The organism is Martinezella rhizogenes (genome assembly GCF_000799715.1).
GTDB lineage: Bacteria > Pseudomonadota > Alphaproteobacteria > Rhizobiales > Rhizobiaceae > Rhizobium > Rhizobium rhizogenes_C.
On the sequence record NZ_JUHG01000014.1, the window covers coordinates 111,337 to 167,867 of the forward strand.

Annotated in this window: 56 protein-coding genes and 1 tRNA gene (2 of these 57 only partly in view); 32 read left to right on the top strand and 25 right to left on the bottom strand. The window is 61.5% G+C overall.

Translation table 11 applies throughout. The features are described 5' to 3' along the window. From cpaB to EX00_RS18065, 8 genes are all read left to right on the top strand, one after another. Window positions 1–5, top strand: the 3' portion of a protein-coding gene (gene cpaB / locus EX00_RS18030; RefSeq protein ID WP_047460761.1) for a Flp pilus assembly protein CpaB. Its footprint begins 808 nt before the window's first position; the window shows 5 of its 813 coding nt (coding positions 809–813); its start codon lies off the left edge, out of view; the stop codon is at window positions 3–5. Between the two features lie 14 nt (window positions 6–19). After that, entirely contained in the window at window positions 20–1,519 is a 1,500-nt protein-coding gene (locus tag EX00_RS18035; RefSeq protein WP_047460763.1) for a type II and III secretion system protein family protein, read from the top strand. Window positions 1,520–1,572: 53 nt separating this feature from the next. Continuing rightward, window positions 1,573–2,292: a CpaD family pilus assembly protein gene (locus EX00_RS18040; RefSeq protein WP_047460766.1), complete on the top strand. Its 720-nt coding sequence runs from the start codon at window positions 1,573–1,575 to the stop codon at window positions 2,290–2,292. A gap of 37 nt (window positions 2,293–2,329) precedes the next feature. Then, complete coding sequence (locus EX00_RS18045) at window positions 2,330–3,601, top strand: CpaE/TadZ family protein (RefSeq protein ID WP_047460769.1); 1,272 nt, start codon at window positions 2,330–2,332, stop codon at window positions 3,599–3,601. Between the two features lie 82 nt (window positions 3,602–3,683). Then, window positions 3,684–5,165, top strand: a complete 1,482-nt coding sequence (locus EX00_RS18050; RefSeq protein ID WP_047460771.1) for a TadA family conjugal transfer-associated ATPase — start codon at window positions 3,684–3,686, stop codon at window positions 5,163–5,165. Between the two features lie 10 nt (window positions 5,166–5,175). Next, the gene (locus EX00_RS18055) at window positions 5,176–6,183 is read left to right on the top strand and encodes a type II secretion system F family protein (protein ID WP_047460773.1); all 1,008 of its coding nucleotides are present in this window, start codon (window positions 5,176–5,178) and stop codon (window positions 6,181–6,183) included. A gap of 20 nt (window positions 6,184–6,203) precedes the next feature. Further along, on the top strand, window positions 6,204–7,181 hold the full coding sequence (locus EX00_RS18060; protein ID WP_047460776.1) for a type II secretion system F family protein: 978 nt from the start codon (window positions 6,204–6,206) through the stop codon (window positions 7,179–7,181). Between the two features lie 146 nt (window positions 7,182–7,327). After that, window positions 7,328–7,972 (top strand): LysE family translocator, encoded by a 645-nt coding sequence (locus EX00_RS18065; RefSeq protein WP_047460779.1) that lies wholly within the window; start codon window positions 7,328–7,330, stop codon window positions 7,970–7,972. A 4-nt stretch (window positions 7,973–7,976) separates the two neighbouring features. On the opposite strand, the gene EX00_RS18070 is transcribed toward EX00_RS18065, so the two are convergent. Continuing rightward, window positions 7,977–8,804: a tetratricopeptide repeat protein gene (locus tag EX00_RS18070; protein WP_047460781.1), complete on the bottom strand. Its 828-nt coding sequence runs from the start codon at window positions 8,802–8,804 to the stop codon at window positions 7,977–7,979. Between the two features lie 147 nt (window positions 8,805–8,951). On the opposite strand from EX00_RS18070, the gene EX00_RS18075 reads away from it, so the two are divergent. The 4 genes from EX00_RS18075 (at window position 8,952) to EX00_RS18090 (ending at window position 12,186) form a co-directional block, all read left to right on the top strand. After that, entirely contained in the window at window positions 8,952–10,343 is a 1,392-nt protein-coding gene (locus EX00_RS18075; protein WP_047460784.1) for a leucyl aminopeptidase family protein, read from the top strand. Between the two features lie 308 nt (window positions 10,344–10,651). After that, complete coding sequence (locus EX00_RS18080; protein WP_007701799.1) at window positions 10,652–11,002, top strand: MarR family transcriptional regulator; 351 nt, start codon at window positions 10,652–10,654, stop codon at window positions 11,000–11,002. Window positions 11,003–11,013: 11 nt separating this feature from the next. Next, window positions 11,014–11,868 carry a C40 family peptidase gene (locus EX00_RS18085; protein WP_047460787.1) on the top strand — a complete coding sequence of 285 codons (855 nt, stop codon included), beginning with the start codon at window positions 11,014–11,016 and terminating at the stop codon, window positions 11,866–11,868. A gap of 78 nt (window positions 11,869–11,946) precedes the next feature. Further along, window positions 11,947–12,186, top strand: a complete 240-nt coding sequence (locus EX00_RS18090; protein ID WP_047460790.1) for a hypothetical protein — start codon at window positions 11,947–11,949, stop codon at window positions 12,184–12,186. Window positions 12,187–12,194: 8 nt separating this feature from the next. Here the strand turns inward: EX00_RS18090 and EX00_RS18095 are convergent, their stop codons facing one another. From EX00_RS18095 to EX00_RS18120, 6 genes are all read right to left on the bottom strand, one after another. Beyond that, entirely contained in the window at window positions 12,195–13,586 is a 1,392-nt protein-coding gene (locus tag EX00_RS18095) for an amidase (RefSeq protein ID WP_047460793.1), read from the bottom strand. A 25-nt stretch (window positions 13,587–13,611) separates the two neighbouring features. Continuing rightward, window positions 13,612–14,463, bottom strand: a complete 852-nt coding sequence (locus EX00_RS18100) for an ABC transporter permease (protein ID WP_404944025.1) — start codon at window positions 14,461–14,463, stop codon at window positions 13,612–13,614. A gap of 2 nt (window positions 14,464–14,465) precedes the next feature. Next, a complete protein-coding gene (locus tag EX00_RS18105; protein WP_047460798.1) occupies window positions 14,466–15,419 on the bottom strand; it encodes an ABC transporter permease in 954 nt (317 codons plus the stop codon). Window positions 15,420–15,467: 48 nt separating this feature from the next. After that, entirely contained in the window at window positions 15,468–16,997 is a 1,530-nt protein-coding gene (locus EX00_RS18110) for an ABC transporter substrate-binding protein (protein WP_047460801.1), read from the bottom strand. Window positions 16,998–17,163: 166 nt separating this feature from the next. Beyond that, entirely contained in the window at window positions 17,164–18,081 is a 918-nt protein-coding gene (locus EX00_RS18115; protein WP_047460804.1) for a LysR family transcriptional regulator, read from the bottom strand. Between the two features lie 14 nt (window positions 18,082–18,095). After that, a complete protein-coding gene (locus EX00_RS18120; RefSeq protein WP_047460807.1) occupies window positions 18,096–19,094 on the bottom strand; it encodes a P1 family peptidase in 999 nt (332 codons plus the stop codon). A 246-nt stretch (window positions 19,095–19,340) separates the two neighbouring features. Between EX00_RS18120 and EX00_RS18125 the strand changes: the two genes are divergently transcribed. Then, window positions 19,341–19,829 (top strand): AAA family ATPase, encoded by a 489-nt coding sequence (locus EX00_RS18125; RefSeq protein ID WP_047460810.1) that lies wholly within the window; start codon window positions 19,341–19,343, stop codon window positions 19,827–19,829. A gap of 122 nt (window positions 19,830–19,951) precedes the next feature. Here EX00_RS18125 and EX00_RS18130 read toward each other — a convergent pair whose 3' ends face one another. The 6 genes from EX00_RS18130 to EX00_RS18155 form a co-directional block, all read right to left on the bottom strand. Then, window positions 19,952–20,146: a hypothetical protein gene (locus tag EX00_RS18130; protein ID WP_007701777.1), complete on the bottom strand. Its 195-nt coding sequence runs from the start codon at window positions 20,144–20,146 to the stop codon at window positions 19,952–19,954. 509 nt (window positions 20,147–20,655) lie between these two features. Then, entirely contained in the window at window positions 20,656–23,583 is a 2,928-nt protein-coding gene (locus EX00_RS18135; protein WP_047460813.1) for an aminotransferase, read from the bottom strand. Window positions 23,584–23,715: 132 nt separating this feature from the next. Then, complete coding sequence (locus tag EX00_RS18140; RefSeq protein WP_234709050.1) at window positions 23,716–24,273, bottom strand: hypothetical protein; 558 nt, start codon at window positions 24,271–24,273, stop codon at window positions 23,716–23,718. Window positions 24,274–24,363: 90 nt separating this feature from the next. Next, a complete protein-coding gene (gene purU, locus EX00_RS18145) occupies window positions 24,364–25,200 on the bottom strand; it encodes a formyltetrahydrofolate deformylase (RefSeq protein ID WP_047460816.1) in 837 nt (278 codons plus the stop codon). 166 nt (window positions 25,201–25,366) lie between these two features. Further along, entirely contained in the window at window positions 25,367–26,602 is a 1,236-nt protein-coding gene (locus EX00_RS18150; protein WP_047460820.1) for a hypothetical protein, read from the bottom strand. A gap of 86 nt (window positions 26,603–26,688) precedes the next feature. After that, window positions 26,689–27,768: a glycoside hydrolase family 5 protein gene (locus EX00_RS18155; protein WP_047460822.1), complete on the bottom strand. Its 1,080-nt coding sequence runs from the start codon at window positions 27,766–27,768 to the stop codon at window positions 26,689–26,691. A 208-nt stretch (window positions 27,769–27,976) separates the two neighbouring features. On the opposite strand from EX00_RS18155, the gene EX00_RS18160 reads away from it, so the two are divergent. Further along, a complete protein-coding gene (locus EX00_RS18160; RefSeq protein ID WP_047460824.1) occupies window positions 27,977–29,650 on the top strand; it encodes a GumC family protein in 1,674 nt (557 codons plus the stop codon). 217 nt (window positions 29,651–29,867) lie between these two features. Next, the gene (locus EX00_RS18165; RefSeq protein ID WP_047460826.1) at window positions 29,868–31,856 is read left to right on the top strand and encodes a polysaccharide biosynthesis protein; all 1,989 of its coding nucleotides are present in this window, start codon (window positions 29,868–29,870) and stop codon (window positions 31,854–31,856) included. Here EX00_RS18165 and EX00_RS18170 read toward each other — a convergent pair. Beyond that, on the bottom strand, window positions 31,853–32,704 hold the full coding sequence (locus tag EX00_RS18170; RefSeq protein ID WP_047460828.1) for a glycosyltransferase family 25 protein: 852 nt from the start codon (window positions 32,702–32,704) through the stop codon (window positions 31,853–31,855). The genes EX00_RS18165 and EX00_RS18170 overlap by 4 nt on opposite strands. Window positions 32,705–32,985: 281 nt before the next feature. Here EX00_RS18170 and EX00_RS18175 point away from each other — a divergent pair, with 281 nt between their 5' ends. The 6 genes from EX00_RS18175 (at window position 32,986) to EX00_RS18200 (ending at window position 38,906) form a co-directional block, all read left to right on the top strand. Next, a complete protein-coding gene (locus EX00_RS18175; protein WP_234709051.1) occupies window positions 32,986–33,306 on the top strand; it encodes a hypothetical protein in 321 nt (106 codons plus the stop codon). Between the two features lie 194 nt (window positions 33,307–33,500). Continuing rightward, a complete protein-coding gene (locus tag EX00_RS18180) occupies window positions 33,501–34,661 on the top strand; it encodes a Gfo/Idh/MocA family protein (RefSeq protein ID WP_047460832.1) in 1,161 nt (386 codons plus the stop codon). Window positions 34,662–34,674: 13 nt separating this feature from the next. Then, on the top strand, window positions 34,675–35,559 hold the full coding sequence (locus tag EX00_RS18185; RefSeq protein ID WP_047460834.1) for a carbohydrate ABC transporter permease: 885 nt from the start codon (window positions 34,675–34,677) through the stop codon (window positions 35,557–35,559). Further along, window positions 35,556–36,413, top strand: a complete 858-nt coding sequence (locus tag EX00_RS18190; RefSeq protein ID WP_047460836.1) for a carbohydrate ABC transporter permease — start codon at window positions 35,556–35,558, stop codon at window positions 36,411–36,413. The genes EX00_RS18185 and EX00_RS18190 overlap by 4 nt, the downstream gene beginning before the upstream one ends. A gap of 37 nt (window positions 36,414–36,450) precedes the next feature. After that, window positions 36,451–37,680: an ABC transporter substrate-binding protein gene (locus EX00_RS18195; protein ID WP_047460838.1), complete on the top strand. Its 1,230-nt coding sequence runs from the start codon at window positions 36,451–36,453 to the stop codon at window positions 37,678–37,680. Between the two features lie 86 nt (window positions 37,681–37,766). Beyond that, on the top strand, window positions 37,767–38,906 hold the full coding sequence (locus EX00_RS18200) for an ABC transporter ATP-binding protein (RefSeq protein ID WP_047460840.1): 1,140 nt from the start codon (window positions 37,767–37,769) through the stop codon (window positions 38,904–38,906). A 5-nt stretch (window positions 38,907–38,911) separates the two neighbouring features. On the opposite strand, the gene EX00_RS18205 is transcribed toward EX00_RS18200, so the two are convergent. From EX00_RS18205 to EX00_RS18215, 3 genes are read right to left on the bottom strand one after another with little or no spacing between them, the layout of a single operon-like run. Then, complete coding sequence (locus EX00_RS18205) at window positions 38,912–40,015, bottom strand: D-TA family PLP-dependent enzyme (RefSeq protein ID WP_047460842.1); 1,104 nt, start codon at window positions 40,013–40,015, stop codon at window positions 38,912–38,914. A gap of 1 nt (window position 40,016) precedes the next feature. Continuing rightward, window positions 40,017–41,492, bottom strand: coding sequence for a M81 family metallopeptidase (locus EX00_RS18210; RefSeq protein WP_047460844.1), 1,476 nt, complete (start codon window positions 41,490–41,492; stop codon window positions 40,017–40,019). Between the two features lie 19 nt (window positions 41,493–41,511). Then, window positions 41,512–41,997: a hypothetical protein gene (locus tag EX00_RS18215; protein ID WP_047460846.1), complete on the bottom strand. Its 486-nt coding sequence runs from the start codon at window positions 41,995–41,997 to the stop codon at window positions 41,512–41,514. A 111-nt stretch (window positions 41,998–42,108) separates the two neighbouring features. On the opposite strand from EX00_RS18215, the gene EX00_RS18220 reads away from it, so the two are divergent. The 5 genes from EX00_RS18220 to EX00_RS18240 all read left to right on the top strand — a co-directional run bounded on the left by EX00_RS18220 (window position 42,109) and on the right by EX00_RS18240 (window position 46,584). After that, complete coding sequence (locus tag EX00_RS18220; protein ID WP_047460848.1) at window positions 42,109–42,498, top strand: RidA family protein; 390 nt, start codon at window positions 42,109–42,111, stop codon at window positions 42,496–42,498. Window positions 42,499–42,524: 26 nt separating this feature from the next. After that, entirely contained in the window at window positions 42,525–43,388 is an 864-nt protein-coding gene (locus tag EX00_RS18225) for a MurR/RpiR family transcriptional regulator (protein WP_047460851.1), read from the top strand. Between the two features lie 24 nt (window positions 43,389–43,412). Beyond that, a complete protein-coding gene (locus EX00_RS18230; RefSeq protein ID WP_047460853.1) occupies window positions 43,413–44,189 on the top strand; it encodes an SDR family oxidoreductase in 777 nt (258 codons plus the stop codon). Between the two features lie 27 nt (window positions 44,190–44,216). After that, window positions 44,217–46,136 (top strand): beta-N-acetylhexosaminidase, encoded by a 1,920-nt coding sequence (locus EX00_RS18235; protein WP_047460856.1) that lies wholly within the window; start codon window positions 44,217–44,219, stop codon window positions 46,134–46,136. A 133-nt stretch (window positions 46,137–46,269) separates the two neighbouring features. Continuing rightward, on the top strand, window positions 46,270–46,584 hold the full coding sequence (locus tag EX00_RS18240) for a hypothetical protein (protein ID WP_047460858.1): 315 nt from the start codon (window positions 46,270–46,272) through the stop codon (window positions 46,582–46,584). 46 nt (window positions 46,585–46,630) lie between these two features. On the opposite strand, the gene EX00_RS18245 is transcribed toward EX00_RS18240, so the two are convergent. The 3 genes from EX00_RS18245 to EX00_RS18255 form a co-directional block, all read right to left on the bottom strand. Continuing rightward, window positions 46,631–47,500 (bottom strand): WcbI family polysaccharide biosynthesis putative acetyltransferase, encoded by an 870-nt coding sequence (locus EX00_RS18245; RefSeq protein ID WP_309546369.1) that lies wholly within the window; start codon window positions 47,498–47,500, stop codon window positions 46,631–46,633. A 445-nt stretch (window positions 47,501–47,945) separates the two neighbouring features. Next, window positions 47,946–48,032: transfer RNA gene (locus EX00_RS18250), tRNA-Leu, on the bottom strand. Between the two features lie 92 nt (window positions 48,033–48,124). Next, window positions 48,125–49,546: a phosphomannomutase gene (locus EX00_RS18255; protein WP_202903739.1), complete on the bottom strand. Its 1,422-nt coding sequence runs from the start codon at window positions 49,544–49,546 to the stop codon at window positions 48,125–48,127. Between the two features lie 194 nt (window positions 49,547–49,740). Between EX00_RS18255 and EX00_RS18260 the strand changes: the two genes are divergently transcribed. Further along, on the top strand, window positions 49,741–50,169 hold the full coding sequence (locus EX00_RS18260; protein ID WP_047460864.1) for a BA14K family protein: 429 nt from the start codon (window positions 49,741–49,743) through the stop codon (window positions 50,167–50,169). Window positions 50,170–50,326: 157 nt separating this feature from the next. Beyond that, window positions 50,327–50,467, top strand: coding sequence for a hypothetical protein (locus tag EX00_RS31755; RefSeq protein ID WP_202903732.1), 141 nt, complete (start codon window positions 50,327–50,329; stop codon window positions 50,465–50,467). A 48-nt stretch (window positions 50,468–50,515) separates the two neighbouring features. Here the strand turns inward: EX00_RS31755 and EX00_RS18265 are convergent, their stop codons facing one another. Then, window positions 50,516–50,809: an Rdx family protein gene (locus tag EX00_RS18265; protein ID WP_047460867.1), complete on the bottom strand. Its 294-nt coding sequence runs from the start codon at window positions 50,807–50,809 to the stop codon at window positions 50,516–50,518. A 125-nt stretch (window positions 50,810–50,934) separates the two neighbouring features. Here EX00_RS18265 and EX00_RS18270 point away from each other — a divergent pair, with 125 nt between their 5' ends. Further along, window positions 50,935–51,669, top strand: coding sequence for a type 1 glutamine amidotransferase (locus EX00_RS18270; RefSeq protein WP_047460868.1), 735 nt, complete (start codon window positions 50,935–50,937; stop codon window positions 51,667–51,669). A gap of 118 nt (window positions 51,670–51,787) precedes the next feature. Next, window positions 51,788–52,243: a GFA family protein gene (locus EX00_RS18275; protein WP_047460870.1), complete on the top strand. Its 456-nt coding sequence runs from the start codon at window positions 51,788–51,790 to the stop codon at window positions 52,241–52,243. A 2-nt stretch (window positions 52,244–52,245) separates the two neighbouring features. Here the strand turns inward: EX00_RS18275 and EX00_RS18280 are convergent, their stop codons facing one another. The 3 genes from EX00_RS18280 to lepA are packed head-to-tail and all read right to left on the bottom strand — an operon-like array spanning window position 52,246 to window position 54,667. Next, complete coding sequence (locus EX00_RS18280; RefSeq protein WP_047460872.1) at window positions 52,246–52,545, bottom strand: CcdB family protein; 300 nt, start codon at window positions 52,543–52,545, stop codon at window positions 52,246–52,248. After that, window positions 52,545–52,775 carry a type II toxin-antitoxin system CcdA family antitoxin gene (locus EX00_RS18285; RefSeq protein ID WP_047460873.1) on the bottom strand — a complete coding sequence of 77 codons (231 nt, stop codon included), beginning with the start codon at window positions 52,773–52,775 and terminating at the stop codon, window positions 52,545–52,547. Before EX00_RS18285 ends, EX00_RS18280 begins: the two co-directional genes overlap by 1 nt. A 59-nt stretch (window positions 52,776–52,834) precedes the next feature. Then, on the bottom strand, window positions 52,835–54,667 hold the full coding sequence (gene lepA / locus EX00_RS18290) for a translation elongation factor 4 (RefSeq protein WP_047460874.1): 1,833 nt from the start codon (window positions 54,665–54,667) through the stop codon (window positions 52,835–52,837). Between the two features lie 175 nt (window positions 54,668–54,842). On the opposite strand from lepA, the gene EX00_RS18295 reads away from it, so the two are divergent. Beyond that, entirely contained in the window at window positions 54,843–55,412 is a 570-nt protein-coding gene (locus tag EX00_RS18295) for a helix-turn-helix domain-containing protein (protein ID WP_047460876.1), read from the top strand. 14 nt (window positions 55,413–55,426) lie between these two features. Then, the gene (locus tag EX00_RS18300) at window positions 55,427–55,948 is read left to right on the top strand and encodes a GNAT family N-acetyltransferase (RefSeq protein WP_047460877.1); all 522 of its coding nucleotides are present in this window, start codon (window positions 55,427–55,429) and stop codon (window positions 55,946–55,948) included. Between the two features lie 3 nt (window positions 55,949–55,951). Here the strand turns inward: EX00_RS18300 and EX00_RS18305 are convergent, their stop codons facing one another. After that, a protein-coding gene (locus EX00_RS18305) for an HAD family hydrolase (RefSeq protein ID WP_047460879.1) crosses the window boundary here: on the bottom strand, window positions 55,952–56,531 show its 3' portion. 26 nt of this gene lie beyond the right edge of the window; 580 of the gene's 606 nt are visible here — the last part of the coding sequence; its start codon lies beyond the right edge, outside the window; its stop codon occupies window positions 55,952–55,954.

Below are 56,531 nucleotides of genomic sequence, written 5' to 3' on the forward strand. Positions count from 1 at the left end.
AATGAGAAGGGGCGGGACCATGGTCAAGATCAGCAAAATATCACGCCTTCCCCTCCTGGCGGCGCTTTCCTTCTCGGTCGCGTTTGCCGGCCTTCCCTTTGCCGAAGCCCCTGTCTTTCTGCGGACCGCCGTCGCCAAGGCCGACGGCGCCGACAGCATCGTCACCATTGCCGGCCTGAACACCAAGCGCACATTGAAGCTCGGCCTCAACAAGGCGCTGGTGGTCGACCTGCCGGCGGATGCGCATGATATCCTCGTGTCTGATCCCAAGATGGCGGATGCGGTCACGCGCACCTCGCGCCGCATCTATCTGTTCGGCAAGACGGTCGGCCAGACGAATATCTTCGTCTTCGGCGCCAACGGTCAGGAGATCGTCAGCCTCGACCTGCAGATCGAGCGCGATATTTCCGGGTTGCAGGCCAATCTCAAGCGCTTCATCCCGGACTCCGACATCAATGTCGAGATCGTCTCCGACAATATCGTCCTGACCGGCTCGGTGCGCACGCCACAGGATTCATCCCGCGCCCAGCAATTAGCCGGAGCCTTCCTGAAGGGTGGCGAAGCCACTACCCGCACCGAAACCGCCAGCGGCACGGGCGGCGACAGTTCGGTCGCTCTCTTCGCCGAGGGACGGCAGACCTCGCAGATCGTTAATCTCCTGCAGATCGAGGGCGAGGATCAGGTAACGCTCAAGGTCACCGTCGCCGAGGTCAAGCGCAGTGTGCTGAAGCAGATCGGCTTCGACAATCTCGTCAGCAATTCCTCCGGTCTCACTGTCGCGCAGCTCGGCAATATCAGCAGCGATTCGACCGCTGCCACCGGCAATGGCGGTCTCAGCGCCTTGTTCAAGACCGCGCTCGGCAAATATAATGTCAGCAGCTATCTCAACGCCATGGAGCAGGCGGGCGCTGTTCGCACCCTTGCGGAACCGACGCTGACGGCGATCTCGGGCCAGGCCGCGACCTTCAATTCCGGCGGCCAGACGCTTTATTCCGTCATCGACAGCGACGGCAATGTAACGATCACGCCATATACTTATGGCATCAGCCTTGCTTTTACCCCGGTTGTCCTCTCCGCCGGCCGCATCAGCCTGCATGTCCAGACCCAGGTCTCCGAACCGACCGGCACCACGGGTGCCGCGACCTACAATCGGCGTGCGGCCGATACCTCGGTCGAACTGCCATCCGGCGGCTCGATCGCGCTTGCCGGCCTTCTGAGCGACAACGTACAGCAGTCCACCACCGGAACGCCCGGCGCCTCGAAGATCCCGATCCTCGGCGCGCTGTTCCGCCAGAAGACCTTTCAGCGCGACGAGAGCGAGCTGGTGATCATTGCGACGCCCTATCTCGTGCGGCCGGTGGCGCGCAACCAGATTGCTCGTCCGGACGACAATTTCTCGCCGAGCAACGATGCTGGCGTCTTTTTCATGAACCGTGTCAACAAGATCTACGGCCGCAAGGATGCGCCGCCGGTCGCCGATGCCGATTTCCACGGCACGGTCGGCTTCATCTACAAGTGAGGGGAACGATCGTGACGCACCCCTTTTCAACCGGATCAACGAGAGACCAAACGATGGCCAGCCTCGATCGTAATGCGCCCCGCACCGGCAGGTCGCGCTTTGCCGCGCTCGCCATGATCGTCCCGGTCTTGATCGCGACGGCGGCCGTCAGCGGTTGCGCCGGCTCCAAGGACGGCATGGCCACCAGCGCCATCACCGACGATTATCGCCAGCGCCACCCGATCGTGCTGACGGACAAGGAGCACCGCGTCGATATTCCCGTTTCCGTCAGCGATCGCCGTTTGACCTCGGGCATGCGCGATACCGTGCGCGGCTTCGTTCAGGACTATCGCGCGCACGCCACCGGCACCGTGGAAATCATGACGCCACGGGAATCGGCGAATTCGCCGGCCGCTTCCGCCCTGCGCCGGCAGATCCGCCAGGAACTAGTGGCGAGCGGCATCCCGTCGGCGCGCATCGCCGACAATTATTATCCGGCTGGCGGTCCCGGCGACGCCGCCCCGATCCGCCTCCGCTTCATGGCGACGACGGCGGTCACCAATGCCTGCGGCCAATGGCCGGCGGATCTTGCCGACAATGCCTTCGACAATCAGAATTATTACAATTTCGGCTGTGCCAGCCAGAACAACCTCGCCGCACAGGTCGCCAATCCGACCGACCTCATCGCGCCGCGCGCCATGACGCCGATCGATGCCGACCAGCGCAGCAAGGTGATCGACAATTATCGCAGCGGCTCGACCGCAACCAGCACCGCGTCAGTCAGCAGTTTCTGAACATGAGAGCCAGCCGTCGCCGGAACAGGATAAAGTCATGAGCGCCATCGATTACGATATCAGGCCGACCGCGGCGGACGCCGAGGATGCGCCGCGCACGGGCGATATCGAGAACATGCGGCCGTTGCCGCGTATTTCCGTGCATGCCTTCTGCGAAAGCGAGCAGTTGCACCAGGTCATGGACCGATGCGCCAATGACCGGCGCATGTCCAAAGTCAATCTCAGGATCACCGGCGGCAGCACGGCGGCGGCGGCAAACATGTTCGCCTCGACGCCGACACCCAATCTGATCATCCTGGAAACCCGCGCCAATCCGCAGAACCTCCTGGCCGAGCTCGCGCCGCTCGCGGCCGTCTGCGATCCGACCACCAAGGTGGTGATCGTCGGCCATCACAACGATATCAGCCTTTATCGCGAGCTTATCCGCAATGGCATTTCCGAATATATCGTCCAGCCCGTGACCATGACCGACATCATGGCGGCGATGGCGGCGATTTTTGTCGATCCCGATGCCGAACCGATTGGCCGCAGCGTCGCCTTCATCGGCGCCAAGGGCGGGGTAGGGGCGTCCACTATCGCGCATAATTGCGCCTTCGGCATTTCCAACCTGTTTTCGGTCGAGACCATTCTCGCCGATCTCGATCTGCCCTACGGCACGGCCAATATCGATTTCGACCAGGATCCGGCCCAGGGCATCGCCGAGGCGGTCTTCGCGCCGGAGCGTCTCGATGAGGTTTTCCTCGATCGGCTGCTGACCAAGTGCTCGCAGCACCTGTCTCTGCTTGCGGCGCCCTCCATGCTCGATCGCGCCTATGATTTCGAAGGCCAGGCTTTTCAGCCGGTGCTCGACGTCCTGCAGCGCAGCGCGCCCATAACCGTCCTCGACATGCCGCATATGTGGACGGAATGGACGCGCTCCGTGCTCTCGTCCGTCGACGAGGTCGTGATCTGCGCGGTGCCGGACCTTGCCAATCTGCGCAACGCCAAGAACATGCTGGATGCGCTGCGCAAGCTGCGTCCCAACGACAAGGCGCCGCATCTCATCCTCAATCAGGTCGGCATGCCGAAGCGCCCGGAAATCGGCCCCTCGGAATTTTGCGAGCCGCTGGAGACCGACCCGATCGCCATCATTCCCTTCGACATCAACCTGTTCGGCAATGCCGCCAATAGCGGCCGGATGATTTCGGAAACTGACCCGAGGTCGCCGATCGCCGAAACCTTCTCGCAGATATCGCACATCGTTACAGGGCGCGTCGCGCTGAAGAAGGCAAAGAAAGGCGGCCTGCTCGGCCTCCTGAAACGGAAGTAATTGTTTGATTTCGCATGACCGAATTGCAAAGGCGGTTCGCATTTTTCGGGGTCATGCGTCAGCGTAGAATTGGATCGACGGCATGTTTGGCAGACGCGGAAATGAAGGTCCTGCAAAGAGCGGCGGCATAGCCCCTCCGCCGGCGCCGGCGCGTGCTCCATCCGCCGCGCCGCCCGCGACATCGACCATATTGGTCGAGCCGGCGCGCGAGGCCTCGCCGCAGCGCCAGCAGGTGCCGCCGCCGTCGATGCAGACGCCCACACGCCGCCGGCCAGCCCGTACCGAGGAATATTACGACACCAAGTCGCAGGTCTTTGCCGCGCTGATCGATACGATCGACCTCTCGCAACTTTCCAAGCTCGATGCCGAGGCGGCGCGCGAGGAAATCCGCGATATCGTCAACGACATCATCACCATCAAGAATTTCGCGATGTCGATCTCCGAGCAGGAGGAATTGCTCGAGGATATCTGCAACGACGTGCTCGGCTATGGCCCACTGGAGCCGTTGCTCGCTCGTGACGACATCGCCGATATCATGGTCAACGGCGCCGGCCAGACCTTCATCGAAGTCGGCGGCAAAACGATCGAATCGGAGATCCGTTTCCGCGACAATGCCCAGCTTCTGTCCATCTGCCAGCGCATCGTCAGCCAGGTCGGCCGCCGCGTCGATGAATCGAGCCCGATCTGTGACGCCCGCCTGCCGGACGGATCGCGCGTCAACGTCATCGCGCCGCCGCTGTCGATCGATGGCCCGGTGCTCACCATCCGTAAATTCAAGAAGGACAAGCTGACGCTCGACCAGCTCGTCCGCTTCGGCGCCATTACGCCGGAGGGTGCCACGCTCTTGCAGATCATCGGCCGCGTCCGCTGCAATATCGTCATTTCCGGTGGTACCGGCTCCGGCAAGACGACGCTGCTGAACTGCCTCACCAACTATATCGACCGCCATGAGCGCGTCATTACCTGCGAGGACACGGCCGAACTGCAGCTGCAGCAGCCGCATGTCGTCCGCCTCGAAACCCGGCCGCCGAACATCGAGGGCGAGGGCGAGATCACCATGCGCGATCTCGTCAAGAACTGCCTGCGCATGCGTCCTGAACGCATCATCGTCGGCGAAGTGCGCGGACCGGAGGTCTTCGACCTGTTGCAGGCGATGAACACCGGTCATGACGGCTCCATGGGCACGCTCCACGCCAATACGCCACGCGAGTGCCTCAGCCGTATCGAATCGATGATCGCCATGGGCGGATACAGCCTGCCGGCAAAGACGGTCCGCGAGATCATCTCCACCTCCGTCGACGTGATCATCCAGGCCGCCCGCCTGCGTGACGGCTCGCGCCGCATCACGCAGATCACCGAGGTGATCGGCATGGAAGGCGACGTGATCATCACCCAGGACCTGATGCGCTACGAAATGGAGGGCGAGGACGCCAACGGCCGTATCATCGGCCGGCACATGTCGACCGGCGTCGGCAAGCCGCATTTCTGGGACCGCGCCCGCTACTACAACGAGGAAAAGCGCCTGGCGGCGGCGCTCGACGAGATGGAAAACAACTCGAAATAGGACTTTCCCGATGTTCGGTGTCGATCCGGTGGTGCTTTTGATTGTCGTGCTCGCAGCCGTTTCGGCGGCGGCGGTCTGCTATGGCATCCTCTATTCCCGGATCGAGGCGCAGAAGAAGACGGACAGCCGCGTTAGCCGGGTCAAGGCGGCCGAAAGTGATCGCACCAAGGTCAAGGCGGCGCGCGACCGCGTGCAGGAAATGTCGAAGCGCCGCAAATCGGTGCAGGACACGCTCAAGGATCTGGAGAAGCGCCAGGTCGAGAACACCAAGAAGAAGCAGTCGTTGAAGGCGCGCCTCGTGCAAGCCGGCCTGTCGCTGACGCCGGCGCGCTTCTATCTCTTCAGCGTCCTGTTCGGCCTTTTCGTCATGGTCGTCGCCTTCCTTTTCGGTGCGCCGCTCCCCGTCATCGCCGGTCTGCCCTTCGCCGCCGCCTTCGGACTGCCGCGCTGGGTCGTCGGCTTCCTCATCAAGCGCCGGCAGAACAAGTTCCTGGAGGAGTTTCCGAACGCGCTCGATCTCATCACCCGCTCGATCCGCTCCGGCCTGCCGCTCAACGACGCCGTGCGCCTTGTGGCGAGCGAGGCGCGCGAGCCGGTCAAGTCCGAGTTCCGCAGAGTGGTCGAAACACAGCAGGTCGGGCTTAGCATGACGGATGCCTGTGCGCGCATGAACAATCACATGCCGCTACAGGAGGTGAACTTTTTCTCGATCGTCATCGCCATCCAGGCGCAGGCGGGCGGCAATCTCTCCGAAGCGCTGGGCAATCTGGCGAAGGTGCTGCGCGAGCGCAAGAAAATGAAGGCGAAGGTGGTGGCGCTGTCGATGGAGGCCAAGGCATCTGCCGTCATCATCGGCGCGCTGCCCTTCATCGTCATGCTGCTCGTCTACCTGACATCGCCGCAATACATGATGATCCTGTTCACCGATCCGCGCGGCCACCTGATCATGGGAGCCGCCGGCATCTGGATGTCGGCCGGCGTCTACATCATGCGCCAAATGGTCAATTTCGACATCTGATCGGAAGGAAAGACACAGACATGGCCGATATTGCCGCCAAGCTGACCGATCCGGGCACGATCCTTGCCGTTTTCGTGGCGATTGCTGTCTTTGCCACATTCTATACGATTGCCGTGCCCTTCCTCGAGCGCGGCGATCTCAACAAGCGCATGAAGGCGGTCTCCACAGAGCGCGAGCAGATCCGTGCCCGCGAACGCGCTAGGCTGAACACGGACGGCGGCAAGGCGACGCTGCGCAGCCAGAACAACAAGAACGTTCGCCAGATCGTCGAGCGCTTCAATCTGCGCAATGCGCTGGTCGATACCAACACCGTCAATCGCCTGCGCGCCGCCGGCCTGCGCTCGGAAAACGCGCTGAACATGTTCCTGGTGGCGCGCTTCCTGCTGCCATTTCTGTTTCTGGCCGTCGCCGTCTTCCTGGTTTTCGGCCTTGGCTATTTCGCCGCCAAGCCCTTCGCATTCCGCCTTCTCGGCGTCATCGGCACCGCCTATCTCGGTTTCTACTCACCGAATATCTACATTTCCAACCGGGTGACGAAACGGCAGAAATCCATCAAGCGCGCCTGGCCGGATGCACTCGACCTGATGCTGATCTGCGTGGAATCGGGCATCTCCATCGAGGCCGGCATGCGCCGTGTTTCCGAGGAAATGGCGGAGCAATCGCCAGCGCTTGCCGAGGAAATGGTGCTGACCACGGCGGAACTCTCCTTCCTGCAGGAGCGTCGCACCGCCTTCGACAATCTCGCCGCCCGTACCCAGATCGAAATCGTCAAATCGGTGACGCAAGCCCTGATCCAGGCGGAACGCTATGGCACGCCCGTCTCGCAGGCACTGCGCGTTCTGGCGCAGGAAGGCCGTGACGAGCGCATGAACGAAGCGGAAAAGAAGGCGGCCGCCCTGCCGCCGAAACTGACCGTGCCGATGATCGTCTTCTTCCTGCCCGTCCTCATGGCCGTCATCCTCGGCCCGGCCATCATCCAGGTGATGGATAAGTTCTGATGGGGTGACACTTGTCGCCGGCACGGAAGGTGGCTACTCTCCGATCAGCGTTGCAGGCGGCGTGAGATGGAGAATTTCATCAAGGAGGTGCGGTATGAGCCGCGCCCGCTGCCCGGCAGATTTTCAGTGATTTCGGGAGGTGCCGCATGTCATCCTTAGCTATATTTTTCACCATCATTGCCGCCGTTCTCATTGGTGCGGTCAGCCCTGGACCAAGTTTTGTCCTGGTGTCCCGTATCGCCGTTTCCCGCTCGCGTCAGGCTGGCTTGGCCGCTGCCTTCGGCATGGGAACGGGCAGCGTCATTTTCGCGACACTGGCTCTGTTCGGCCTCAGCGCGCTGCTGATGCAGGTCGAATGGCTGTATCTCGCCCTCAAGGTCGCAGGCGGCCTCTATCTGATCTATATCGGCATTCGCATTTGGCGCGGCGCAGCGCAGGATCTCGCCCTTGACGCGCCGGCATCGCCAGCCGGAGCGAGCGTCGCGCGCAATTACTGGTTCGCGCTCGGCGCGCAGCTCAGCAATCCCAAGACCGCGATCTTTTATGGCAGTATCTTTGCCGCACTTCTCCCGGCGCAGCCCGCTCTCTGGCTGCTGCTCGCGCTGCCGCCGGCGGTCTTTGCGATCGAGGTGGGCTGGTACACGGTGGTGACGCTGGCCTTTTCGTCGAACCGCCCGCGCGCGCTTTATCTCGGGTCAAAGCTCTGGATCGACCGGGTGGCGGGCGCTGTCATTGGTGCTCTCGGCGCCCGGCTGGTGAGCGAAGGCCTGCCAAGGCACATCTGGCGCTGAAGCCTTAGTTGATCGCTTTTTTCGTATTGTCGCTGGCGGCGAGTTTCTGCCAGGAATTTTGTTGCGCCAGCATGCCGCGCAGATAGGCCACATTGGCATCGGCCTGCTGCTGCGTCAGCTCCTGGCGGGCGATCTGCTCGGCCTCGGGAAAGCGACCCTGCAGCCCGACGACGAGGGCCAGGTTCTGGCGCACGCGGCTATCTGCTGTCGGCTGGCCGCCGGCGGAGCGTAGATAGCTTTCGGCGGTCTTGAGGTCGCCGGTCAGCACATAGGACATGCCGAGATTGGAAAGGATGGACGGCTCGTTCGGGGCAAGCACCAACGCATCGCGATATTTGCCACGCGCTTCGTTCGAGCGGCCGAGCTGGTCGAGGATCGCGCCTTCGGCCGAGACCAGCCGCCAGTCCGGACGATCCGGCAGCTGCGCGCGGTCGATGGTTGCGAGCGCCTCTTGCAGTTGGCCCGCCGCCGCCTGGGCCTTGCCGTAGGCGGCCAGCACGCCGCGGTCGCTCGGATGGTTGATTGCCACCTGCTGCATGACGGCGAGCGCCTGTTCGTTGCGGCCGGTCATGCGCAGCACGTTGGCGTAGTTGACGCCGGTGTCGCGGTCCTTCGGATTGGCGTCGTAGGCCTTGCCGAGGGAAAGGGTCGCCCGGGCGAGGTCGGCGCTGTCCATCTCGTCGACCGGCTTCGACATCGTCGGGATCGATCCGGTCGTCATCTTGTCCTTGCCCGTCGTTGAGCAGCTCGCCAGCGCCAGCGCCAGAAGAGCTGCCGATGCGCCGCGGAAAAGGAAAGTCTTGAGTGAAGACGTGGTGGAGGCGGCGGACATGTCCCTATCCCTGAATGTCAGAGTCCTGCGTCTGGCCTCAAATCGGAACAGGGAAAGGTTTGACGCAATGTTCGCTCCAGCAATAATCTGTTAACCCTAACAGACAGTTAACCAATGATTCCCTGAAATGACCGCCAAAGGATAGTCATGGCCCCCTATCAGTACATCGAGCGTGCAACGCCGTTCAATTCGAAGGGTGGCGCGACGCTGCCGATCTTCGCCGTTACCCCGGCGCATATAGAGACCGGCACCATCGATCCGATCGCGCTCGATTGGGCACGCAAGGCCGGCTACAGGGCGGAAAGCGGATCGCTACTGCTGATCCCGACGGCCGAGGGCCATCTCGGCGGCGCGCTGTTCGGCCTCGGCTCCAACCCCTCGGAACAGCCGTTCCTCACCGGCAAGCTGGCGCGATCGCTGCCGGCCGGCGAGTGGCATATCGAGACCGCGCCGCTGACGGCCAACCGGCTCTCGTTAGGCTTCGGCCTCGGCAGCTACCGCTTCGACCGTTACAAGTCGGAAAAGGCGGCCGGTCCCACACTGATGATCCCGCGCGACGCCGATGCCGCTGATATCAAGCGGCAGCTCGCCGGCGTCTTCCTTGCCCGCGACCTCATCAATACGCCGACCAACGACATGGGCCCGGAACAGCTCGAGGCCGCCTTCAGGGCACTCGCCGAGTACTACAAGGCGGAAATGTCCGTCATCATCGGCGACGATCTCCTGAAGGAGAATTTTCCGCTGGTGCACACCGTCGGCCGCGCCAGCGCCGATGCGCCGCGCCTCCTGGAATTGCGCTGGGGCAAGAAGGGCCATCGCCGCATCACGTTGGTCGGCAAGGGCGTCTGCTTCGATACCGGCGGCCTCGACATCAAGCCGGCCTCCTCGATGCTGCTGATGAAGAAGGACATGGGCGGTGCCGCCAATGTCATGGGCCTGGCGCTGATGATCATGGACGCCAAGCTCAAGGTCGACCTGCGCGTCATCGTTCCCGTCGTCGAAAACTCGATTTCCGCCAATGCCTTCCGCCCCGGCGACATCTACCGGAGCCGCAAGGGATTGACGGTGCAGATCGACAATACCGATGCCGAGGGTCGGTTGATCCTCGCCGATGCGCTCGCCTATGCCGATGAAGACGCGCCGGACCTGATGATCGACATGGCGACGCTGACGGGGGCTGCCCGCGTCGCGCTCGGCCCAGACCTGCCGCCCTTCTTCACCGACGACAACGATCTCGCCCGCGACCTCACCGAGGCGAGTCTGGAGACCGACGATCCGCTCTGGCGCCTGCCGCTCTATAATGGCTACGACAAGGATATCCGCGCCAAATTCGCCGATATCACCAACGCCCCCTCCGGCGGCATGGCCGGCTCGATCACGGCGGCACTGTTCCTGCGTCGCTTTGTCACGAAGACCCCGAGCTGGGTGCATTTCGACATCTACGGCTGGGCCCAGAACGAGCGTCCTCATTCGCCGGGCGGCGGCGAGGCGCAGGCGATCCGGGCGCTGTATCACCATATTCGGGAGAGCGTGCGGTAAGGCACTATCGTTCCCTCTCCCCGCAATGCGGGGAGAGGGCTAGGGTGAGGGGCCAGGTACAAGGATGCGACAGCGCCGGACTGGCCTGACCGTCACCAATAATCGATCCGAGAAGACGGTGACTCTCGTCTTGCGGCCGCTTCCGAGAAAGCCCCTCATCCGTGCCCTCGACATTTCTCTTCGCTCAATGTCTCGGTCCCACCTTCTCCCCGCATTGCGGGGAGAAGGATTGGAATAAATCAGTTCTTGAATCCGCCACGATCTTGGCGGAAACTGAAACGGTAGCGTAACGATCTCCGGGGTTGCCTTTGCCGCTTGAACTCTCTGCCTCGCAGGCTCTCGGCCTCTGGCATGGCGTGGCGCTCGAACAAGTGCGCCGCGAGGATCATGATTTGACCCTGCGGCAGACAACAATCCTCCTGCAGATCTATCTCGTCCCGCCGCCGCATACCGTGCGCGGGCTTGCCGCGACGCTCGGCGTCACCAAGCCGGTCATTACGCGCGCGCTCGATACCATGGGCGAGATGGGGCTGGTCGACCGCGTGCGCGACGACCGCGATCGTCGCAATGTTATCATCAAGCGCACGGTAACCGGCGCGCTCTATCTCGAAAAGCTCGGTGATCTCGTCATCGCGCAAGGCCGTAAACTATCAGTCTAGGAACCATCGTCATGACGCTCGACCGCCGCCTGAATGCCTACCGGCCCGATCTCGCCGAAGCCTCTCTTCGGGGCCAGGTCGAGGCCGAGCGCTTCGTCGAGGGCAGCAAGGCGCAGGTCGTTGTTCCGGTCGTGGCGCTGCGTCCTCAGCCGGATCTGGCACGCGGCATCGATACGGAGCTGTTGCTCGGCGAAGATGTCACGGTCTTCGAGCGCAAGGATGGCTGGGCCTGGGTCAAGGCGGTGTCGGACGGTTATGTCGGCTATCTGCCCGAAGATACGATCAGGCAAGGGCTTTCGGCGCCGACCCATGTCGTCGTGCCGCAGCGGACTTTTCTCTATCCCGTGCCGGAATTGCGCAAGCCCTACACCGATGTGCTCTCCATGGGCAGCCGCGTTCGTGTCACCGACACGGCGGAGGCGCGGGGGAATCATTACGTCGTGCTGGAGGACGGCACTGCCATTTTCGCCAAGCATGTGCAGCCGATCGGCTACAATGATGGCGGCGACTATGTGGAGATCGCCGCAAAATTCATGGAAACGCCCTATCTCTGGGGCGGCCGCTCCGGCCTTGGCGTCGACTGCTCCAGCCTGATCCAGCTTGCGCTCCTGATGACGGGCCGCGCCGCGCCGCGCGATTCCGACATGCAGGCGGCCGGGCTTGGCGAACCGATCACCCGCGAGGAGTTGCGTCGTGGCGATTTCGTCTTCTGGAAGGGCCACGCGGCGGTGATGGAAGACCCGGAAACCATCATCCATGCCAACGGCCATACCATGACCGTCGCACGCGAGAATTTTGCCGCCGCCGTCGAGCGCATCGGCTGGCTTTACGAGCAGCCGACGGGGTTTCGCCGTCTCGCAGATTAACGCTCCGATCGGAACCGTGGCTGATCTGGACCGTTATTCTCTCGATTGAACATCGTTTTGTTCGAGAGGAGAAGCATCATGCCGATTACCGCGATGGAACAGGTGATCAGGGATATTCTCGGCGACACCCATCTCCAGCGCAGCCGCAAGATCGACCGGCTGCTCGAGTTGCAGAGCGAAGCACGAGGCATCCAGCGCGCCGGTAGCGAAAGCATGATGAGCGCCGATGATGGCCTTCAGGACGATCTGCGAGTCATCGAAAAGGCGCTGCAGGAGCTTGACGCCGATGTCGAGGAAAAGGGGGCAGCGACGCTGTAGCTGGGATCCTAACCTGGCGCCTTCGGCCAGTTCGTCACACCGCCGGTCCAGGTCTCGAAGGCTTTCGAGAGTTTCAGGACCAGCATGTCGCCGAAACGCGGGCCGACGATCTGCAGGCCGATTGGCATGCCGGAGCGGGAGAAGCCGCAATTGATTGACGAAGCCGGCTGTTCCGACATGTTCCAGGGAACGGTGAAGCCGATATGCTCGAAGGGTAGGGCCGGATCGTTGGTGGGCGAGGCCCATTCGGCCGGATAGGAGACGATCGGATTGGTCGGCGACAGCACCGCGTCGACTTGGGTGAAGAGCTTGCCGCAGGTCTTGCGCATTTCGATCGTCTGGTTGAAGCCGCGCACGGCATCGACGCCGCTGACGTCGGCGCCGCCCTTCGCCCATGTGTGGATAAATGGCAGGATCATCTCCCGGCGCTCTTCGCTCAGGTTGACGATATCGCCCCAGAAACGCGCCCGCCAGAAGACGTCCAGCCCGTCCAGCATCTGCCGCGTCAGCACCGGCGCGACATCGATAACGGTAGCGCCGGCCTCTTCGAAGCGCTTGGCGGCGGCAACGACGGCATCGCGCACCTCGTCATCGACCGGCAGGCCACAGCCGGCATCGAGCATCAGCCCGATCTTCAGCCCGCGCATATCTATATCGAGATCCATCCAGTTGAAGTCGTTTGGCGGCAGGCTGGTGCCGTCGCGCCAGTCGGGACGCGAGAGTGTCGCCATGGATAAGGCGGCGTCCTCGACCGTGCGCGTCATCGGCCCGGCGCAGCGGCCGACATAATAGGGGTCAACGGGGATGCGGCCGTGGCTTGGCTTGAAGCCGAAAATACCGGTCCAGCCGGCGGGCAGGCGCACCGAGCCGCCAATGTCCGTGCCGATATGCAGTGGACCGTAGCCGGCGGCGGCCGCAGCCGAAGCGCCGGCGCTGGAGCCGCCGGGGTTCTGCGAGGGGTCCCAGGGATTGCGGCTGAGCTTGTGGAAGCTGGAGAGACCGGAAGAGAGCATGCCGTAATCGGGGCAGGTGGTCTTGGCGAAGATCACCGCACCATCCTCGCGCATCCGCGCGGCAATCGGCGCGTCCTCGACGGCGGGAACGAGCTCGACGGCCGCCGTGCCGAGCGGCACCGGCTGGCCCTTGGTGGCGATCAATTCCTTGAGCGTCACCGGAATGCCGTCCAGCGGCCCGAGCGGCGCACCCTTGGCCCAGCGCTCGGTGGAGGCGGCGGCCTGCTTGCGCGCGTCCTCCGGATCATAGGCATAGAGGGCGGCGATGGTCGGCTCCCAGGTCGCGATATGCGTTTCCAGCGCCAGCCAGTATTCGCTCGGCGAGAGGCTCTTTGCGGAAAACCTCTCAAGGAGTTGACGGATGGAAAGGTCGGTCGTTTCGGTCATGGTCGATACTCTTCGTGGTCTGAAATCAGCGGCGGGCTTCGCGCGGATCGAGAAGATCTCGCAGGCCGTCGCCGAGCATGTTGAAGCCGAGGACGGAAAGCGCGATCGCCAGGCCCGGCAGGATGGCGAGCCAGGGCGCCAGCCCGAGATAGGTCTGCGCGTCCGCCAGCATCCGTCCCCAGGTCGGGGCCGGGGGCGGCACGCCGAGGCCGAGGAAGCTCAGGCCTGCTTCGGTCAGGATCGCCAGGCCAAGCTGGATCGTCGCCTGCACGATGATGCCGCTCAGGATATTCGGCAGCACATGCCGCGTGGTGATCGAGAAGGGTGTGTTGCCGATGGCGCGCGCCGCCATCACATAGTCGCGGCTCCAGGCCTGCAGCGCCGAGCTCAGCGCCACACGGGCAAAGACGGGAACCATGAAGGTGGCGATGGCGATGATGGCGGTCAGGCGCCCGGTGCCGAGAAACGCCCCGAGGATCATTGCAGACAGGATCGGCGGCAGCGCGAAGATCACGTCGCATGCGCGCATGATTAGCGCCTCGAACAGCCCGCGTTGTGCGGCGGCGGCAACACCGATCATCGTGCCGATCGTGCCGCCGATCGCCACCGCCGACACGGAGATCGACAGCGAATTCCAGCAGCCAGCCATCAGCATCGACAGCACGTCGCGGCCAAGCTGATCGGTGCCGAGAAGACCGAAGCCCAAAGGCGGTTGCAGCTTGTGAATGATCTGCATCTTCGCCGGCGGCAACGGCGTCCAGAACAGTGATAGAACGGCGACGCCGACAAGCGCGAGGATGATGACCGCGCCGACGACGAGATTGGCACGGCACAGCGCACGAAAGCGGGAGCGGCGGGGGGAGGCGGTCTCGACCACGGTCATCGTGCCGCTCCGCTGCGAAGCCTGGGGTCGATGACCAGGTACGAGAGATCGACCAAGAAATTGACGACGATGACCAACCCGGCGAAGAACAGCACGACGTCCTGAAGGACGATAACGTCGCGCTGGCTGAGCGCCTGATAGGCAAGCCGTCCGAGGCCGGGCAGGTTGAAGACGTTCTCGATCAGCACCGCGCCGGCGACGAGGAAGGTGAATTGCAGGCCGAGAATGGTCATCACCGGCATCAGCGCATTGGGCACGACATGCCCCCAGAGCACCGCACTACGGGACAGGCCCTTGGCAATGGCGGTGCGGGCAAAATCCTCATGCAGCGTGTCGAGCACGGCCGAGCGGGTGACGCGGGTCAAGACGCCCGCCTGCGGCAGGGCCAGCGCCACCGCCGGCATGATCAGCGCCTTCAAGGCCGACCATAGGCCATTGCCCCAGCCGGGAAAGCCGACGGCCGGCATCCAGCCGAGCGAGGTGGCGAATAGCAGGATCAGCAACAGCCCCACCCAGAAGCCGGGCACGGCGATGCTCATCTGCGAAAATAGCGTAGCGATGATGTCGAAGACGCCGCCGCGTTTGGCGGCGGCGGCAACGCCAAGCGGCACCGCGATCAGGATGGAAAGCAGGATGGCGAGGACAGCGAGCGGCAGCGTCACGGCTAGCCGTTCGGCGATCAGGCCGGCGACGGGTACGCCATAGGTATAGGACATGCCGAGATTGCCGGTCAGCGCGCCGCCGAGCCACTGGCCGTAGCGGAGGATCAGCGACTGATCGAGGCCCATCTCGTGCCTGAGCGCCGCCAGCGTCTCCGGCGTTGCCGATGTGCCGAGCGTGATGGCGGCGGGATCGCCCGGCAGCAGGGCCATCACCGCGAAAAGCAGCAGCGAAACGGCGATCAGGGTCAGGAAAAGGCCCATGATCCGGCGGGTGAGAAGTACGATCATTGCATGTCCATGGCCGGGTTACGCCCGGCTGCGCGGCGCTGAAAGGGGTCAGTCTTCCCAGGAGACGTTGGTGAGCACGTTCGACGGGATCGGCTCGTTCTCCCAGAGACCTTTCAGCTTCTTGTCCCAGACGCCAAGTTTCGGCATGACGAAGAGGAAGAGCGCCGGCACGTCCTCGGCGAGGATCGTCTGCGCCTGGCCGTAGAGCTTGTTCTGCTCGGCTGGATCGGCGGTGAGCTGCGCCTTCTTCATCAGATCGTTGAAATCAGGGTTCTTATAGTTGAAATAATAGGGGTCGCGCGCATAGATGTCGATGTCGCGCGGCTCTGCATGGGCGACGATGGTCATGTCGTAGTCGCGGCCGGTGAAGACGTCCTGCACCCATTTCGCCGGAAATTCCGTCGGCTCGATATTCATGGTCACGCCGATATCGGCAAACATTGCCTGCATCACCTGCGCGCTTCTCGGCGCATAGGCCATTTGCGGTGTCTTGATGGTAAAGGTGAAACCGTTGGGATAACCGGCTTCGGCGAGCAGCGCCTTGGCCTTGGTGGGGTCAAAGAGCAGTTTGCCGGTCAGATCCTGATAGCCGGGGTCGTTCGGCGTATAGTGGCTGCCGATCGCGGTGCCGAAGCCGGACCAGGCGCCGTCGATCACCGTCTTGCGGTCGAGCGCCATCATCAGCGCCTGGCGCACCCGCTTGTCATCAAAGGGCTTGCGCGTGTTGTTCATGCCGGCGACGACCTTGAGCTCGGTATTGCCGACCTTGGTCATCAGCCTGGGATCACCGTCGAAGGAACTCATCAGCTCGGGCGCGCCGAATTCCGGAAAGGCGTCGAGATCGCCGGCCTTCAGGGCCGCCGCTTCCGCCTGCGGATCGGGAATGAAGCGGAAGGTCACCTTGTCGAGCTTAACAACGACGGATTTGTTCCAGTAGTCCGGGTTCTTGGCAAGTTCGACATGATCGCCCTTGGCCCAGGACGCGAATTTGAACGGACCGGTGCCGACAGGCGTCGTCTTGTCGTTGGCGGTGGATTTCGGACCGACCATGACCGAGGAGGGCCAGCCGAGCCAATAGAGCAAGCTGCCGGTCGGAGAGGAAAGGTGCAGCACCAACGTGTCGGGATCCGGCGTGTCGATCGAGGCGATAGTTGCGAAGAAGCGCTTCTGCGGATTGACGGATTTGGCGTCGCGGGCGCGGTCGAGCGTGAATTTCGCCGCCGCCGAATCGAAGGCCTGGCCGTCATGGAATTTGACGCCGCTTTGCAGCTTGAACGTATAGGTCAGCCCATCGGGGGAAATCTCCCAGCTCTTGGCAAGCTGGGGTATGACCTTGCCGCTCTCGTCGATAGCGACCAGCCCCTCGAAGATGTTCTGCCAGGTCACCTGTCCGATGGCGACGGGGGCGGCGATCGTCGGATCGAGGCCGGTGGGCTCAACTGTCATGCCGAGATTGAGCGTGGTCTTGGCGGCTTCGGCTGATGTCATGCCCATCAGCAGCAGCCCCGCCGAGATCGCGGCGCCACAGGCAAGACGACGGGCAAAATCGCCCAGGCTCGGACGTGAAAACGTGGTCATATCGGTTCCCTTGTTTCAGCTCGCGATCCCGGCTTTTCCCTCCGGCATACGGCCCTTTTTCAAAATAGTGTCATCTCGCAGGCGCACACACAATTATAAAAATGTGTGCTCAGTGTAGCTGATATGGCTACACTGATTTTGCCCGGTTGAAATCCATCGTCTCGGATCAATCGCGCTTCCCCGTGCCGGCGACCTGTTCGCGCATGAAGCGCTCGATGAAGTCGAGAAGCTTGCCGGCGGCAAAGGACAGTTGGCGGTCCGGCGCAACGCAGAGATCGATCGGCGTCCTGATCCCCTTGCCATCGGCGATCGGCAGGGCCACGAGCTGCCCAGCCTGGATTTCCCGTTGCACGGTCAGCGCCGGCAGCATGGTGATCGCCGCTCCTCGCAACACCAGTTCCTTCTGCATCTCCAGCGAGCTGCTCTCGAACACCGGATCGAGTATCAATCCCTCACGCTCGAACAGCGCATCGAAAGCCTGCCGTGCGCCGAAGGAGCGATCGGGCACAGCGAGCGAATGCGCTGCGAGTTCGGCAAGCGAGACCTCTTTGTGTGCCGCCAGCGGATGGCTCGTCGCGGCGATGACGTCATAGGTGATTTCGGAGCGCAGCCGCACCTTGGTTCCCGATAGCGGTGGCGCGAACAATGTCACGGCGATATCGGCCTCGGCGCCGTTGACGGCCTCGATGGCGCTGCGGGCGCTGGTGATGGTCACCTCGAAGCGCAGTTTCGGATAGCGCAGGCTGAATTCGGCGAGCGCCGGCGCCAGCAGGTTGGCGACGGTGGCGCCGCTGGCATAGACGCTGACGCGGCCACGCTGCAATCCCTTCAGGTCTTCGATCAGCTGATGCACATGGTCGAGTTCACGCAGCGTCCGGCCGGCACGCACGGCCAATAGCTCGCCGGCGGCGGTCAGCTTGACGCCACGGGCGCTGCGCTCGACCAGCGGCGTGCCGAAATGATATTCGAGATTTTCGATCTGCCGGCTGATCGCCGTCGGCGCGACGTTCAGGTTTTCCGCCGCCTGGCGCATGGAGTTGGTACGCACCAGCTCGTCGAAATAGATCAGCGCCCGGATCTGCATGGATGGATCTCCGGCTAGGTCGTTCGGTTGGGAAAACGATCCCGCCAAGCCGGCTGCGCGCCTTCGACCGGCAGCGCCGTCGCCTCGTATACGCCGCGAGCAATCGCGCGCGCCATGACGATGGTGGCGAGATGGCAAAGCTCCATGAAGCTCGGCATGTCGTCTCTCGGGTGCTTGGCGGTGGAGGCGGCGAAAACCGTGTCGCCGTCGAGCGGCAGATGCGCCGGCAGAAGCGCGCGGGCAAGGCCGTCATGGCCGCAGATCGACAGGCGATGCGCCTCCGCCTTGGTCAGTTGCGCATCGGTGACGATGGCGCCGATGGTCGTTGCCGTGACATTTCCGCCTTTCAGCCGCAGGCGCGTGTCGATGGTCTCGGGCATGCCGAGCCCGCCGAATTCGCCGTTCTCCTCGAAGGGCGCTGCCCAGAAATGCGATCCGTCGCCGATGGTGGCAGTGCCAAGCGCATTGACGGCGACAATGGCGGCGATCCTATGTCCCCGGCTGCTGACGGCGCTGGCCGAGCCGAGGCCGCCCTTGACCGTCGCCGTCGTTGCGCCGGTGCCGGCGCCGACCGTGCCGAGCGAGAAGACGCCTTTCTTCGCTGCCTTGAAGGCGGCGTAGCCCATGTCGCGATAGGGCGAATAGAGGCCCCAGTCCTTGTTGCCGCCATTGATGAGATCGAAGAGGATCGCCTGCGGCACCAGCGGCACAAGCGCCGTTCCGACCTGAAGGCCGCGCCCGATCTCGCGCAGGCCCGCCTGCACGCCGCCGGCCGCATCGAGCCCGAAGGCCGAGCCGCCCGACAGCACCAGCCCATCGACCGTGCTGACGGTCATCGCCGGATCGAGCAAAGCCGTGTCCCGCCCGCCCGGCGCACCGCCGAGCACGGAGCCGGAGGCAATCGCCGGCTCGTCGAAGATGATGGCGGTGACACCGGAACCGAGTGCAAGGTCGGTGGAATGACCGACGGCGAGGCCGTCGATGTCGGTCAGGAGATTGAGCAGATCAGCCAATGAAAAATCCTTCGCCTCTCGAAGCGGGAGGTTATCATGGCGATAGGATCGCAAAGAACGGGAAAAGACAAGATGGGTTTGTGGGCGGCTGGGCCGCCCCCCTGATGGTTCAAAGACGAAGGTCAGGACTGGCGAGCAACGCCTGTCCTTTGGTGGCACGGTGCTTGGCCATGTGCCCTGGAACGGACTTGAGCCAACGGTCCTGCCGACTTCCAGGCGAGGGACTTTTCCAGTAGGGGCAATGGAATGGGTATCAGAAACTATTTGATAGAAGGCATTTCCGGCACCGGCAAGACGTCAGTCTGCCACGAATTGCGGCGGCGTGGTTGCCATTCGATCAATGGTGACACCGAGTTGGCTTATCAGGGCGATCCGAAGACGGGGGAACCCGTGGACGGATTTGCCCACGAGCATCATATTTGGAACGTGGACAGGGTCAGAGCGCTGGTGGCCGATCAAAGCCATGCCGCATCGTTTTTCTGCGGTGGCTCCCGGAATTTCTCCAGCTTCATTGACTTGTTCGATCGGGTTTTCGTTCTTGAGGTCGATCTGGATACGTTGACCCGACGGCTTGCCGAGAGGCCGGAAACCGAATGGGGCGGAAGATCCGCCGAACGGCAATTTATCAGGCGATTGCACGCAACGAAAGAAGATGTCCCGAAGGGCGGCATCGTGATCGATGCCACTGCGCGGATTGAGCGTGTCGTGGATGAGATTCTGGAAAAGTGCACTTAAACCACGGACGCCCGGCACTCCCGCCAGATCAGCGAAATGACCTGCCATGCTCTTACCCTGAGCTTGTGGAAGGGCGAGGGCGGGTGGTGTGGTGCTGCAAAAGTGGCGGCTAAGCCGATCCATCAAACGTGGATCGGCTTAGCCTGTTGGCGGGAGAGGAGGTCGCGGATGGCGAGCTTCACCTCGTCCGTGTTTCTGAAACGTTGTTCGTCCAGATCGTGGACATGATATTTCACGGCGATGAACTTCAGCCGGTCTTCATCCGGAATGACGATGCCGACGGGAACGCCAGCATATTCGATGACTTGCTTCTTCATAAAAAATACTCCCTCCGCGCCCTAACGGCGCAGACATGGCGAATTGACTGTTTGAATCCGGTAAGGGGACGAACGTCACATTCGACAGCACGGGCGGGAGAGTGCGCCCGAACGGTCATAGCCAAGCACGGACCGCCCAAGGATCGAGGCGATGAATTTAATATTCAGCATGTCACTTCCTTCGTTGGTGTTGTACTTGTTGGGGCTCCGAGAGGAGCCGGTGATCCGGTGTGCTATTGTCTACAACCTGGGTAGAGAATAGCAATTCCATCCTCAGAAACATATTCCGAAAGATGTCAAAATATCGACGATCGGTAAAATATAATTCCGTACCTGGCTAATTGCGGGGTAGGCTGTATCAACCTCCGCGCAACCTCCCGTAGCGGAACGGCATAGCCGATCACCGAGAGACAGATAGGAATTATCGCGAGATTCGACAATCCCCAAAAGGCACTAAAATTTGCGTATCGCTAAATTACCTTAATGGTTAACGGTCGTCGCCAGAGAGGCTAGACGGTGTCTTCCAGAGCCTTTTCCAGGGCTTTGACGAAGAAATCGGCACTCTCGATCGAAAGGCAAAGCGGCGGTTTGATCTTCAACACATTCAGGTGATCGCCGGTCGGCTGCATGATGACGCCGAGATCGAGCAGCCGGTCGCAGATATCAGCCGTTTCTTCCGTGGCGGGCGTCAGCGTCTCGCGGTTGCGCACGAACTCGACGCCGAGATAGAGGCCCGTGCCGTGCACCGCGCCAATCAACGGAAAGCGTTCCATCAGCGCGATCAGTCCCGCCTTCAGATGATCGCCGACCACGCGAGCATTCTCCTGCAGGCCCTCGTCCCTGATGATGTCGAGCACGGTGAGACCGACGACCGAGCTTACCGGGCTGCCGCCGGCCGAGGAGAAGAAATAGCCCTCCTTCTCCAGCGATTCGGCGATCTCTTTGCGGGTGATGACCGCGCCGAGCGGATGACCGTTGCCCATGCCCTTGGCGATGGTGATGATATCCGGCACGACGTCCTGGCTCTCGAAGCCCCAGAAGTGATGGCCGAGCCGGCCGTAGCCCACCTGCACCTCGTCGGCGATGCAGAGGCCGCCGCGCTCGCGCACCGCGGCATAGACGTCGGTAAGATAGCCGTGCGGCAGAGCGATCCCGCCGGCATTGCCATAGACTGGTTCGGCGATAAAGCCGGCAAGGCCGTCGCCCTTCTCGTCGATGGCCTCCAGCACCGTCGTAACGCTGGCCACGTAGTCCGCGCCCGAATCAGGCCCGCGGAATGGCCCGCGATAGGTATTCGGCGACACGACCGGGTGCACCCAGTCCGGCCGTGTCGTCAGCGCCTGCGGATTGTCGGCGATAGAGGTGGAGACGGCGTCGCTTGCTAGCGTCCAGCCGTGATAGGCCTCCAGCAGGCAGAGCATATTTTTCTTGCCCGTATGCGCCCAGGCAAGCCGGATGGCGAGGTCGTTGGCCTCGGAGCCGCTGTTGACCAGGAAGACGCTGTCGAGACCCTCCGGCACCAGCGCCGCCAGCCGCTCGGAAAACTCGGTGACGGCGGCATAGTGGAAGCGGGAGTTGGTGTTGAGCCGCGACCATTGCTGCTCGACCGCCGCCGTCAGGCGCGGATGTGCATGGCCGAGCATGGTGACATTGTTGACCATGTCGAGATAGGCGCGGCCTTCGATGTCGAAGAGGAATTCGCGCCAGCCGCGCTCGATCTGTGGCGGGATCTCGTAATAATGCTTTTGCGGCCTGGCGAAATGTGCCGCGCGCCGGGCAAGCAGGGCCGCGCTGTCTTCTCGCGGTGCTTCGCAGGCTGGGCTCAGAAGGGCAGCGGGCGAGGGGCAGACGGCCGACCAGCCATCGGCCTGATGCGCTGTGGCAAAGAGCGGCGGCACCAGCGATGGAGAGCGGCAGAGCTGCACGCGCAGGCCACCGACCGTCGAGCCTTCGCCGGCGATGGTGCCGATGGCAGCGCCCTGCTCGATCTCGGCACCCTCTTCCAGCGGGCAATCGATGCCGTCGAGGTGCAGGCTGACCACCTCGCTCACCAGAACCAGATGCTGGCCGTCCCATTGGATGCGTCCGGCAAACGGGGCTGTAACCGTCGTTCCGGCGGGCAGGCAGACATCGCTATGCAGCGCGAAATTCTGTGGCGGCGTCATGCCGAGGAGATCGGCGCGCGACAGGCGGAATTCGCCATAGCGCGTTGCCGCCGTGCCGGAGGCGGTTGCCTCTTTGGCAAGCAGTCGCCAGTCCATGTCCGGCTTCTGCCAATTGCCGTCGGTAAAATGCGGGCTGGTTGCGGAAAGATCGACGGCGGCGATGGTGTCGGGCGCGATATCCGGTAGCAGCGCCGACCAGCCCTCGGTGGCGATCGGGGCGACGTCGAAGCCGACGGCGCGCAGGATCGCTGCTTCCATCACGTCCGGATCGGCGCCGGTGGCGACGTCGAAAATCTCGCGTTCATGCTCGAGATTGCCGCGCACGTAGTCGTTTTCGGGGTCGATGGCGAGCTGTTGCTCGCCGCTGGCGGCAAGGATCACGGCGCGGGCGACGATCAGCGGCCACAGCGCCTTCAACTCGGCTTCCTCGAGCGGATAGACCGCGTGATAGGCCTTGATGGCGGGAAGGATGACGAAGGGATCGCCTTCGGCATGGTGCAGCAGCGAGGCGCAGGTGACGGCGAGGTCGCCCACCAGCCAACCCTGGATGATGTCTCCGAAATCGATCACCCCGTCCGGGATCGGCTGGCCATGCGCGTCAGGATGGCAGACGACATTGTCGTCGGTGACGTCGTGGTGGACGGGCTGCACGCGAAGCCCGCCGGCGAGCGGCTGGATGCGCTTGACGGCCGAGACCATCGCCTTGGCGATGCGGTCGCGCGCATCGTGGTCCGTGATCGCCGACAGCAGCTGCACGGCGACAGGGCCGGCCCGGCGCAGGTCCCATTGCAGATTGCGATGGAGGCCGGGATGGTTGAAATCAGCGAGGTCGCGGGCGAGCCGCGCCGACAGGGTGCCGAGCGCCGAGACCGCGGCGAGCGACAGATGCTTGCGCCGCGTCAGCGATTGGCCGGGGAGGTAGCCGAGCAGCCGGATAAGATAATCCTGCTCGCGGACGGTGACGGCAAGAATATCCCGGCCGTTCAGCGACGGCACGATATTGGGGACACGCGGCGCATCCGGTTTGGCGTGCAGGTGGCGGATGGCGGCATTCTGCGCCTCCAGCTCCACCGTGTCATATTCCGTGCGGCAGACCTTTAGAACATAGTTGTTCGTACCGGTATCGACGCGGTAGTTGCGGTCCTGCTGGCTGCCGAGTTCGGTGAGTGTTCCTGTCAGGCCATAATGCGTCCGCAGGAGGTCAGCTGCTTCCTCCGGCGTGATGTCCGGTCTTGGCAGTTGCATACGATTGACGAGCGCGGCGTCGGTCATGGCTCCCCCGGATGGTTCATCTCCGTCGACACTAAACCATTCCGTCCTAAAGATAATCCCCGAAAACGAACAGGGCGATCGGACAATAGGATGGAAGATAGGCCACTGATCGCGCCTGCCTAGATGCAGACGTCACTCAACCTCGATCGAATAGCTGCAGCCGGCCAGCGTCTTGCCGGGATGGTTGTTGACGGTCGAGATATTGAGGGTTATGCGCGAATGCAGCACCGTGTCGGAGTTTTCCAGTTGCTCCTTGCTGGAGACGATCTCTTTTTCGCCGAGGAACTTGCCCGGCGTGTCAACCGTGGCGTTAACGCCAAGCTGCTTGGCGAGCGGATGCGGATCGGCCTCATCGAGCACGGCCAGCGGACCGGAGGGGGCGAAGGCGACCCTGTCGGTCTGTCGGCCGAAAACGATGATCGGCTTCTCCAGCTTGAATTCCCGCAGCATGAGATTGTCGGATGGCAGCTCGGTGATGCCCATCCGCTTCATCGCCTCGACGCTCTCAGGCCCGGTCAGCCACATGGCAAAGCCGTTGTAACTCGGCACGTCATAGCTGGTGCATTCGACCAGCTTGGCGAGATCGACCTTCGAAGGATCCTCCTCCAATGTCGCTGCGATCGAGACCTGCGCGGTTACGAGCATGACGAGGGCCGAAAGCGGCAGGATTCTATCCAGATATGGCGGCAATTTCCCCTCCGCACTGCGATTCGATATCGGCCGTATTAGATCGTATTTTGGAGGGGAAAGAAAACAGGGGTTGGTGGCGTCGGCCGCGTCTTACCCCATCCGCTCGGAGGCATAGCTTCCCGGGCTTGCCGGGAAGACGATGGTGCGGTTGCCGTTGAGGAAGGTGCGGTAGTGGATATGGGCATGGATGGCCCGCGCCAGCACCTGGCTCTCGACATCCCGGCCGATCGAGACATAATCGTCCGCCGACTGCGCATGGGTGATGCGTGCCGTGTCCTGCTCGATGATCGGACCTTCGTCCAGATCCGCCGTCACATAATGCGCCGTCGCTCCGATCAGCTTCACACCGCGCTCATAGGCCTGCTTGTAGGGATTGGCGCCCTTGAAGCTCGGCAGGAAGGAATGGTGGATGTTGATGATCCGGCCGGACATCTTTTGGCACATCGAATCCGACAGGATCTGCATGTAGCGGGCGAGCACGATCAGTTCCGTGCCGGTCTGCTCGACCACCTCCATGATCCGGGCTTCCGCCTGCGGCTTGTTGGCCTTGGTCACCGGAATATGGTGGAAGGGGATGTCATGATTGACCACCACCTTCTGATATTCGAAATGGTTGGAGACGACGCCGACGATGTCGATCGGCAGGGCGCCGATCTTCCAGCGGTAGAGCAGGTCATTCAGACAATGGCCGAAGCGCGACACCATCAGCAGCACCTTCATGCGCTTCTGGGTATCGTGGATCTCGGCCTCCATCTCGAACTTGCCTGCATGATCACAATTGACGCGCATGAAGAACTTGCCGGTATCGAGATCGTCGAACTGGCTGGAGTCGACGATGTTGCAGCCCTGATCCGCCAGATAATTGGCAATCGCCGCAACAATCCCACGTGTCGAGCGGCACGATACCGTGAGTACGAAATGCGTCATATCTCTTCTCTCTTCCGCCGGGGTGCCCGCTTGCTTTGGCGCCCGCCTGCTTAAATCAAATCGAAACTATGGGGAATATGCCCCTCAACCATGTTTCCACGGCTACTTTAGGCAAGATGATGGGAAAAACCGTTCCCGTTGCGCCTTCGAACGGCGCATCCCCGCCTTAGCTGTTGGTGGCGAGCGAGAGCCTCTGCGGCTGCTTTGCCTGCGTGCCCTCGTTAAACTTCAGGAAGCCCACCAACAGCCAGACCAGCCCGGCCGTCTTCATCGAAAAGATGGCCGTTGAGCCGATCATCAGGTTCAGGAACAGGAAGAGGGAAAGAGCGTGGCCGAGCCGCCGCTGGTTGACGGTCTCGCCTCCGGGATAGAGCGAGGCATAGAGCCAGAACAGGATCAGGCCGAAGATGGTGGCGCCGTATATGATGTAGACATAGCCGCTGTCGTAGAAGATGCCGACCTGATCGAGCTGCAGGCCGATGGTGCTCTGCAGGTCCATGCCGAGGAAGGCCCGCACCGTACCGTTGATGCGACCGACGAAATTGTCGCCGGTAACGCCCGGCTTGAGGGCGTTGATGACGAAGCCGACGAGGATGATCACGGGCATCGTCATTAGGTCGAGCATCTTTGGAAGCCAGGGATAGATGAAATAGCCGGCAATGCTGATGAGACTGAAAATCAGCATCGTGCGCGTGTCATTTGTCAGCAGGATCAGAACAACGGTCGATATGAACAGCACTCTGTCGGACAGCCGTAGCCGGCCGGAGAAGCTGATCAGGTAGAGGACCATCACGCCGCAGAAATTGGCAAGCGACACCTGCTCCAGAAAGATGGAGGACGATCGATGGTCTATCAGGCCGAAGGAGAACCGCCCCTCGAACCCCAGCGCGCCACGGAACAGACCGATATCGCTGTAGGTGGCCGGCGGCACACCGCGCGTGTTCTGGAAATATTCGGCCGGATGAAAGAGCGCGACATATTCCGTCACCGACACGATTTCGCAGATGAGCACGGCGAGCACGGCAATGCAGGAAATCCTGAACGCCAGCTTCAGCGTGCGCTCGTTGCAAAGCCTGCCCATGATGGAAAACACAAAGATGATCATCACGTTGCGAAGGTGATCGACATAGGGCTGCTTGTTGATGGCGATGACGAAGACCGTCAGCACGATGGTCAGGAGCAGATAGAGGAGCGGCGCCATATCCTCCTCATAAATCCCCTTCTTCAGGATATAGGCAAAGCTTGCCACCTGCAGGAGCACTTCGCTCATCACCACGGCGTTTGGCGTCAGCGGCGTGATGTTGTGATTGATGAAGGCAAGGATGCTATTATACAGGACCGCGAGCAGCGAAATGGCGAGAATGACGTAGTTTATGGGCTGCATTTCGCCTGAGCTTTGCATGAAATATCCGGGGTCGTGGCGTCTCTGGCCGTGAGTACCATATCAGGCTGATGATTCGCGGCAAAGCGCCGGACGCTTACCGCCCATCAGTTTGCAGGCTTGATGAGGACGCATGACGGCGCCAGTGGGGCCTTCCTGCTCAGGCCATCCGCCAGCACCTTCATTTGCGGCTTGTCACGGCCGTTGTGCGGCTGGACGTTCAGTGGCTCGTCCGGCGCCCACCAGTCGCCGGCCGCCCAGTAGCTCCAGCCGAGCCAGACGTCGCTGTTGGTGTTCATGACGCCGAGCACCTGCTTGAGGCCCGCAAGACAGCCATCATTCCCGGCCACGCCGAATTCTCCGAGAAAGCCACGCTTGCCGTTCTTGCGCAGCCAGCCGGTGACGTCGTTCATACCTTTGCTGGCACTGTCGCTGCCGTCGCAGGCCGGATGCGTGCCGGAGCTGTCCGCATCGAGATATTGATGGAATTCGAAGGCGTAGAAATCGAGTGGGTCCTTGACGCCGAGCATGACTGTGCCGTTCGCGCCGCCGCCAAGCACATCGGCGGACCAGCTGTGGGCGCCGGTCCAGTTCGTGCCGGGCACGAGGACGAGGTTACGGGCGCCGACGGTGCGGATGCTGCGGATGGCCATGTTGGCCAGCTCCAGCCAATCGGGTGCCTTGATATCGTGCGGCTCGTTCATCAGGCCGAAAGCGACGCCCTTGCGATTGGCGAACTCGACGGCGAGCCGCGCCCAGAAATCGCCGAAAGCAAGATCGCCCGCCGGCACCTGCGGGAGCTGGGTCTTGTCGTAGTAGCCGTAATTATGCGGATCGAGGATAACGGCCATGCCATGCTTTTGAATGAGGTCGACGGCATCCTTGAGGCCTTGCAGCTCCTTGCCATCGAATGGTTGGCTCAACACTGGCTGCAGCCGCTCCCAGCGGAAGGGCAGGCGCACCACGTTCATGCCCTTGCCCGCGAAATAGCGCACCGTGTCTTCGGAAGGGTAGATATAATTGGTACCAAGCACGCCACCACGATCGCCATATTCGGCCCCGGAGAGATTGATGCCGCGATAACAGAGCTGCGACGCGGCAAGGCTGGTGCCGGGCTGGGCGGCGAAGGCGAGCAGAAGCACGGCTGCGAATGATCGGCGCAGCAGTCTCGTCATCGGTCCGGCCATTGCAAGCTCCCGTTTTTCCTGTCGCCTGTCGGCCAGCTTCATAGGCCTGCCCGGTTGAATATTGATGAAGACGAGGGCTCAACGGCGTCTTGCCGACGTTTGCCGGGGACATTCCTGGGAATGTCCTTAATGGTCCGTTAGCCAAACATTTCTAAACTCCGGCATCTGCTGTGCGGGATCCGCGCGAGCGGGTCCCTGGAAGTCTGGTATGAGTTCATTGGAACGAAACAAGCGATCGAGCCACTTTCCGAGTTGGCGCAGCAACGAGCCGTCCGAAGGGCAGGGCGAAGGCCTGCGCCTGCGCGGCCCCGTGCTGCGGCCGCGGGATTTCGTCCATGAGGTCCAACCCGTCGCCTCCGAGCAGCCGGCCGATGCCGCAAAGCCGGCAATCCCGACGCCTCCGGAACCGCCGAGTGCGATCGAGCCCGTGCCTAAAGCCGCCCTGCCGCCGACGATCAAACCAACCGTGGCTGCGGCAATCCCGGCTGCCGAGCCGTCCGTCGTCGCTGCGCCACCAGCAGCTTCGCCGGCGCCCGTTGCCGACACGCCGCTTCTCGACCTGCGCTCTGCCGTCCGTTCGATCTGGGCGAAAAAGTACGTGGTCCTGGCGCTTGCCGTGGCCGGGGCCGTGCTGGGCACGGCCGTCATTCCGATGTTGCCGCAGAAATTCACGGCCGAGACCAGCCTCTATTTCGATCCTCGTCAAACCGGCGGCGGCGATTCGTCCCAGTCCCCGCCGATCGCGCCGGAACTGATCCTGACGATGATCGACAGCCAGACGCAGATCCTGTCCTCCGGCAAGGTATTGGGCCGGGTCGTCGAGGCGCTGAAGCTCGATCAGGATCCGCAATTTAATGGCGGCGCCAGTGGTGACGCGGCGAAATATATGGCGGCAACGGTGCTGGCGAAGGCCGTGCAGATCGCCCGCGAGGCCAGCACCTATGTCGTGTCGCTGAAGGTGACGACGCGCGATCCGCAAAAGTCGGCCGGGATTGCCAACCAGCTTGTCGCATCCTTCATCGAGGAGGAAAGCAAGGCGGCGGCGAACAGCTATCAGACCAGCAATACCGCGCTGGATGGCAGGCTCGAGGATCTGCGTGAGCAGGTGCGAGCCGCCGAAAAGGCGGCCGAGGCCTATCGCGCCGATAACGACATGGTCGCTGTCGCGGGCAACCTGATGTCCGACAAGCGCCTGACCGCGCTCAACGACATGCTGGTGGTCGCTCAGCAAAAGACGATCGAGGCGAAGGCGCGCGCCGATGCCGCCGACAGGCTGAGCTTCACGGACGTCGTGTCCAACGGTCCGTCGGCCACGGCGACAGCCGCGTCCACGCCGCTGAGCAGCCTGCGCCAGCAATATGCCGTGCTTGCCGCCAATGTCGGCAGCCTGCAAAGCCAGCTGGGCGCCCGTCATCCACGCCTGCTTGCCGCCAAATCTTCGCTGGATAGTCTCTCGGTCGAGATCCGCAGCGAGTTGCAGCGCCAGACAACCTCGGCTCGCGCCGATTACGATCAGGCGCAGAAAGCCGAGCAGGATATCGCCAAGGAGCTGGCGGTGCAGAAAGCATCGCAGGTCAATACCTCCGGCAAGCTGGTCGGCCTCAACGAACTCGAGCGCAAGGCCGCGGCCGCTCGCGACGCGTACCAGGCAGTGCTGAAGCGGTCCGGCCAGACAAGCGACGCCCGGGATCTGTCGCAGAGCAATATCCGGGTCATTTCCGAAGCCGAACCGCCGCTGACGGCGGACGGGCCGAGCCGGAAGGTGATGATGGTGGCCGGATTGATCGCCGGCGCATTGTTCGGCATGGGGCTCGGCATGGCCTTTGCCGTCCTCGCCGGCCTGTTCCGGCATCCGGTCATCCGCGGATATCTCGGGAAGTAACTTTTGTTGCCATCTTTTTGCGACAAGTGCCTGTTTCAAGATCAGGGATGCATTTGCGCGCCGGCTGTTCTAAAAGTGAATGGACGCAGAGAATGTTTGCATTTTGCTAATGGAAGCATAAAGACAATCATGCTGTGTCGTGTAATACATGGTGGTGCAATTTATGCGAGAGAAGCGGTATGCTGGTCCGTCGACCGGCGCCAGGGGAAATTGACCGATGGTGCCCGCGGATAAGCTTGTTCTGCCGTTCCTGGCGCTGCCGCGCTCGACCAAGCGCGCGCTGGCGCTGCTTGTCGATGCCAGCCTGTGCGTTCTGACGGTCTGGTTTGCCTATTGTCTCCGCCTGGACGACTGGGTGATCCTGGAGGGTGTCGAATGGCTGCCCGCCATCGTTTCTCTCCTTGTCGCCATCCCGATCTTCATCGTGCTTGGCCTGTATCGTGCCATTTTCCGCTATGCCGGCATGTCGGCCTTCATGACGGTCGTCAAGGCGGTGGCGATCTATGCGCTCGCCTTCATGACCATCTTCACCGCGATCAGCGTGCCCGGCGTGCCCCGCACCGTCGGTATCCTGCAGCCTCTGCTGCTTCTGATCGCCATCGGCCTGTCGCGCATGTGGACGCGTTACTGGCTCGGCAATGCCTATCAGCGGCTATTGAACCGCAACCAGCTCGGCAAGGTGTTGATCTACGGCGCCGGCGCCTCCGGCCGCCAGCTTTCCGGCGCGCTTGCCAACAGCGCCGAACTGAATGTCGTCGGCTATCTCGATGACGACCGGAATTTGCATGGCAGCATCATGGGCGGCCTGCCGATCTACGATCCCACCGATCTGCCGGCGCTTGTGGTTTCCGGTGACATCAAGGGCGTGCTGCTTGCCCTGCCGAATGCGACGCGGCAGCGCCGCAACGAGATCCTCGAAGACATGCGCAAGGCGCGCGTCACCGTGCGCACCATGCCGGACCTGACGGCGCTCGCCCAGGGGCGCGTCGCCGTCTCCGACCTCCGCGAACTCGATATCGAAGACTTGCTTGGCCGCAACGTGATCGTGCCCGATCGCGCCCTGATCGACAAGAACATTCATGGCAAGGTCGTCATGGTGACCGGTGCGGGCGGCTCGATCGGCAGCGAACTCTGCCGGCAGATCCTAAAGAACGGCCCTTCCTGTCTGCTGCTGGTGGAACAGAACGAATTCGGGCTCTACGCCATTCATGGTGAGCTGGAGAAAACGGCCGCGACGGCGGGAAACAGCGATATTCGCATCATCCCCTTCCTGGCCTCCATCCGCGACGGCCGGCGGCTCAGGCAGATCATGGAAGCCTGGCGGCCGAAGACCGTCTATCACGCCGCCGCCTACAAGCATGTGCCGCTTGTCGAATACAATCCCGTCGAGGGCATTCGCAACAATGTTTTGGGAACGGTGACCACCGCGCAGGTGGCGCGCGATTGCGGCGTCGAGGACTTCGTGCTGATCAGCACCGACAAGGCTGTGCGCCCGACCAATATCATGGGCGCCAGCAAGCGGTTGGCGGAGATGGTGCTGCAGGCGATGGATGCGGACCGCAAGCCCGGCGCCGCCGGCACCAATTTCGCCATGGTCCGTTTCGGCAATGTGCTTGGCTCCTCCGGCTCCGTCGTGCCACTCTTCCGTCAGCAGATCCGCGATGGCGGCCCGATTACGCTGACGCATCCCGACATCACTCGTTATTTCATGACCATCCCCGAGGCATCGCAGCTTGTCATCCAGGCCGGCGCCATGTCCGGCGGCGGTGACGTTTTCCTGCTCGACATGGGCGAGCCGGTGCGCATCGCCGATCTCGCGCGCCGCATGGTGGAACTGTCCGGTCTGACGGTCAGGGATGAAGACGAGCCGGAAGGCGATATCGAATTGGAGATCACCGGCCTGAGGCCGGGCGAGAAACTCTATGAAGAGCTGCTGATCGGCGACAATCCGCAGGCGACGGGCCATCCGCGCATCATGCGGGCCAAGGAAGACTTCCTGCCCTGGTCGGAACTGTCAAAGAAACTTGCCGCGCTCGAGGCAGCACTCGACGAAAATGACGTACCGTTGGCGAGAGGCTTGCTCCAGAATCTGGTGTCCGGCTATGCGCCGAGTGGCGAGGTGGTCGACCTGGTCTTCCGCGAGCGGGAAATGGATTTGCCCCTCGGCGAGCCGGATTTCAACAACGTCGCGCGGCTGTTGCCCTAACGCTTCGTACTCTCCGTGGGTGGCTGGGGCTTGGCCTTCACGGTATAGTGCCAGCGATGCAGCTGATCGCAGACGCGGAACCAGTGTGCCGTCGCCCGCAACAGGAAATGCCGCTTCACGGCGCGGTAGTGAACGCGCTTGCCGATCGTCGTATCGGCACGATGCGGACTGAAATCCGCAAGGTTTTCGAGGGTGGAGAAGGTTTCAACCCCGGTTGACCAGCCGCGCTCAAGGGCGACATCGTAGGGCAAAAGCATCGGCTTCAGCGTGGCCAGCAGCTTCTTCGCCGCGGACCGGTTGACGATGTAGCACGCGGCCGACCCTTGTGGGCCGTGCATGCAGCGGCCGACGATGTCGTTTTCCGTAGTTTCCGATAGCGGCTTGAAGCCGACCAGCCGATGGTTGACGAGTTTCACCAGGCGCGCGCCACAAACGCTGTCCATCGCCGACAATGCGCGCGGGATCAGCCTTTCGTTGAGTTCGACATCATCCTCCATGATGATGGCCATCTTGTCGCCGCTGTCTATGAACTGCTGAAGGGCAAGCAAATGGCTGCGGTAGCAGCCATATTCACCGGCCAACAGCTTGCGCCCGTTGTGATAGACGAATTGCTGCGGCTGGAAATCAAGGCGGTCGCCTTCCGGAATCTTAGCTCCGTCAATCGCGGTAACCCGCACGACAGTCAGACCATATCGCGCTGCCTGCCCGCGCAGTCTTTCCCAACGTTCATGCGAACGATCGAGATTGATGACATAGATGCGGACCTGCTGTGCCAGACTGTCTGTGCCGGGTGCCTGCGCGTGTTCGATGATCCGATTGGCCTGTTCGAGAATTACCTTTACTCCCACAAATAGAAATCTCGACAACACTAAACTATAGCGACAGCCCCACCAATATATAACAAGGTTCTTACTTTTCCGAAACTCGGATTGCGCGTGTTCGAGGTAAAAGCATTTTCACCGCCGTAACGTACCGTGAACAGCCCATCGTTCACATATGTGTTCCCGAGGCTGATTTCTCCGGGCCACCTGTTGGCGCACAGCGCGCCGGACATTATATCATATCCGGGCTAGGCGACGCGGCCCTCGTCGCGCATGCAGAAGGATTGTAAGACGTCATGTGGACCGGAGTGAAAATTGTCATTGCTGCCTTGCTCCTTGCAAGCATCGTGCCGGCTGCGAGCTTCGCTGACAATCCGCTGCTTCCCAAGCCCCACGTCCGCCCCGTCTATCCCTATAAGAACCTGCCCGGGGTGACCGCGCCGAAAATGGCTGAGGATGAGAAATTCCAATGCCGCACGACCACTGTGCATTATCGCGGCTTTCACGACGGTATCTTCTGGCGCGGCCTGCCGCGCCTCGGTTATGTCTGCGAGCAAAACGGCGTCATCTCCGAGAGCACCAGCAAGCCCAACTATCAATATTGGCAGTATAACGGGCCGAACAGATAATCTCTTCGTCTTGCCAAAATAATCGGCAGAAGCACCAAATCTGACGCAATTGCCCGCCTACCGTCTGCGCAGGTTTATGCGTCAATCTGAAAATAAATTTCACCTTTTCCAGTATTTTACCGAAGCTCGTTGACGAATGCGAAAATTTGTCTCAAGCTGACGAAAATAAATTACGTCGTGGGAACGATACGAGTATGCGAGTGGGAATTATCGGACTCGGATTCCGTCTGGGATATCTGGGTTATGTTTTCAAGGCGATCGACGAAAACTTCGAGATCGCGGGTTATGTCGATCCGGCGCCGGCCGGCCTGCCTGGCTTGCTCGAACAGGGCATTTCGGCCGGCAAGGCCTATGCCACTCCCCAGGAGCTGATTGCCAACGAAAAGCTCGATTTGTTGATGATCGGCTCGCCGAACCACATGCATCTCGATCACATTCGCATCGGTCTTGAAGCCGGGCTGAAGATTTTCTCCGAGAAGCCGGTCGTTACCACCATCGAGCAGAGCATCGAACTTGCCCGTCTGATGGCGAAATTTGGTCACGAGCAGCTCAATGTCGGTCTCGTGCTGCGTTACGCGCCGATGTATCGCGACCTACGGGCCGCGCAGGCGGAAGGCAAGCTCGGCAATATCGTCTCGATCGAGGCATCCGAGCATATCGAGCCCTATCACGGCGCCTTCTTCATGCGCGACTGGCGCCGCTACGAGCATTATTCCGGCAGTTTCATGCTGGAAAAATGTTGCCATGACCTCGACCTCTACAATGGCGTGGTCGGAGCGCGGCCGGAGCGTGTCGCCAGTTTCGGCGGACGAAAGAGCTTCATCCCGGAAAACGATCCCGCCAGGGAAGGGATCAACGATCTGGAACTATTCCATCGCAAGCCGAGCGGCTGGATGGGGTCGGACAAGGTCTTCGACAGCGACGGCGACATCATCGATTACCAGGTGGCGATCGTCGAATACGCCAACGGCGTCGGCATGAATTTCCATACCAATATCAACGTGCCCGACCAGTTTCGCCGTTTCGCCATCATGGGTTCGCGCGGCATGGCCGAGGGTGATTTCATCCGCGGTTATTTCAATGTCCACGAAATGCTCACCGGCAACAAGGTGATCGAGAAGACATACGCGACACGGACGACACTGTCCCAGCATTATGGCGCCGACGAACAGATGGCCGCCGACATCATTGCGCATGTGAGGTCTGGCCTGCACCTGCCGGTCTCGACCCTGAACGCGCTGGAGGCCGGCATTCTGGCACTGTCCATGGACGAGGCGCGCATGAAGAAGACGGTCGTGGACCTGCGCCCGATCTGGGACAGGTTCGACGAAGCGCTGCATTCTCGAGCCGCATAGAGAGGGGCGCAAGATGGGTGTTCAACGCAGCACGGTCATCTTCGCCTGGATACTGCTTCTTCCGGCTGTCCTCTACGTTCTCGTCATCGTCGCCTACCCGCTGGTCGACACTGTCATCCTGTCCTTCACCGACGCATCGCTGAAGAAGCTGACGAACTGGGTCGGCTTTGAAAATTATGCGAAGATCTTCAACGAAACCTTCGCCTCGGTGATCGTCCGGACCTTCATCTGGACCTTCTTTTCCGTGTCAATCAAGATGATCATCGGCACTTGCGGCGCGATGCTGCTGAACGCGGCGGTCCCTGGCCGTGCTTTGTTTCGGGTGCTCACCATGCCGCCCTGGGTCGTGCCGATGGCTATTGGCATCTTCATGTGGGGCTGGATGTATAACGGCCAGTTCGGCATGATTTCCGGCCTGCTGCAGCGCTTTGGCCTCGTCGATAACCCGGTTGCCTTTCTGGCCTATGGCAGCACCGCCTTCTGGGCGACAATCATCACGGACGTCTGGATCGGCGTGCCCATGGTGACGCTGTATATGCTGGCGGCCATGCAGGCGATCCCGCAGGATCTTCATGAAGCCGCCTGGACGGATGGCGCCGGCCGCTTCTATCGTCTCCGCCGTATCACGTTGCCGCTCATGGTGCCCTCGATGGTCACCATGTCGATGCTGTCCCTGATCTCGACGTTCAACTCCTTCGACATCATCTGGATCTTGACGCGCGGCGGCCCGAATGGCGAGACGACGACGATGATCATCGACACCTATCGCACGGCGATCGGGTCGTACAAATATGGGGAAGGTGCTGCCCGTGCGGTGCTGATCTGCATCTTCCTGTCGCTGTTCTGTCTCGCCTATTTCCGCCTGACCAGCCGCTTTTCAGCAGGAGCCAAGCGATGAGCCAGCCGATGATGATCAATCGTTACAGATGGTATGAGCTCATCGGCATCTATGCCGGTATCCTGCTGTTCCTCACCTTCGTTCTGGCGCCCTTCGTCGAAGGCTTCCTGGTTTCGCTAAAGCCGCTCAGCCAGCTTTTTTCGTCACCTTACCGTTTCATTCCCGAAAACGGGTCGTTCGAGGCCTATCGGACGATGTGGACCAGCGTGCCGGGCTTCGGCTGGTATATTTTCAACTCTTTCCTGATATCGGGCTCGATCACCATTATCGTGCTGATACTCGCGGTGCCGGCCGCCTATGCCTTCGCCCGTTTCGAGTTCAGGGGCGCGGGCCTGCTGCTCGGCGCTTTTCTTGCGGTCAAAATGTTCTCGGGCGCTGTCCTCCTGATCCCGCTATTTCGGCTTATGCGCTCCTTCGGCGTGCTCAATACCTATTTCGCCATGATCGTGCCGGGCGTGGCCTTCATCATTCCGACCGGAATCTGGCTGCTGCACACCTATATGAGGCGTATCCCCCGGGAACTCGACGAGGCCGCCTATGTCGACGGCGCAAGCCAGCTCTATACGCTGCGTCGCGTCATCCTGCCGATCGCCATGCCGGGCATCGTCGTGGTGGCGATTTCCTCCTTCATTGAGGCCTACGCGCAGCAGTTCATCTATGCGCTGACTTTCAATTCGAAGACCGAATACATGCCGCTGCCGGTTGGGCTGTTCGCCTATTTCGGCCGGCAGGAGGTTGTCTGGAACGAGCTCATGGCTGCAAGCTTTGTCGGCATCGCGCCGGCGCTGGTCGTGATCTTCTTCCTGCAACGTTATCTCGTCAGCGGCCTGACCGCCGGCGCGGTGAAGCAATAAGCTAGACAATAACTACTAGAAAAAGGGGAGCTTAAACGTGACAATCCATATCAAGACAGGGCTGTTCGCCCTCGCTTTGCTCGGCTCCACAGCGCTTGGCGCCGTGACCGCTCAAGCCGCCGACAAGGAGATCAGCTGGATCTATTGCGGCGACAAGATCGACCCGATCCATGAGAAGTACATCAAGGAGTGGGAAGGCAAGAATCCGGGCTGGGCGGTCAAGCCTGAGGTCGTCGGCTGGGAACAGTGCCAGGATAAGGCGACGACGCTTGCCGCGGCTGGCACGCCGGTCGCCATGGCCTATGTCGGTTCGCGCACGCTCAAGCAGTTCGCGGAAAATGATCTTATCGTTCCCATGCCGATGACGGATGCGGAGCAGAAGACCTATTATCCGGGTATTGTCGGCACCGTGACCTTCGATGAACAGCAGTGGGGCGTACCGGTCGCCTTCTCCACCAAGGCGCTCTACTGGAACAAGGACCTCTTCAAGCAGGCCGGTCTCGATCCGGAAAAGCCGCCGACCACCTGGGCTGAGGAAATTGCTGATGCCAAGGTGATCAAGGAGAAGACCGGTATCCCCGGCTACGGTCTGTCGGCGAAAACCTTCGACAATACCATGCACCAGTTCCTGCACTGGGTTTACAGCAACAACGGCAAGGTGATCGACGGCGACAAGATTGTCCTCGACAGCCCGGAAGTGCTGGCCGCTCTTCAGGCCTATAAGGACATCACACCTTACTCTGTCGAAGGTCCTACGGCCTACGAGCAGAACGAAATGCGCGCCATCTTCCTGGATGGCAAGGTCGGCATGCTCCAGGCCGGCTCGGGCGCTGCCTATCGCCTGAAGGACACGAAGATCAACTGGGGTGTGGCGCCGCTGCCGCTTGGGCCTTCGGCCAAGGGTCAGGGCACGCTGCTCATCACCGACAGCCTTGCCGTCTTCAAGGGAAGCGGCGTCGAGGACAAGACGATCGAGTTCGCGAAGTTCATCACCTCTCCCGGCCCGCAGGGCGAGTATGAGCTACAGGGTGGCGCCGGCCTCACGCCGCTGCGTCCGTCTCCGCAGGTCGACGAGTTCCAGAAGAAGGACCCCTTCTGGAAACCGTTCATCGACGGCATCAGCTACGGTGGTCCAGAGCCGCTGTTCAAGGATTACAAGGGCTTCCAGAACGTGATGATCGAGATGGTCCAGTCGGTTGTCACCGGCAAGGCCGAGCCGGCGGATGCCCTGAAGAAGGCAGCTGCTGATCTCGAACAGTATAAGTAAACCTTGCAGTTCGCTGGGCCGCGCGCATCGCGCGCGGCCTTTCGAGCCCTGCCCGCCTTCGTGGCGGCGCCGTGCGGAGACAGAGTTTGGGACAGCTTCACCTTAATCAGGTCAAGAAATTTTACGGTCATTTCGAAGTCATCAAGGGCGTCGAGCTCGATGTGACAGATGGTGAGTTCATCGTTTTCGTCGGTCCGTCCGGCTGCGGCAAGTCGACCCTGCTTCGCATGATCGCCGGTCTTGACGACGTCACCAGTGGCGACATCATGATCAACGGTCAGCGCGTCAACGACCTGCCACCGGTCAAGCGCGGCATCGCCATGGTGTTCCAGTCCTACGCTCTTTATCCGCACATGACGGTGTTTGAGAACATCGCCTTTCCGCTGCGCGTCGAAAAGATGCCGGAAGACAAGCTCAAGGCCCGCGTCGAGCATGCCGCCCGCATCCTGCATCTCGACCAGCGCCTGCAGCAGAAGCCGGGCATGCTGTCGGGTGGCCAGCGCCAGCGCGTCGCCATCGGCCGGGCGATCGTTCGCGAGCCGAAGATTTTCCTGTTTGACGAGCCGCTGTCTAACCTCGATGCGGCGCTACGCGCCGACATGCGCATCGAGCTTGCCAAGCTGCACCGTCAATTGCAAGCAACGATGATCTATGTGACCCATGATCAGGTCGAGGCCATGACCATGGCCGACCGGATCGTCGTCCTCAATGCCGGCGAAATCGCCCAGACCGGCGCGCCGCTGGAACTCTATCATAAGCCGGCAAACAAATTCGTCGCCGGCTTCATCGGCAATCCCAAGATGAACTTCCTGCCCGTCATTTGCACAGGGGTCAGCGAGGCAGGTGTGGAGGTCGATTACAAGGGCCAGACGGCGCTGCTGCCGGTTGCACCGCGCGACGGCGTGGTCGGCAAGGCGCTGACGCTCGGCATACGGCCGGAGCATCTGCATCTCGGCGATGGCGATATAACCTTGACGATCATGCCCACGGTGATCGAGCGCCTGGGCGCGCAGACGGTTGCCTATGCGGCGCTGGAGAAGGACGAGGCTGAGAATTTCTGCGCCATGCTGTCGGGAAGCATCGCCATCCGCGCGGAGGTGCCGCTCAAGACCGGCATCCGCGCCGCCGATTGTCATCTCTTCGATGAAGATGGCATGGCTTTCGAGCGTCGTGTCGAGTTGACCGATATCGATGTGGAATTGTTGAATCCGGCTATGCCGGCTTGATCCTGCTACCAGACCAGCCCACGCGCCGCGACATCCTCGACGCGGGTGACGATGCCATCGCGGTGAAACACCATGGTGTCGAACAGGTTGGACACCACGCAGGTATGGTTGGGAATGATGCGGACCTTGTCGCCGATCTCGGGGCGGGGGCCGGTGCAGTTCGAAAGGTCGATGACCCCATGCTCTTCCGAAAGGCCAGTGATGACGGCCTCGGGATAGCCGATGACGACACCGTGGTCTGAGAAGCCGAGGAGATCCGAAGTCAGCGCCTTTGAGCCGGCATCGATGACGGCGCGATCAGGCGTCGGGCGCGAAACGACGGTTGCGAGGATATGCATGGCGCAATCCTCCTCGCGGCAATGGCCGGCGCGCACCATGGAGCGGTCGTTGTAGATATAGGTCCCGGCACGGTGCTCGGTCGCCGCCGGCACCAGATGCGCGTCGAAAAGGCTCGGCGAGCCGCCATTGCTGACGATGGCGCAGTCGATGCCATCGCGCTTCAAAAGCGAGATGGTCTCGGCCAGAAAGGTCTGAGTATCAGCGGCGCTGTTCGGCTTCGGATAGTTCATCAGCCCGCCGAAGACGAGGCCGGGCTTGCTGGCGATATGTCTTGCCAGAGCTGCGGCAGCCTCCGGCGTTTGCACGCCGCAACGTCCGCCGCCCGTATCGCATTCCACCAGCACGGTCAGTGGCTTGCGCGTGGCAAACCATGCCGAAAGTCCGTCGACGGTGTAGTTGCTGTCGGCCACTACTTTCAGTCCGCCGATCCGGTTGTTCAGCGCTGAGAGGCGAGCAAGCTTTTCAGGCCCGATGATGTTGTAGGTGATGAGGATATCCTCGAAGCCGGCATCCGCGAAGACCTCGGCCTCGGTGATCTTCTGGCAATTGATCCCCTTGGCGCCGGCGGCCACCTGCGCGCTCGCTAGCGCCGGGATCTTGTGGGTCTTGATATGCGGCCGGAAATTCAGCCCATGTTCGTCCATATAGGCCTGCACGCGGGCGATATTGCCCGCCATGCGGTCCTCGTCGATGATCGGTCGCGGCGTCGAAAGGTCCTCGATACGGTCGCCCGGCCTCGGGCTGATCTCCGAGGCTATGTCATGTGCCATATCAGGCAACTCCCTGCTTTGCCGCATGCGGATCGGCAATCATCGGCCAGATGTCTTTTGGCGCGCGGCGATAGGGCGTGCGCGCCGGATTGTTCGGATAAGGCGTTCCGGCCGAGCAGTAAAGGATTTCCGAGGCGATCCTGGAGAAGGAGGCATAAAAATGGTTGGTCGACTTGATCACCAGGATCTTCTTTTGCGTGGGATCGATGCCCATCACCGAGAAAAGCGTGGGATCGAAGCTCTGCGCGCGCGTCGAATTGAGGATGATGTCGATGCCGTTAAGTTCGATATGCGCCGCGTCGCCGAAGGGCGCGAAGCTTTCGCCGAAGCGCATTTCGGCATTGGCCACGAGCCGCACGATCTTGACGATGCCGTCGATGGGATGGCCGGTGCCCGGTGCCGATTTCGCGCCAAACCGCAGCGGGATCTCCGCGCCTTCGCCGGCGGCCATGCAGATCTGCACCGCCATCGGGTCCCAGATCGTGCCGATCGCCGTGTCGCGGGCTCCTTGGTCGAGCAGTTCCTGAAGGATGACGGTGGCATCGCCCGCGGTGCCGCCGCCGGGATTGTCCCAGAGATCGGCGATGACGACCGGCCAGGAAGTGGCGGCCATGGCCTCGGCCACCGCCTGCTTCTCGTCGATCTGTGGCATGATGAAAGTGCCGCGCTTTGCAAAGAGTTCGAGGCCGAGGTCGCGGGCGAGAGCAGATCCCTTATCCGGCTTACTATCGGTGATGACCAGCAGCTTCGTGCCCATTTCCGGCACGTCGCCGGCCATGAAGCCATGGATGACGGAGATTGACAGGATATCCTTGTCGGCCTCTTCCATGGCCATGATCTTGTCGACGAAGGAGCGCATCGGCTCGCGCGAGGTCGGGAAGACGTCGATCATCCGACAATCAAAGACGGACATGACCGGCTTTACGCGGCCCTCCAGCGTGTCGACGGCGATGCGCCAGAGATCCTCGGCGCGGTCGACGAAATCCGTATGCGGGAATTCCTTGAAGTAAACGAAGAAATCGACGGCCGTGAGGCGTTTTTTCGTCAGGTGGCTATGCGGGTCGAGTTCGGCGCAGACCAGGATATCCGGCCCGACGATTTCACGGACGCGCGTGAGGAAATCACCCTCGGTATCCTCATAGCCATCGGCGACCATGGCGCCATGCAGGCCCAGCACAACGCCATCGACCGGCATGGCGGCGCGCAGCTGGCCGAGGATTTCGTCGCGGAGGTCCTCATAGGTTCGGCGGTTTAGGAGGCCGGCTGGGTCGGCCCAGACGGCAGTACCCTCGATCAGCTCCCAGCCTTTTTCAGCGGTGACCTTGCGTCCGACCGTGATCGGCGCCGAACAAAGCGTCGGTGTTTCCGGATGCGTGCCCGGCGGCGCATAGAGCGAGGCCTCGAAGGCGCGCCGGTCGACGCAGATCGGAGAAAAGGTGTTCGTTTCGGTCGCGAGCACCGCAGTAAAAATGCGCAACGCTGTCGCCTCTATTCCATCAGTCCATCGGATTCGGCAGGTAACCGGTAAAGCCCGAAATCTTCCAGCGGCCCTCATGCCGGCGGCAGTAATAGAGCGTCTGCCATTTGAGCAGGTCGACGCCACCATCGGCCTTCTTCAGGCTGCCGTCGAATTTCTTGCGCACCAGTGCCGTCTCGCCTTCGATCTCTATGTCTTCCAGCGTCGTGGTGGTGAAAATAGCGGTGCGGGGGTCCTCGGCGAAGGATTGGCTCGCAAAGTCCTGCGCCTGGCGCAGCCATTCGTCGCGATAGGCGGTAAGCGTCGGAAAGGCGAGGCGCCATTTGTCCGGGCTGACCTCGCGGCGGCCGTCTATGCCGATAAAGCCCTCCTCGACGAAATCATGCGCCACCAGCGACCAATCCGCGGCGATAAAAGCATCGATATCGCGCGGCACGAGCATCTCCCAGATTGCATGGCGGGCAGCATCGTCGGCAGGGAAAGGATTTTTGAAAGGATCGCGCATTGGACCAGCCGTATTTAAATTCTTTTCATAAATTACGATTTTCACTGGCCAAATTCTGCTTTCTATGGTCACTTGTCAACGTATCAAGAAAATAATTTGCAGGAATGGAAAATGCCCATCAAGCGTTATGGCTCCGGCCAGACGGGTGCCGGTGGTAAGCCGTTGCCTTTCGCGCGTGCTGTCGAGGCCAATGGCTGGTTGCATGTCTCGGGCCAGGTCGCCATGGAAAATGGCGAGATCATCGACGGCGGCATCGTCGCTCAGACCCACAAGACGATCGGCAATGTCATCGCCATTCTCCAGGAGGCCGGCTACGGCCTGGAGCATGTCGTCCGCGTCGGCGTCTGGCTGGACGATCCGCGCGATTTCTGGAGCTTCAACAAGATCTATCAGGATTATTTCGGGGCTCATCCGCCGGCGCGCGCCTGCGTGCAGGCGTCGATGATGGTCGATTGCAAGGTGGAGATCGACTGCGTCGCCTATAAGACGCCGGACGCTTAAGAGACGCCACGACAGGGGAGGGGCCGATGGATATTTTCACGACCATGCAGGAGGAGAGGGCGCGGCTTTCGCAATCGGAAAACCGCATTGCCGATATCGTCCTCAACGACTTCGAATTCGCGGTCAACGCCTCCATCATCGAGCTTGCCGGCAAGGCCGATGTCTCGCCGCCGACCGTTACCCGCTTTTGCCGCCGGCTCGGCTGCGACAGCTTTTCCGATTTCAAGGTGCAGCTCGCCCGTACCGCCTATGTCGGCATGCGCTATATCAGGCCCGAGCCGAAGAGCATCGCGCCGGCGGACGTTGCCCAGGACATCATCACCAAGGCACAGAATGCCCTGTTCCTGCTGCATCGCGGGCTGGATATCCCGGCCATCGAGCAGGCGGCGAACCGTCTTGCCGGCGCGGAGATGATCTATGCCTTCGGGTCCGGCGGCAATTCCTCGATGATCGCCAGTGAGTTGCAGAACCGACTCTTTCGCCTCGGCCTTCGCGTCACCGCCAGCTCCGATCACAGCATGCAGCTGATGATGACGGCCGCCGCCAAGCCGACGGATGTGCTGATTGGCTCGTCCTTCTCCGGCCGCAATGCCGAGCTGGTGCGCGCCTTCACCCTGGCCCGGGAAGTGAAGGTGCCGACGATCGCGCTGACGCAGAGTAACAGCCCGGTGGCGCTCGCGGCTGACATCACCGTGCCGATCGACCTGCCCGAAGGCGACAATATCTATCGGCCGACGTCGACGCGCATCGCCTATCTCGCAGTCGTGGACATTCTCGCAAGCCTGGTCGCCTACCGCATCCAGCCGCAGGCGACGGTGACCTTGCGCCGCATCAAGCAGCAGCTTGTTGCCCATCGGGACGGCGACGACCGCCAGCTTCTCGGCGACTAGACCCTATTAAAGAGGAAGAGCCACATGAGCAGATCCGTCGCCATCGTCACCGGAGCCGCCGGCGATATCGGCCGGGCCATCGCCCGGCGCCTGGCGGATGACCACGATATCGTCCTGCTTGTCGATATCGACGCTTCCGCCGCTGAAGCGGCCGCGCGTGAGCTTGGGCCAGTGGAACGCTTTGTCGCGCTGAAGGTCGACGTTACCAGCGAGACCGATACCGCCAACATGGCGAAGGTGGCGGCCGGGCTGGGCGTCGTCAGGACGCTGGTCAACAATGCGGGTGCGGCGCGCGCCGTCAGCCTGCACGATACGACGCCGGAAATCTGGCGCGCCGACAATGCGCTTAATCTCGAAGCGGCTTTCCTCTGCTTCCGCGCCGTCGAGGACATGCTGAAGGCGTCGAAGGGATCGTTGATCAACATCGCCTCGGTCAACGGAATGGCCGTGTTCGGCCACCCCGCCTATAGCGCCGCCAAGGCCGGGCTTCTGCACTTCACCCGGCTGGTCGCGGTCGAATACGGCAAGTTCGGAATTCGCGCCAATGCGGTGGCGCCTGGCACGGTACGGACGCAGGCCTGGGAGGCGCGCGCCAGCGCCAATCCGAATGTCTTCGAGGAGGCGCGCCGCTGGTATCCGCTGCAGCGTGTCGTCGATCCCGCCGATGTCGCCAATGCCGTCGGTTTCCTGGCAAGTCCGCTCGCTGCGTCCATCACCGGCGTCTGCCTGCCGGTCGATTGCGGCCTGACGGCGGGGCAGGCGGAGCTTGCCCACACATTCTCACAGTCCGACCATTATTGAACGCTCGTTGTTATAAAGGGAACAGACATGCAGCCAGCTTCCTATCATCTTGAACACACCTGGTCTCCCGAAGGCGGTCCGAACGGCCGCCTGACCTTTACGCTGATCAATCTGTCGGATGCGCCGCTTACCGGTTTCAGCCTCGTCTATACCTCGCTGACGCGCGTCATCGACACCAAGGCGTGCGACAATGCCGTCTTCCTGCGCCGCAACGCCAATTTCCATGAATTCGCCCCGCCCGCCGGCCTGTCCGTGGCGCCCGGCGATAGCTGGACCTTCACCGTCAGCGGTTTGCATCGCGTCGCGAAACATTGCACGGATGGCGCCAAGTCCGCCTATCTGACGCTTGCCGACGGCAGCCATGTCGACATCTCCATCAGCGACCTCCTGCTCGAAGGCCGCGTCAGCGAGCCGCCGCCGGTGCTGCTGCCGGAAGGCAAGCTCGACCTGCCCTTCGCCATCCAGCCCTGGCCGGCCGCGATCGACGTCAAGCCGGGCGAAGACTTTCCGGTCGCACTCTACCCCGCCAAGGGAACGGACGGCGTCAGCCTGAAGGCCGTTGCGGCGGCGCAGGCGCTCTTCCAGCGCCTGTTTCCCGTCAATCATACTCCGTTCAGCCTCATCTCCGTGCCACAGGGCAGGCCCCTGCGCTTCGTCGAACAGGCTGCCCTTGCCAAGGAAGCCTATGAGCTCGCTTTCGCGTCCGATGAGATCGTGCTCGCCTATTCCACTGATGCCGGCCGCCTCTATGGCCTGACGACGCTGGCGCAGCTTCTGGATGGTGCACGGCGCGAACCGGGCAAGTTCCGCTTTCCGATCGCCGGCACGATTTCCGACCAGCCGCGTTACGGCTGGCGCGGCTGCCATCTCGATGTCTCGCGCCAATTCAACCCCAAGGAGGATGTGAAGCGGCTGATCGATATCCTCGCCTGGTTGAAGCTCAATATCTTCCATTGGCATTTGACCGACGACGAGGCCTGGCGGCTGGAGATCAAGGCCTATCCGGGGCTGACCACGACCGGCGTACTGCGCGGCCCGGACGAACCCCTGCTGCCGCAGCTTGGCAATGGCGCCGAACCGGTCGGCGGCTTCTATACGCAGGACGACGTCAGGGAGATCGTCGCGCATGCGCTGGCGCTCGGCGTTGAGGTCGTGCCGGAAATCGACATTCCCGGCCATAGCACTGCCACCCTTGCCGCTCTGCTGGATCTGACCGATGGGCAGGAGGCGCCGGAAAGCTATCATTCCGTTCAGGGCTACCCCAACAATGCCCTCAACCCGGCGATAGAGCTGACCTATGAATTTCTCGGCAAGGTCTTCGACGAAATGGTCGAGCTGTTCCCCTCCGAATATCTCCATATCGGCGGTGACGAGGTAGCCAACGGTTCCTGGCTCGCCTCGCCGATGGCGCGCAAGCTGATGGAGCAGGAGGGCATCTCCGGCACCTTCGCGCTGCAATCCTATTTCCTGAAGCGGGTGAAGGCGATGCTGACGACGCGCGGCCGCAAGCTCTCCGGCTGGAACGAGGTCGCCCACGGCGGCGGCGTTGGCACCGAAGGCACGCTGCTGATGGCCTGGGAAAAGCCCGAGGTCGGCATCGAGCTGGCGCGCGAGGGCTATGATGTGGTGATGACGCCCGGCCAGGCCTATTATCTCGACATGGTGCAGGCGGAGGCATGGCAGGAGCCGGGCGCGAGCTGGGCTGGCACCGTGCCGCCGGCGCATACCTATGCCTATGAGGCCGAGGGCGATTTTCCGGATGAGCTGAAGGATCGGTTGAAGGGCGTGCAGGCCTGCATCTGGCAGGAAAACTTCCTGTCGCGCGCCTATTTCAACCGTCTCGTCTTCCCGCGCCTCCCGGCCATCGCCGAAGCCGCCTGGACGCCGAAGGCTGGCAAGGACTGGCAGAGGTTTGCGGCGATCGTGCCGCTCAGCCCGAGCCTGTAGGCTGGCTCTCGAAAGCATGGCGCTGCCTGCGACATTGTGGGCAGCGCGCGGTACTGTCACAAAAATGATATGGGATGCATAATAATAGGGTGCTTCTGATAGCGAAGTCTATGACTGAGAAGAGGAATCCCCCATGAAGAAGATTATGTTGGTCGCGGTATTCGGGCTGTGCGCCTCGAGCGCGATGGCGATATCGCGCTATGACACCCCGTCCATGAGTTGCTCGGCCGTGCACGACAAGATCGCCCAGGAGGGTGAGGTCGTGCTGCAGCATCCCTCCAGCACCGTCAAGAACCTGACGGTCTATGATCGCTATGTGTCGAATTCGGCGGCCTGCGTGGGCCGTGGCGTCCCGACAAAGGCCTCCGTCCCGACCTCAGACGACCCGAGCTGCAAGGTTCAGCTTTGCGCGCCGGCCACGGGCAGGGGACATAACCGCAAGGGCTGAGCTGTGTCCGCCCGTTGTTGGCGCTCGAAACAGGCAGGCGGATTCCCTATCCGGCTGCCTCGGCGATCGCGGCCTTGACTTGCATGTATCGGCCGCGAACCGAACTCTCGACATGAAGCGTGCCGATGGGAAAGCGCGAATAACTGTCGAAGCTGAGTTCGATGAAGCTTTCCAGTGAAATGAGACGATAGTCGTTCGGTATCTTGAAGAGATAGGATCCCTTGACCCCGAACATCTCGGCAATTTCCGGATATACCGGATAGCACGGCCCCTTGAGAAGATTGTCCACCGGTACGATGCCGCCTTCGAAGGTCTGAACCCCGAGGCGCTTCATGAAAGCGTGCGCTATATCATAGATGCAATGGATCTTTGGATGGTTCACCGAATACATGAAGGAATTGCCGCGAGACCATTTCCTGAATGAGGACGAAATATCCAATCCATATTGCGCGAAGTTGTTGATGAGATCCGTACGCTCCTCTTCCCAGCGCGTAAGGAAGCCGCATCTTTCAAACACATCCCGGCGAAACAATTTGCGGGTCGCTTCGAGGGACAGTCCGGCTTCATATGCGGCCAGTACGATCATCGAGTGATACGAACTCATCGGCCCCTCGAGTGGCCCGGCACTCTCCGAGAAAGCATAGCAAACATCGGGGTGATAAGCGTCGAATTCTATCGAGGGAATAATGTCGAGATTGCGCGCGGCGGTGAAATCGAAATCCATGGTCTGGAAATGCGGGTGGATGATCACCCTGAAATAATTCGGCAACGTCGCCCTGTATTTTTCGATATCATGCTTGAACGCATAGATATCGACGGCTTCGATATGAAACCTTGGATTGAGCAAATTCAATGAACTTGCGAGTCCAAACGTTTGGCAATTCGACAACAGGAGCCATGTTTCCATCTGATCCATCCTAAGCTTCTGTTTTTGAATATTTTTTCCCACGCTGTAAGGCCGTTTTCTTGCATTGTTGCGGCCTGCCTGAGGAAGAGGCGTATAGATGTCATGTGCAACTATGTTTTTGCGCCCCTGACCTGTCTATATGAATAGCGTCACGGCTGGGCAATTCGCGGCATGGAGCGTGCCTTGGGCGTCAAAGAAGGTAACGATATGCATCGGGATCATGTGCCCAGTCATGGGACGACGCATGGAAGATGCGAGGACTGATGGACGTGTTCGGATCGACGGTGGGAATGCGACCGATGCAATTTCACGCAGGCAAGCCAAACGGCGACCCGGAGCAGATAAACAGATGCTGTTCGGAAATTGCCACCGAAGTTTGCCTCGTCCCCGTAGGGGAACTTATGTGACAAAAATCGATGAAAGAACCAACGAAATCAACGTTGGAAAAATGGAATGGTGCCCAGAAGAGGACTCGAACCTCCACACCCTTTCGGGTACCAGCACCTGAAGCTGGCGCGTCTACCAATTCCGCCATCTGGGCGACGGACACGCATGTAAGGGGGTGGCTCTCCGGTGTCAACAGGGTTTTTGAAGTTTTCGTGTCAATCTGGAAAAAAGCAGTTGAAGCCCGGGTCACGCCCGGGCTGTCGCCCAGGCGCGGATGAGGCCAAGTCCCTGTTCCAGCAAGGCCTTTGCTTCGTTTTCTCCCGCTGCTTCGACATAGCAGCGCATTTCCGGCGCATTTCCCGAGGGGCGGAAATGGATGATGCGGCCATCGGAGAGAGTGACCCGCAGCCCGTCGATATCGCTCTTCGATGCAACTCCCGCGACCGGCGCCAGGAAGCTCGCGAGATTCGCATCCGAGGCGCGCAGGTATGCCATCAGCGCAGCGCTGGTTTCGACCGGAAAATTCTCCAGCCGGTCGGCGGCGGCAAACGGCAGACGGTAGCCGCCGGCAATGGCCGAGAGCGGCTGTCTGGCGAGCGCGGCGGCGTAGAGCGTCGCAAGGATCGGAAGAAAGCCGTCGCGGGTCGGCAGGGGCTGTACCGGCTCGCCCTCGATGATGAAACGGCTGGCCGTCAGCGTGCCGCCATTTGCCTCGAAGCCCATGACATTGGTCTTGCCGGCCGCCAGCGCCTCGTCCATGCCGGCGATGACATAGGGTGAGCCGACGCGGGTGCGGGTGACCGAATAGGAACCGGCGGCCTCGATGCCGGAATTGGAGGTAACCGGGGTCACCACGACCTCGGCGCCGAGGAAATTCGCGGCGATAAGACCGAGCAGGTCGCCGCGCAAGGGCTCGCCGGTCTCATCCGCCAGAAGCGGCCGGTCGCCGTCGCCGTCGGCGGAGACGATCGCATCCAGCTGATGCTCCGGCGCCCAGCCCTTCAGCAGGCGGATGGTCTCGGTAGAGACCGCTTCGGTATCGACGGGAATGAAGCTTTCGGAGCGACCGAGCGGCACGACGCGCGCGCCGTAATGCGCCAGCACCAGGCCCAGCAGGTCGCGCGCCACCGTGCTGTGCTGATAGACGCCGATCGTGAGCCCCTTTAGGCTGTCGGCGGGCAGCAGGGCGATATTGCGCTCGAAATACAGTGCCTCGGTCCGCGCCGAGCGATCTTCGCCGGCGCCGGGTGTCTCGTCCAGGTTCGCGTCGCCGATGTCAGCGGCTTCCGCGCTGATCGCCAGCTCGTCCTGCTTGTCGATCTCGCCGTCTGGACGGTAGAATTTGATGCCATTACGATCAGCCGGGATGTGCGAGCCGGTGATCATCAAGGACGCGGCCCTGAGCTCCAGCCCGTAGAGCGCCAGCGCCGGCGTCGGCAGCGTGCCGCAATCGATCGGCGTGAAGCCGGCACGTTTCAGCGCGCCGATGCAGGTCGCCGAGATCGAGGGGCTGGAATCGCGGAAATCGCGGCCGACGAGAATGATGTCGCCGGGTTGTGCGTGGCCGCTTTTCAGCAGATGGCGGGCAAAGGCCGTGGCATAGAGCGCGGATGCCCGTCCGATGAGTTCGATGGACAGGCCGCGAAGGCCGCTGGTGCCGAATTTCAAGCTGCTCACGCGCAATCTCCTCGTAATGTTTGCGTTTCTTATGAAACAAGCCGAGGAAAGGATCAACTGATGGATTGCAGCCATGTATCTGCCATGACTGCACTGGTTTTGCCTCTGGCAAGGACCCAAATATAAGGGTGAGCCGTCGAAGGATCGACGTTGCGTCGCCTAGATCAACAGCGCGGGAGCCCGTCATGACTGTTTTTGGCAAGATCGCATATGCCTGCGTTCTCAGCCTCATGTTGCTGTCGTCGCTGGATGTCGTCTATGCGGCCTCAAAAAACCCGACGATCGTCATCCCGCCGCGCGCCAATGGGTCTGTTCTCTGCGACTATCGCGGCTGTTTCGGTTTCGGGCGACAGCAATGGTATCGGCGGCCTGGCCAGGCCATTCCCAATCCGCCGCCATCTCTTGGGGACGGAAATCGCTATGGCAATCCGAGGATCGTCATCCCTCCGCGCAATAATTATGTCCCGCCGAAAACCAATTATCGTGCGCCGGTCGACAATCGTGCCCGTCACCGGATGTGGTGCGCGGATCGCTATCGAACCTATAATCCGGGGACAAACCTCTATACCAGCCTTAATAATCGCGCCCAGGCCTGCCGTTCGCCTTTTCAGTGATCGAGAGCGGCCGGCCGGGTGACGTCAGTATCGGTTCGTGCTCTTTTAGACCTTCCGAGAGGCAAGCGAAAATAAATAGCTTGCTTTTTTCGCGGCTTAGGCGACCCCTAAGATGTCATCGCTTCCACGAGGTCGCGAACGAAACAGGGAGCTTGAAATGGCCAAGGGTCAAGTAAGAAGCAATCGCGAGACAAGAAAACCCAAGAAGGACAAATCCGTCGAAGCTCCAAAGCCGCAGCCGGGCTTTGCCGTCAAACAGGCCGGCAGCACGACGGGTTTCGGCAAGAAAGATAAATAACGAGACGGAGGCGCGCCTATCCAGGCAGCGCCTCCTCCATAAAATCGATCAGCTCTCCAGCGATGCGCGGTCCGTATGGCCGAGGTCGCGGTCTGGATCGATGATGTCGCGCACCCGCCGCTTCAGCTCCTTCGGCCCCGGAAACCCACCATCGCGCTTGCGCTCCCACAGCAGATCACCGTCGATGCGGATTTCGAAGACGCCGCCCGTGCCGGGGATCAGTGCGACTTCGCCCAGACTGTCGGTGAAGGTCTGCAACAACTCCTGCGCCATCCAGCCGGATCGCAGCAGCCAGTTGCATTGGGTGCAATAGAGAATGGTGATTCGCGGCTTGTCGCTCATCGTCGGCTTCCTCGTTGTCTGCTGACATTTAGGCTCAGCTTTGGCCGGCTGCAAGCGTCCCGCTCTTGCGCCATTGATCCGCTCATGGTCATCTTCCGCAGGATCGTCTTTCAGGAATCATGGGAATGCGGGTCGCAATCGTCGAGAATATGAAAAACACACCGCTTGGCGCCCTTGGCATCGCGCTGAAGGAGGCAGGCGCGGAGCTCGAATGGTTCCGAGCATGGGACGGTGAGAGGCTTCCGCGGGATGTGACGGCGCATGACGCGCTGGTCGTGCTTGGCGGCGAGCAGAATGCCCGCGACGACGACACCCACCCCTATCTGCCGGAGCTGGCGCAATTGATGCGCCGGTTTGAGGAAGCCGACAAGGCCGTGCTCGGCATCTGCCTCGGCAGCCAGATCCTGGCGCGCGCCTATGAGGCTGAAAACCTCATCGGTGCCGCCCGCGAATTTGGCTGGACGGCGGTCGGAGTCACCGAGGAGGGTAAGACCGATCCGCTATTGTCGGGTGTCGGCGACGACTTCACCATCTTCGAATGGCACTCCGACACGTTTACGCTGCCCGCCCGCGCCGTGCGCCTCGCCACCAACGACATCGCCCGCAATCAGGCCTACCGCATCGGCCGCGCCGCCTACGGCACGCAGTTCCATTTCGAGGCCAATGCCGCCGTGGTCGAAGGCTGGCGGAGGGATTTCAAGGAGACGATCGAGCGCATCGAGCCCAGCTGGCTGGAGCGCTATCCGGAGATCGCCGCGAAGCATGCGCCTGCCGCCGAGACGGCGGGGCTGGCGGTCGCGCGGGCGTGGGTAGGCATGATCGGCGTGGCGGTGGAGCGGCGCGAGGAGGCGACGCTTTGACAAACGGAAGCTGCCGGAGCTGATATTGAGCGCCCGCGCGGAGAGGCCGGCTCAATGCTAAGCTGACCGGTATCAGGTCTTTGCGAAACGAGGATCAAGAACCGGAGGAGACCAACCCATGAGCCAGCCAGACCTACCCTGGGAGGGTGGATGCCGTTGCGGGCAGGTGCGGCTGAAGATCAGCGCCAGGCCGCTGCTCGTCATGGCCTGCCATTGCACCGGCTGCCAGCGCATGTCATCCAGCGCCTATTCGCTGAGCATCGCCATTCCGAGCGACGGTTTCGAGGTCACGCAAGGCGAGCCCGTCATCGGCGGGATGCGCGACGAAAAGCTGAAGCATTATTTCTGCCCAAGCTGCATGAGCTGGATGTTCACCCGCTTGGAGGGGCTCGACTGGTTCGTCAATCTGCGCCCGACCATGCTCGACGATGCCAGATGGTTCACGCCTTTCGTCGAGACCTGGACAACCGAAAAGCTGCCCTGGGCTACGACTCCGGCTAAGCATAGCTATGCGGCGCTGCCGGCCATGGAGGATTTCGAGGTGCTGACGAAGGAGTATATGGCAGAGACCTAAGGTCAGAAGCCTTGGAAAAGAAAGTCCGTTGCGGCGGTAATCTGATCTGCGTGTGAACTGAGATCGATGATCAGGTCCCCGATCTCACTTACCGGTATTGCCGCCATCAACTGCGTCGCCATGATGTAGGGATGGCCATTGATAGTGAACCGTGGATTGAGCCGTGCCATCGGTGGAGACACATCCTCTATTGGAAGAAGTGGTGCCATCATTCGGGTACTTAGTCTGTCCAGCAGATCGGACTGAAGATCAAGAGCAAGAGCCTGACTCTGTTTAAGGCCATAGACATGGAATCGTGCCATCAGAACTGCCGATATTTTCCAAATGGCAGGCCATGTTTTTCAACATAAGCGTTGGCTTGCGTGATCGCCTCGGCGTTTTCTATAAGCCAAAGACGCTCGCGTTCAGTCTTGATGGCGCGGGCTATGCCGTCTTCAGCGGCACGTGAGATATTGATTTTCAGGTCGCGGGCGTCTGAAACAAGGCTTTCGTCAAGCGACAGGTTTGCGGCTTTCCGTGTAGTTTGGGCCATGGTGCGCTCCTCAGGTCATGCGCAAATTATATGCGCATAATTCGACATTGAGAAGAGCCTCACTCATCTCCCATCTTCAGCGCCGCAATAAACGCTTCCTGCGGGATTTCGACCTTGCCGAACTGCCGCATGCGCTTCTTGCCTTCCTTCTGCTTGTCCAGCAGCTTGCGCTTGCGGGAGGCGTCGCCGCCGTAGCACTTGGCGGTCACGTCCTTGCGCAGCGCCTTCACCGTCTCGCGGGCGACGATGCGCCCGCCGATGGCGGCCTGGATCGGGATCTGGAACATGTGCTGGGGGATCAGGTCTTTCAGCTTTTCGCACATGACGCGGCCGCGCTTCTCGGCTGCGGAGCGGTGGACCAGCATTGAGAGCGCATCGACCGGCTCGGCATTGACGAGGATCGACATCTTCACGAGATCGCTTTCGCGGTAGTCAGAGAGATTATAGTCGAAGGAGGCGTAGCCCTTGGAGATCGACTTCAGCCGGTCGTAGAAATCGAAGACGACTTCGTTGAGCGGCAGGTCGTAGGTGATCATGGCGCGGTTGCCGACATAGGTCAGCTCGGTCTGGACGCCGCGACGGTCCTGGCAGAGTTTCAGGATCGAGCCGAGATAGTCGTCCGGCGTCAGGATCGTCGCCTTGATCCACGGCTCGCGGAATTCGGCGATCTTGACGACATCGGGCATGTCGGCCGGATTGTGCAGCTCGATCTGGCTGCCGTCATTCATGGTCAGCTGATAGACGACCGAAGGGGCCGTCGCGATCAGGTCGAGATTGAATTCGCGTTCCAGGCGCTCCTGGATGATTTCGAGATGCAAGAGGCCGAGAAAGCCGCAGCGGAAGCCGAAGCCGAGGGCAGCGGAGGATTCCATTTCGAAAGAGAAGCTGGCGTCGTTGAGGCGCAGCTTGCCCATGGCCGAGCGCAGATCCTCGAATTCGGCGGCATCGACCGGGAAGAGGCCACAGAACACGACCGGCTGGGCCGGCTTGAAGCCGGGCAGGGCTGCGGCCGTGGGGCGCTTGTCCTCGGTGATGGTATCGCCGACGCGGGTATCGGCCACTTCCTTGATCGAGGCGGTGATGAAGCCGATCTCGCCGGGGCCGAGGCTCTCGACTGTGAGCATTTTTGGCGTCAGCACGCCGACGCGCTCGACCTGGTATTTCACGTCCGTGCCCATCATGCGGATGGTCTGGCCCTTGGTCATAACGCCATCGATGACGCGCACGAGAACCATGACGCCCAGATAGGTGTCGTACCAGCTGTCGACCAGCAGCGCCTTCAGCGGTGCCTTTTCGCCGCCGGGGCTCTTCGGCGCCGGCAGCTTGTTGACGATAGCCTCGAGAACATCGGGGATGCCAAGGCCGGTCTTGGCCGAGATCAGCACGGCCTCGGAGGCATCGATGCCGATGACTTCCTCGATCTGGGCCTTGATGCGGTCCGGTTCGGCCGCCGGCAGGTCGATCTTGTTGAGAACGGTGACAATCTCGTGGTTGTTGTCGATGGCCTGATAGACGTTGGCGAGCGTCTGCGCTTCCACGCCCTGTGAGGCGTCGACCACCAGCAGCGAACCCTCGCAGGCCGACAGCGAGCGCGAGACTTCATAGGCGAAGTCGACGTGGCCGGGCGTGTCGATCAGGTTGAGGATATAGGTTTCGCCATTGTTGGCCTTGTAGTGCAGGCGCACCGTCTGGGCCTTGATGGTGATGCCGCGCTCGCGCTCGATATCCATGCTGTCAAGCACCTGCTCCGACATCTCGCGTTCGGCAAGACCACCCGTCGTCTGGATCAGACGATCGGCCAGCGTCGATTTGCCGTGGTCGATATGGGCCACGATGGAGAAGTTGCGGATGTGCGAAAGCGGAGTGGTGGAATTGGTGCTCATGCGCGCCATATAGCAGCGCCGCCCCGCGCCGCAAAGCGGAAAAGCAGGGTTTTGTTAGGGATATCCGCGCGGCCGCGGGCATTTGTGATTGCGGTCGTCACCAGCAGCATTATTCGGCTTGATTCCATCATTGGATCCTGTATTTCTCTTATAGTGGAATCACGATGCAGGTAACGTGCAAATAATGGATGACGATCTGGAAATCGCGATTGGCGTGCGCATCAAGCAGCTGCGCATTGCCCGCGGAATGACGCTGGACGAGCTGGCGAACGCCTCCGCCGTCAGCCGCGCGATGATCTCGCGCATCGAGCGCGCCGAGGCGAGCCCGACCGCTTCGCTGCTTGCCCGGCTCTGCGCCGCACTCGGCCTGTCGCTCTCGACCTTTTTCGCCGAGGAGGAAAAGGATGTGTCGCCCCTAGCGAGGAGCAATGACCAGCCGGTCTGGCGTGATCCCGAGACCGGCTATATCCGCCGCGCGGTTTCGCCGGCCGGCACGCAATCACCCGTCGATCTTGTCGAGGTCATCTTTCCCGCCGGCGCGCGCGTCAGCTTTCCGCCGAATGCGGCCAGCCGGGGCATGAGCCAGCATGTCTGGCTGTTCGAGGGCGAGATGGAGATGACGGTCGGCGAGACCGTGCATTGCCTCATGCCCGGCGATTGCCTGTTCATGGGCATCGGCGACGGCCATGTGTTTCACAATCCGGGCGACAGGCAGGCGCGCTATTGCGTCGTCCTCGATCGCCCCCGGTCATAATCTGAGGATCTTTCATGCCCGAAATTCGTCTTCTCTCCGCCTCCGATGCCCGCGCCTTCTCCGCCGATCTCTGCGAAGTGCTTGCCGATTGCGTCAATGGCGGCGCCTCGGTCGGCTTCATGCAGCCCTATGGGCTTGACGATGCCGCGCCCTATTGGCGGGGGGTGGCCGACAGCGTCGAGGCAGGCGCGACCTTGCTCTTCGTCGCCACCGTCGAGGGCAAGGTACTCGGTACTGTGCAGGTCGGCGCGGCGCAGATGCCGAACCAGCCGCATCGTGGCGATTTGAAGAAATTGCTGGTGCACCGGTCCGCTCGCGGCAAGGGCCTTGCCCGCCTGCTGATGGAAGCTGCGGAGCGCGAGGCGGCCAAACGTGGCAAGACCCTGCTGGTGCTCGACACGGCAACCGGCAGCGAGGCCGAAGCCATCTATCCCCGCCTTGGCTGGGAGCGCGCCGGCATCATCCCCGATTATGCCCTGTGGCCGCAGGGCGGCTTCTGCGACACGACCATCTTTTACAAGCGGATCGCTGCGTAAGTTTCAACGGGAAAACGCGGCAAGGGCATCCTCCAATCTGGAGCCTGGTGCCCAATGCATCGCCTTCCAGCCGAATTGCCGCGCCGCTTCGATGTTGGCGGGATAATCGTCGATGAAGGCGATCTCGCTGGGGTCAATGCCGACACGCTCGGTCGCCAGCCGGAAGAATTCGGATGCCGGCTTCTGGTATCCGAACATGGCGGAATAGAAAATCCCGTCGAAATAGGAGGAGAGCCCAAGCTTGTCCATCAGATAGGCGGCGCGCCGATGCTCCTGATTGGTCGCCAGATACATCGGGATGCCTTTTGCCCGCAGCGCGGCTAGATCGGCAAGCAGCGTTTGGTCCAGCCGGGAATCGTTCTCGAACCAGTAATCGATCAATGTCGCGGCGCTAAGTCCGGGTGCGATCGTTGCCAGCACACTGGCGAGCCGGGGCTCCAGGTTCTCTCGGCCCGTGACGATGTCGCCCCAGTGGGTCTGGAAGAATTCCTTCTGGATCAGATCGCGACTAAGGCCGAGATCGCGTTCCAGATAGGTGAAAAGGTGCAGGCCATCGCTGGGCCGGCCGTGAACGAGCACGCCG

Coding starts and splice junctions, on each gene's coding strand:
- EX00_RS18085 (WP_047460787.1), top strand. CDS start 11,014: ATGACGCTCGACCGCCGCCTGAATGCCTACCGGCCCGATCTCGCCGAA.
- EX00_RS18125 (WP_047460810.1), top strand. CDS start 19,341: ATGGGTATCAGAAACTATTTGATAGAAGGCATTTCCGGCACCGGCAAG.
- EX00_RS18045 (WP_047460769.1), top strand. CDS start 2,330: ATGAGCGCCATCGATTACGATATCAGGCCGACCGCGGCGGACGCCGAG.
- EX00_RS18225 (WP_047460851.1), top strand. CDS start 42,525: ATGGATATTTTCACGACCATGCAGGAGGAGAGGGCGCGGCTTTCGCAA.
- EX00_RS18265 (WP_047460867.1), bottom strand. CDS start 50,809: ATGAGCGACAAGCCGCGAATCACCATTCTCTATTGCACCCAATGCAAC.
- EX00_RS18040 (WP_047460766.1), top strand. CDS start 1,573: ATGGCCAGCCTCGATCGTAATGCGCCCCGCACCGGCAGGTCGCGCTTT.
- EX00_RS18285 (WP_047460873.1), bottom strand. CDS start 52,775: ATGGCCCAAACTACACGGAAAGCCGCAAACCTGTCGCTTGACGAAAGC.
- EX00_RS18295 (WP_047460876.1), top strand. CDS start 54,843: ATGGATGACGATCTGGAAATCGCGATTGGCGTGCGCATCAAGCAGCTG.
- EX00_RS18065 (WP_047460779.1), top strand. CDS start 7,328: ATGTCATCCTTAGCTATATTTTTCACCATCATTGCCGCCGTTCTCATT.
- EX00_RS18095 (WP_047460793.1), bottom strand. CDS start 13,586: ATGACCGAAACGACCGACCTTTCCATCCGTCAACTCCTTGAGAGGTTT.
- EX00_RS18270 (WP_047460868.1), top strand. CDS start 50,935: ATGCGGGTCGCAATCGTCGAGAATATGAAAAACACACCGCTTGGCGCC.
- EX00_RS18190 (WP_047460836.1), top strand. CDS start 35,556: ATGAGCCAGCCGATGATGATCAATCGTTACAGATGGTATGAGCTCATC.
- EX00_RS18165 (WP_047460826.1), top strand. CDS start 29,868: ATGGTGCCCGCGGATAAGCTTGTTCTGCCGTTCCTGGCGCTGCCGCGC.
- EX00_RS18230 (WP_047460853.1), top strand. CDS start 43,413: ATGAGCAGATCCGTCGCCATCGTCACCGGAGCCGCCGGCGATATCGGC.
- EX00_RS18105 (WP_047460798.1), bottom strand. CDS start 15,419: ATGATCGTACTTCTCACCCGCCGGATCATGGGCCTTTTCCTGACCCTG.
- EX00_RS18155 (WP_047460822.1), bottom strand. CDS start 27,768: ATGGCCGGACCGATGACGAGACTGCTGCGCCGATCATTCGCAGCCGTG.
- EX00_RS18075 (WP_047460784.1), top strand. CDS start 8,952: ATGGCCCCCTATCAGTACATCGAGCGTGCAACGCCGTTCAATTCGAAG.
- EX00_RS31755 (WP_202903732.1), top strand. CDS start 50,327: ATGGCCAAGGGTCAAGTAAGAAGCAATCGCGAGACAAGAAAACCCAAG.
- EX00_RS18260 (WP_047460864.1), top strand. CDS start 49,741: ATGACTGTTTTTGGCAAGATCGCATATGCCTGCGTTCTCAGCCTCATG.
- EX00_RS18235 (WP_047460856.1), top strand. CDS start 44,217: ATGCAGCCAGCTTCCTATCATCTTGAACACACCTGGTCTCCCGAAGGC.
- EX00_RS18035 (WP_047460763.1), top strand. CDS start 20: ATGGTCAAGATCAGCAAAATATCACGCCTTCCCCTCCTGGCGGCGCTT.
- EX00_RS18070 (WP_047460781.1), bottom strand. CDS start 8,804: ATGTCCGCCGCCTCCACCACGTCTTCACTCAAGACTTTCCTTTTCCGC.
- EX00_RS18180 (WP_047460832.1), top strand. CDS start 33,501: ATGCGAGTGGGAATTATCGGACTCGGATTCCGTCTGGGATATCTGGGT.
- EX00_RS18110 (WP_047460801.1), bottom strand. CDS start 16,997: ATGACCACGTTTTCACGTCCGAGCCTGGGCGATTTTGCCCGTCGTCTT.
- purU (WP_047460816.1), bottom strand. CDS start 25,200: ATGACGCATTTCGTACTCACGGTATCGTGCCGCTCGACACGTGGGATT.
- EX00_RS18275 (WP_047460870.1), top strand. CDS start 51,788: ATGAGCCAGCCAGACCTACCCTGGGAGGGTGGATGCCGTTGCGGGCAG.
- EX00_RS18300 (WP_047460877.1), top strand. CDS start 55,427: ATGCCCGAAATTCGTCTTCTCTCCGCCTCCGATGCCCGCGCCTTCTCC.
- EX00_RS18220 (WP_047460848.1), top strand. CDS start 42,109: ATGCCCATCAAGCGTTATGGCTCCGGCCAGACGGGTGCCGGTGGTAAG.
- lepA (WP_047460874.1), bottom strand. CDS start 54,667: ATGGCGCGCATGAGCACCAATTCCACCACTCCGCTTTCGCACATCCGC.
- EX00_RS18215 (WP_047460846.1), bottom strand. CDS start 41,997: ATGCGCGATCCTTTCAAAAATCCTTTCCCTGCCGACGATGCTGCCCGC.
- EX00_RS18240 (WP_047460858.1), top strand. CDS start 46,270: ATGAAGAAGATTATGTTGGTCGCGGTATTCGGGCTGTGCGCCTCGAGC.
- EX00_RS18280 (WP_047460872.1), bottom strand. CDS start 52,545: ATGGCACGATTCCATGTCTATGGCCTTAAACAGAGTCAGGCTCTTGCT.
- EX00_RS18135 (WP_047460813.1), bottom strand. CDS start 23,583: ATGACCGACGCCGCGCTCGTCAATCGTATGCAACTGCCAAGACCGGAC.
- EX00_RS18150 (WP_047460820.1), bottom strand. CDS start 26,602: ATGCAAAGCTCAGGCGAAATGCAGCCCATAAACTACGTCATTCTCGCC.
- EX00_RS18050 (WP_047460771.1), top strand. CDS start 3,684: ATGTTTGGCAGACGCGGAAATGAAGGTCCTGCAAAGAGCGGCGGCATA.
- EX00_RS18060 (WP_047460776.1), top strand. CDS start 6,204: ATGGCCGATATTGCCGCCAAGCTGACCGATCCGGGCACGATCCTTGCC.
- EX00_RS18115 (WP_047460804.1), bottom strand. CDS start 18,081: ATGCAGATCCGGGCGCTGATCTATTTCGACGAGCTGGTGCGTACCAAC.
- EX00_RS18205 (WP_047460842.1), bottom strand. CDS start 40,015: ATGGCACATGACATAGCCTCGGAGATCAGCCCGAGGCCGGGCGACCGT.
- EX00_RS18055 (WP_047460773.1), top strand. CDS start 5,176: ATGTTCGGTGTCGATCCGGTGGTGCTTTTGATTGTCGTGCTCGCAGCC.
- EX00_RS18130 (WP_007701777.1), bottom strand. CDS start 20,146: ATGAAGAAGCAAGTCATCGAATATGCTGGCGTTCCCGTCGGCATCGTC.
- EX00_RS18090 (WP_047460790.1), top strand. CDS start 11,947: ATGCCGATTACCGCGATGGAACAGGTGATCAGGGATATTCTCGGCGAC.
- EX00_RS18185 (WP_047460834.1), top strand. CDS start 34,675: ATGGGTGTTCAACGCAGCACGGTCATCTTCGCCTGGATACTGCTTCTT.
- EX00_RS18160 (WP_047460824.1), top strand. CDS start 27,977: ATGAGTTCATTGGAACGAAACAAGCGATCGAGCCACTTTCCGAGTTGG.
- EX00_RS18245 (WP_309546369.1), bottom strand. CDS start 47,500: ATGGATCAGATGGAAACATGGCTCCTGTTGTCGAATTGCCAAACGTTT.